47 protein-coding genes and 1 riboswitch (1 of these 48 cut by a window edge) are annotated in these 55,878 nt (G+C 61.1%); of the genes, 27 read left to right on the top strand and 20 right to left on the bottom strand.

From position 1 onward, the window contains the following. Positions 1 to 212: 212 nt before the first annotated feature. Complete coding sequence (locus ACYVGC_RS19965; protein WP_460585623.1) at positions 213 to 593, bottom strand: hypothetical protein; 381 nt, start codon at positions 591 to 593, stop codon at positions 213 to 215. A 327-nt stretch (positions 594 to 920) separates the two neighbouring features. On the opposite strand from ACYVGC_RS19965, the gene ACYVGC_RS19960 reads away from it, so the two are divergent. From ACYVGC_RS19960 to ACYVGC_RS19945, 4 genes are all read left to right on the top strand, one after another. Further along, entirely contained in the window at positions 921 to 1,736 is an 816-nt protein-coding gene (locus ACYVGC_RS19960) for an SDR family oxidoreductase (protein ID WP_460585622.1), read from the top strand. Between the two features lie 111 nt (positions 1,737 to 1,847). Further along, on the top strand, positions 1,848 to 4,469 hold the full coding sequence (locus ACYVGC_RS19955) for a glucosidase family protein (protein ID WP_460585621.1): 2,622 nt from the start codon (positions 1,848 to 1,850) through the stop codon (positions 4,467 to 4,469). A 133-nt stretch (positions 4,470 to 4,602) separates the two neighbouring features. Continuing rightward, positions 4,603 to 5,232 carry a cyclase family protein gene (locus ACYVGC_RS19950; RefSeq protein ID WP_460585620.1) on the top strand — a complete coding sequence of 210 codons (630 nt, stop codon included), beginning with the start codon at positions 4,603 to 4,605 and terminating at the stop codon, positions 5,230 to 5,232. A gap of 97 nt (positions 5,233 to 5,329) precedes the next feature. Continuing rightward, positions 5,330 to 5,833, top strand: a complete 504-nt coding sequence (locus ACYVGC_RS19945; protein ID WP_460585619.1) for a gluconokinase — start codon at positions 5,330 to 5,332, stop codon at positions 5,831 to 5,833. A gap of 20 nt (positions 5,834 to 5,853) precedes the next feature. On the opposite strand, the gene ACYVGC_RS19940 is transcribed toward ACYVGC_RS19945, so the two are convergent. The 3 genes from ACYVGC_RS19940 to ACYVGC_RS19930 all read right to left on the bottom strand — a co-directional run bounded on the left by ACYVGC_RS19940 (position 5,854) and on the right by ACYVGC_RS19930 (position 8,672). Further along, the gene (locus ACYVGC_RS19940) at positions 5,854 to 6,588 is read right to left on the bottom strand and encodes a LytR/AlgR family response regulator transcription factor (protein WP_460585618.1); all 735 of its coding nucleotides are present in this window, start codon (positions 6,586 to 6,588) and stop codon (positions 5,854 to 5,856) included. Further along, positions 6,569 to 7,669, bottom strand: coding sequence for a sensor histidine kinase (locus ACYVGC_RS19935; RefSeq protein ID WP_460585617.1), 1,101 nt, complete (start codon positions 7,667 to 7,669; stop codon positions 6,569 to 6,571). Before ACYVGC_RS19935 ends, ACYVGC_RS19940 begins: the two co-directional genes overlap by 20 nt. 76 nt (positions 7,670 to 7,745) lie before the next feature. Continuing rightward, positions 7,746 to 8,672: an alpha/beta fold hydrolase gene (locus tag ACYVGC_RS19930; RefSeq protein ID WP_460585616.1), complete on the bottom strand. Its 927-nt coding sequence runs from the start codon at positions 8,670 to 8,672 to the stop codon at positions 7,746 to 7,748. A 222-nt stretch (positions 8,673 to 8,894) separates the two neighbouring features. On the opposite strand from ACYVGC_RS19930, the gene ACYVGC_RS19925 reads away from it, so the two are divergent. Next, on the top strand, positions 8,895 to 9,620 hold the full coding sequence (locus ACYVGC_RS19925) for a beta propeller repeat protein (protein ID WP_460585615.1): 726 nt from the start codon (positions 8,895 to 8,897) through the stop codon (positions 9,618 to 9,620). A 22-nt stretch (positions 9,621 to 9,642) separates the two neighbouring features. On the opposite strand, the gene ACYVGC_RS19920 is transcribed toward ACYVGC_RS19925, so the two are convergent. Beyond that, a complete protein-coding gene (locus ACYVGC_RS19920; protein ID WP_460585614.1) occupies positions 9,643 to 10,497 on the bottom strand; it encodes a hypothetical protein in 855 nt (284 codons plus the stop codon). A 237-nt stretch (positions 10,498 to 10,734) separates the two neighbouring features. Here ACYVGC_RS19920 and ACYVGC_RS19915 point away from each other — a divergent pair, with 237 nt between their 5' ends. Further along, a complete protein-coding gene (locus ACYVGC_RS19915) occupies positions 10,735 to 12,888 on the top strand; it encodes a hypothetical protein (protein WP_460585613.1) in 2,154 nt (717 codons plus the stop codon). 216 nt (positions 12,889 to 13,104) lie between these two features. On the opposite strand, the gene ACYVGC_RS19910 is transcribed toward ACYVGC_RS19915, so the two are convergent. Next, positions 13,105 to 13,908: a hypothetical protein gene (locus ACYVGC_RS19910; RefSeq protein WP_460585612.1), complete on the bottom strand. Its 804-nt coding sequence runs from the start codon at positions 13,906 to 13,908 to the stop codon at positions 13,105 to 13,107. Positions 13,909 to 14,337: 429 nt separating this feature from the next. Here ACYVGC_RS19910 and ACYVGC_RS19905 point away from each other — a divergent pair, with 429 nt between their 5' ends. Further along, positions 14,338 to 15,105 (top strand): ATP-grasp domain-containing protein, encoded by a 768-nt coding sequence (locus ACYVGC_RS19905; protein WP_460585611.1) that lies wholly within the window; start codon positions 14,338 to 14,340, stop codon positions 15,103 to 15,105. 16 nt (positions 15,106 to 15,121) lie between these two features. Here the strand turns inward: ACYVGC_RS19905 and ACYVGC_RS19900 are convergent, their stop codons facing one another. Beyond that, positions 15,122 to 17,236 (bottom strand): TonB-dependent receptor family protein, encoded by a 2,115-nt coding sequence (locus tag ACYVGC_RS19900; protein ID WP_460585610.1) that lies wholly within the window; start codon positions 17,234 to 17,236, stop codon positions 15,122 to 15,124. A gap of 89 nt (positions 17,237 to 17,325) precedes the next feature. Beyond that, a complete protein-coding gene (locus tag ACYVGC_RS19895; RefSeq protein ID WP_460585609.1) occupies positions 17,326 to 18,033 on the bottom strand; it encodes a hypothetical protein in 708 nt (235 codons plus the stop codon). Between the two features lie 159 nt (positions 18,034 to 18,192). On the opposite strand from ACYVGC_RS19895, the gene ACYVGC_RS19890 reads away from it, so the two are divergent. Both ACYVGC_RS19890 and ACYVGC_RS19885 read left to right on the top strand, forming a co-directional pair. Beyond that, a complete protein-coding gene (locus ACYVGC_RS19890) occupies positions 18,193 to 20,667 on the top strand; it encodes a TonB-dependent receptor (protein WP_460585608.1) in 2,475 nt (824 codons plus the stop codon). Between the two features lie 276 nt (positions 20,668 to 20,943). Further along, positions 20,944 to 21,270, top strand: a complete 327-nt coding sequence (locus tag ACYVGC_RS19885; protein ID WP_460585607.1) for a hypothetical protein — start codon at positions 20,944 to 20,946, stop codon at positions 21,268 to 21,270. A 103-nt stretch (positions 21,271 to 21,373) separates the two neighbouring features. Here the strand turns inward: ACYVGC_RS19885 and ACYVGC_RS19880 are convergent, their stop codons facing one another. Together ACYVGC_RS19880 and ACYVGC_RS19875 are read right to left on the bottom strand one after the other, a co-directional pair. Continuing rightward, entirely contained in the window at positions 21,374 to 21,727 is a 354-nt protein-coding gene (locus ACYVGC_RS19880) for an ASCH domain-containing protein (RefSeq protein WP_460585606.1), read from the bottom strand. After that, a complete protein-coding gene (locus tag ACYVGC_RS19875; protein WP_460585605.1) occupies positions 21,724 to 22,848 on the bottom strand; it encodes an XdhC family protein in 1,125 nt (374 codons plus the stop codon). The genes ACYVGC_RS19880 and ACYVGC_RS19875 overlap by 4 nt, the downstream gene beginning before the upstream one ends. A 112-nt stretch (positions 22,849 to 22,960) precedes the next feature. Here ACYVGC_RS19875 and ACYVGC_RS19870 point away from each other — a divergent pair, with 112 nt between their 5' ends. The 6 genes from ACYVGC_RS19870 to ACYVGC_RS19845 all read left to right on the top strand — a co-directional run bounded on the left by ACYVGC_RS19870 (position 22,961) and on the right by ACYVGC_RS19845 (position 31,001). Next, the gene (locus tag ACYVGC_RS19870; RefSeq protein ID WP_460585604.1) at positions 22,961 to 23,833 is read left to right on the top strand and encodes an AraC family transcriptional regulator; all 873 of its coding nucleotides are present in this window, start codon (positions 22,961 to 22,963) and stop codon (positions 23,831 to 23,833) included. A 152-nt stretch (positions 23,834 to 23,985) separates the two neighbouring features. Beyond that, positions 23,986 to 24,876, top strand: coding sequence for an SDR family oxidoreductase (locus tag ACYVGC_RS19865; RefSeq protein ID WP_460585603.1), 891 nt, complete (start codon positions 23,986 to 23,988; stop codon positions 24,874 to 24,876). Positions 24,877 to 25,444: 568 nt separating this feature from the next. Continuing rightward, positions 25,445 to 27,565, top strand: coding sequence for a family 43 glycosylhydrolase (locus tag ACYVGC_RS19860; protein WP_460585602.1), 2,121 nt, complete (start codon positions 25,445 to 25,447; stop codon positions 27,563 to 27,565). A 31-nt stretch (positions 27,566 to 27,596) separates the two neighbouring features. Continuing rightward, complete coding sequence (locus ACYVGC_RS19855; protein ID WP_460585601.1) at positions 27,597 to 28,733, top strand: glycoside hydrolase family 88/105 protein; 1,137 nt, start codon at positions 27,597 to 27,599, stop codon at positions 28,731 to 28,733. Between the two features lie 275 nt (positions 28,734 to 29,008). Then, positions 29,009 to 29,626 carry a hypothetical protein gene (locus ACYVGC_RS19850; protein ID WP_460585600.1) on the top strand — a complete coding sequence of 206 codons (618 nt, stop codon included), beginning with the start codon at positions 29,009 to 29,011 and terminating at the stop codon, positions 29,624 to 29,626. 10 nt (positions 29,627 to 29,636) lie between these two features. Then, entirely contained in the window at positions 29,637 to 31,001 is a 1,365-nt protein-coding gene (locus ACYVGC_RS19845; RefSeq protein ID WP_460585599.1) for a BNR repeat-containing protein, read from the top strand. A gap of 276 nt (positions 31,002 to 31,277) precedes the next feature. On the opposite strand, the gene ACYVGC_RS19840 is transcribed toward ACYVGC_RS19845, so the two are convergent. Both ACYVGC_RS19840 and purE read right to left on the bottom strand, forming a co-directional pair. Next, entirely contained in the window at positions 31,278 to 32,501 is a 1,224-nt protein-coding gene (locus ACYVGC_RS19840; protein WP_460585598.1) for a 5-(carboxyamino)imidazole ribonucleotide synthase, read from the bottom strand. 23 nt (positions 32,502 to 32,524) lie between these two features. Continuing rightward, complete coding sequence (purE, locus tag ACYVGC_RS19835) at positions 32,525 to 33,058, bottom strand: 5-(carboxyamino)imidazole ribonucleotide mutase (protein WP_460585597.1); 534 nt, start codon at positions 33,056 to 33,058, stop codon at positions 32,525 to 32,527. Between the two features lie 388 nt (positions 33,059 to 33,446). Between purE and ACYVGC_RS19830 the strand changes: the two genes are divergently transcribed. Further along, the gene (locus tag ACYVGC_RS19830) at positions 33,447 to 36,401 is read left to right on the top strand and encodes a TrlF family AAA-like ATPase (protein ID WP_460585596.1); all 2,955 of its coding nucleotides are present in this window, start codon (positions 33,447 to 33,449) and stop codon (positions 36,399 to 36,401) included. 62 nt (positions 36,402 to 36,463) lie between these two features. Here the strand turns inward: ACYVGC_RS19830 and ACYVGC_RS19825 are convergent, their stop codons facing one another. From ACYVGC_RS19825 to ACYVGC_RS19815, 3 genes are read right to left on the bottom strand one after another with little or no spacing between them, the layout of a single operon-like run. Further along, positions 36,464 to 38,734 carry a xanthine dehydrogenase family protein molybdopterin-binding subunit gene (locus ACYVGC_RS19825; protein ID WP_460585595.1) on the bottom strand — a complete coding sequence of 757 codons (2,271 nt, stop codon included), beginning with the start codon at positions 38,732 to 38,734 and terminating at the stop codon, positions 36,464 to 36,466. Between the two features lie 6 nt (positions 38,735 to 38,740). Beyond that, positions 38,741 to 39,778: an FAD binding domain-containing protein gene (locus tag ACYVGC_RS19820; protein ID WP_460585594.1), complete on the bottom strand. Its 1,038-nt coding sequence runs from the start codon at positions 39,776 to 39,778 to the stop codon at positions 38,741 to 38,743. Positions 39,779 to 39,788: 10 nt separating this feature from the next. Further along, entirely contained in the window at positions 39,789 to 40,376 is a 588-nt protein-coding gene (locus tag ACYVGC_RS19815; RefSeq protein ID WP_460585593.1) for a (2Fe-2S)-binding protein, read from the bottom strand. A gap of 392 nt (positions 40,377 to 40,768) precedes the next feature. Beyond that, a riboswitch (SAM riboswitch) is annotated at positions 40,769 to 40,888 on the top strand. A gap of 144 nt (positions 40,889 to 41,032) precedes the next feature. Here ACYVGC_RS19815 and ACYVGC_RS19810 point away from each other — a divergent pair. Continuing rightward, complete coding sequence (locus tag ACYVGC_RS19810) at positions 41,033 to 42,250, top strand: homoserine dehydrogenase (protein ID WP_460585592.1); 1,218 nt, start codon at positions 41,033 to 41,035, stop codon at positions 42,248 to 42,250. Between the two features lie 221 nt (positions 42,251 to 42,471). Next, entirely contained in the window at positions 42,472 to 43,506 is a 1,035-nt protein-coding gene (locus ACYVGC_RS19805; RefSeq protein WP_460585591.1) for a Gfo/Idh/MocA family oxidoreductase, read from the top strand. Positions 43,507 to 43,603: 97 nt separating this feature from the next. Here ACYVGC_RS19805 and ACYVGC_RS19800 read toward each other — a convergent pair whose 3' ends face one another. Continuing rightward, positions 43,604 to 43,882 (bottom strand): GNAT family N-acetyltransferase, encoded by a 279-nt coding sequence (locus ACYVGC_RS19800; protein WP_460585590.1) that lies wholly within the window; start codon positions 43,880 to 43,882, stop codon positions 43,604 to 43,606. A gap of 175 nt (positions 43,883 to 44,057) precedes the next feature. Between ACYVGC_RS19800 and ACYVGC_RS19795 the strand changes: the two genes are divergently transcribed. From ACYVGC_RS19795 to ACYVGC_RS19780, 4 genes are all read left to right on the top strand, one after another. Continuing rightward, positions 44,058 to 44,495: a hypothetical protein gene (locus ACYVGC_RS19795; protein ID WP_460585589.1), complete on the top strand. Its 438-nt coding sequence runs from the start codon at positions 44,058 to 44,060 to the stop codon at positions 44,493 to 44,495. 6 nt (positions 44,496 to 44,501) lie between these two features. Beyond that, positions 44,502 to 44,852, top strand: a complete 351-nt coding sequence (locus ACYVGC_RS19790; protein ID WP_460585588.1) for a hypothetical protein — start codon at positions 44,502 to 44,504, stop codon at positions 44,850 to 44,852. Positions 44,853 to 45,090: 238 nt separating this feature from the next. Beyond that, positions 45,091 to 45,648 carry a hypothetical protein gene (locus tag ACYVGC_RS19785; protein WP_460585587.1) on the top strand — a complete coding sequence of 186 codons (558 nt, stop codon included), beginning with the start codon at positions 45,091 to 45,093 and terminating at the stop codon, positions 45,646 to 45,648. A gap of 143 nt (positions 45,649 to 45,791) precedes the next feature. Then, entirely contained in the window at positions 45,792 to 48,605 is a 2,814-nt protein-coding gene (locus ACYVGC_RS19780; protein ID WP_460585586.1) for a S8 family peptidase, read from the top strand. A gap of 101 nt (positions 48,606 to 48,706) precedes the next feature. Here ACYVGC_RS19780 and ACYVGC_RS19775 read toward each other — a convergent pair whose 3' ends face one another. Next, positions 48,707 to 49,690 (bottom strand): type VI secretion system baseplate subunit TssG, encoded by a 984-nt coding sequence (locus tag ACYVGC_RS19775; RefSeq protein ID WP_460585628.1) that lies wholly within the window; start codon positions 49,688 to 49,690, stop codon positions 48,707 to 48,709. Between the two features lie 286 nt (positions 49,691 to 49,976). On the opposite strand from ACYVGC_RS19775, the gene ACYVGC_RS19770 reads away from it, so the two are divergent. The 3 genes from ACYVGC_RS19770 (at position 49,977) to ACYVGC_RS19760 (ending at position 53,026) form a co-directional block, all read left to right on the top strand. Next, positions 49,977 to 50,732, top strand: coding sequence for a TssN family type VI secretion system protein (locus ACYVGC_RS19770; RefSeq protein WP_460585585.1), 756 nt, complete (start codon positions 49,977 to 49,979; stop codon positions 50,730 to 50,732). 48 nt (positions 50,733 to 50,780) lie between these two features. Next, the gene (locus ACYVGC_RS19765; protein WP_460585584.1) at positions 50,781 to 52,022 is read left to right on the top strand and encodes a hypothetical protein; all 1,242 of its coding nucleotides are present in this window, start codon (positions 50,781 to 50,783) and stop codon (positions 52,020 to 52,022) included. 134 nt (positions 52,023 to 52,156) lie between these two features. Beyond that, entirely contained in the window at positions 52,157 to 53,026 is an 870-nt protein-coding gene (locus ACYVGC_RS19760; RefSeq protein ID WP_460585583.1) for a hypothetical protein, read from the top strand. 176 nt (positions 53,027 to 53,202) lie between these two features. On the opposite strand, the gene ACYVGC_RS19755 is transcribed toward ACYVGC_RS19760, so the two are convergent. From ACYVGC_RS19755 to tssD (ACYVGC_RS19745), 3 genes are all read right to left on the bottom strand, one after another. After that, positions 53,203 to 53,493, bottom strand: coding sequence for a hypothetical protein (locus ACYVGC_RS19755; protein ID WP_460585582.1), 291 nt, complete (start codon positions 53,491 to 53,493; stop codon positions 53,203 to 53,205). A gap of 73 nt (positions 53,494 to 53,566) precedes the next feature. Beyond that, the gene (gene tssD / locus ACYVGC_RS19750) at positions 53,567 to 53,977 is read right to left on the bottom strand and encodes a type VI secretion system tube protein TssD (RefSeq protein WP_460585581.1); all 411 of its coding nucleotides are present in this window, start codon (positions 53,975 to 53,977) and stop codon (positions 53,567 to 53,569) included. Positions 53,978 to 54,033: 56 nt separating this feature from the next. Further along, positions 54,034 to 54,432 carry a type VI secretion system tube protein TssD gene (gene tssD / locus ACYVGC_RS19745; RefSeq protein WP_460585580.1) on the bottom strand — a complete coding sequence of 133 codons (399 nt, stop codon included), beginning with the start codon at positions 54,430 to 54,432 and terminating at the stop codon, positions 54,034 to 54,036. 281 nt (positions 54,433 to 54,713) lie between these two features. Between tssD (ACYVGC_RS19745) and ACYVGC_RS19740 the strand changes: the two genes are divergently transcribed. After that, positions 54,714 to 55,751, top strand: a complete 1,038-nt coding sequence (locus ACYVGC_RS19740; protein WP_460585579.1) for a hypothetical protein — start codon at positions 54,714 to 54,716, stop codon at positions 55,749 to 55,751. Positions 55,752 to 55,816: 65 nt separating this feature from the next. Continuing rightward, positions 55,817 to 55,878, top strand: the start of a protein-coding gene (locus ACYVGC_RS19735) for a hypothetical protein (RefSeq protein WP_460585578.1). It continues 292 nt past the right edge of the window; 62 of the gene's 354 nt are visible here — the first part of the coding sequence; the start codon lies at positions 55,817 to 55,819; the stop codon falls past the right edge of the window.

Genomic DNA, 55,878 nt, shown 5'->3' with positions numbered 1-55,878 from the left:
CCCATAACGTATCGGAAATGATGAACTCTTGAGTAGTAGCCATACCCCAAATTAATCCCTATTTGGATAGCCTCTTAGTAACCCCAACGGCGTGGTAGAGATGCTTCGGCAAGCTCAGCATGACGTTCTATTGGGTGGCTAAGCATTGAAAAAGCACCAGCCACTAATTGGCTGGTGCTTTTTGCTGAGCGGAAGACAGAGTAGATAAAATTCTAATTAGCAGTATTTTGACTGCCGCCGCGCTGGCCGCGCTGCGGGCGCATGGCCTGGTACTTGGTGTACTGCTCGGGCGTGAGAATGCCCTTCATTTTGGCTTCCATGTCGGCGCGGCGGGTTTGCATGGCCTGGCGCTCGGCATCGGTGGGCGGGCCGCTGGGGCGGGTGCCGCGCTGGGCCATTTCGTCCTTCATCAGGGCATCAACTTGCGTTTGCTGCTCGGCGGTGAGGTTGAGGTCTTTGAGCATAGCTGCGCCGCGGCCACCGCGGGGGGCGGTTTGGGCGGGGGCGTCCTGGCGGGGGGCAGCCTGGGCGGCCAGCGCGCCGGCGGTGAGGGTGGCGGCCAGCAAGGCCAGCCGCAGGGAGTAGGTAGTCATCTCGATTCGGGGAAGGAAGTGAAGGCTGCGCCGCGCCCAGGTAGGTAGCCCGGCCAGCAACTGATTCAAAGCTACCGGGTTGGGCTGGGGGCTGGGTAGCTTACTCGGCCCGCCGGGATAGTCTGCCGACCAACGCCGGCTTTTTATCGGCCCCCGCTTTCGGCAGCAAGCGGCGCGAGCGGGCCAATGAAGCCCGCGTGAGGTTTGCAACTCAGCCCCACTTCGGGAAAACCTGAACCGCTAAACCTGCGTCTTTACGCCTGGCAACCGCCTTAGCCCTGGCTGGGCCGGTCGCTACGCGCCTCTTTCTTCCTCCTTTTCTAGCTCATGTCTCCAACAACTTCGAATCGCCTCACGGGGCAATTTGCCCTCGTCACGGGGGCCAGTTCCGGCATTGGGGCCGCCGTGGCCGTGGCGCTGGCCGCCCACGGTGCCGCGGTGGTCGTCAACTACGGCCACGATACCGCCGGGGCCGATAAGGTCGTCAAAACCATCACCGATGCGGGCGGGCAGGCCTTTGCCGTGCAGGCCGACGTGAGCAAGGAAGACCAGGTGCTGGCCATGTTCAAGCAGGCCATCGATAAGTTTGGCACCCTGCACATTGTGGTGGCCAACGCTGGTATTCAGGTAGATGCGCCGTTGCTCGAAATGACCCTGGAGCAGTGGCAAAAGGTGATTGACGTGAACCTGACCGGCCAGTTTCTGTGCCTGCGCGAGGCGGCCCGCGAGTTTACCAAGCGCGGCCCGCAGCCCGATGTGAGCAAGGCGCTGGGCAAAATAATCTGCATGAGCAGCGTGCACGAGGTGATTCCGTGGGCTGGCCACGTCAACTACGCCACCAGTAAAGGCGGCATTATGCAGCTCATGAAAACCAGTGCCCAGGAGCTGGCCCCGCACAAAATCCGGGTCAACAGCATTGCCCCGGGGGCCATCGCCACGCCCATCAACCTCTCGGCCCGCGACACGCCCGAGGAAGAAAAAGCGCTGCTCACCCTTATTCCCTACAACCGCGTGGGCGACCCCGCCGACATTGGCAACCTGGCCGCCTGGCTGGCCTCCGACGAAGCCGACTACATCACGGGCCAAACCATTTTCATGGATGGCGGCATGACCTTGTACCCCGGCTTCGCCGATAATGGTTAGGGTAAATAATTGAGAATGAAGAATTTGGAATGAGGAATTGCTTTTGCAGTTGCTACCAAGCTTCCGCTCTCCAATTTCCCATTCCAAATTTCTCATTCTAAATTCCACCGCATGACTGCCGAACACCAGCGCCTCCACGAAGCCGATAATGAGCAGAAGCACTGGCGGCGCTACGGTCCTTATGTATCTGAGCGCCAGTGGGGTACGGTGCGAGAAGACTACTCGGCCGGCGGCGATGCCTGGAACTACACCACCCACGACCAGGCCCGCAGCCGCGCCTACCGCTGGGGCGAGGAGGGCCTGGCCGGCTTTTGCGACAGCAAGCAGCAGCTGTGCTTGAGCCTGGCCCTCTGGAACGGGCAGGATGCCCTGCTCAAGGACCAGCTTTTTGGCTTGAGCGGGCCGCAGGGCAACCACGGCGAGGACGTGAAGGAGCTGTATTATTTCCTGGACAACACGCCCACGCACTCCTACCAAAAAGCCCTTTACAAGTATCCACAGTGGGCTTTTCCCTACGAGCAGCTGGTGCAGGAAAACGCGCAGCGCACCCGCAAGCAGCCTGAGTTTGAGCTGCTCGACACGGGTGTTTTCGACGAGTACCGCTACTTCGACGTGTTCATTGAGTACGCCAAGGCCGACGCCGACGACCTGCTGCTGCAATACACCATTGTGAACCATGGCCCCGAGGAGGCCACGCTGCACGTGCTGCCCCAACTGTGGTTTCACAACACCTGGGCCTGGGGCTACGACGAGTACCGCCCCAGCCTCACCGCCACCGCCGCCAACCAGGTGACCATGCAGCACCGTGACCTGGGCGAGCTGGTCTGTTACACTGAGGGCGGCCCCGAACTGCTGTTTTGCGACAACAACACCAACACGCAGCGGCTGTACGGGACTGCTTCCCCGGAGCAGTTTTTTAAAGACGGGATTAATAACTATCTGGTTGAAAAAGACTTAGACGCCATAAACCCGGCCCGCACGGGTACCAAAGCGGCTGCGCACTACGTGCTCACGCTGGCGGCCGGGGCCACGCAGCAGGTGCGCCTGCGGCTGGGGCCGGCCGGGCAGGCCCAGCCCTTCGCCGATTTTGAGGTGTTGCTCGGCCAGCGCCAGGCCGAGGCCGATGCGTTTTACGCGGTTATTCAGCACGATATAACGGATGCTGATGCTCGGCTGGTGCAGCGCCAGGCCTTCGCGGGCATGCTGTGGGGCAAGCAGTACTACAACTATAACGTGCCCCGCTGGCTGGCCGGCGACCCCGCCCAGCCGGCCCCGCCGCCCGAGCGCCTTACCGGCCGCAACGCCGAGTGGAAAAGCCTGGATAACAACGACATCATTTCGATGCCCGACATCTGGGAGTATCCCTGGTACGCCGCCTGGGACCTGGCTTTTCACTGCATTCCGCTGGCCCAGATTGACCCCGAATTTGCCAAAAACCAGCTGCGGCTGCTGTGCCACGACTGGTACATGCACCCCAACGGCCAGCTGCCGGCCTACGAGTGGCGCCTCGGCGATGTGAACCCGCCGGTGCACGCCTGGGCCGTGTTCCGGGTGTTTAAGATGGAGCAAAAGCGGCGCGGCGACGCCGGCGACCATGAGTTTTTGCAAACCATGTTTCACCGGCTGCTGCTCAACTTCACGTGGTGGGTGAACCGCAAGGACCGCGACGGGCGCAACATTTTCGAGGGCGGCTTCCTGGGGCTCGATAACATTGGGGTGTTTGACCGCTCGGCCACGCTGCCCGACGGCGCGTACCTGGAGCAGGCCGACGGCACGGCCTGGGTGGCCATGTTTGCGCTCAACATGATGCGTATCGCGCTGGAGTTGAGCCAGTCCAACCCCGTGTATCAGGACTTGGCGGGCAAATTCTTTGAGCATTTCCTCTACATTGCCGAGGCCATGACCAACGTCGGCAATACCGAGCTGGACTTGTGGGACGCGGAAGACGAATTCTACTATGACGCCCTCAAAACCGAGGATGGCGGCCACGAGCTGCTGCGCGTGCGCACCATGGTGGGCCTCATCCCGATGTTCGCGGTGGAAGTGCTCGACGAAAACGTGCTGGCCGGTGCGCCCGAGTTTGTGGCCCGTATGAACTGGCTGCTCGCCAACCGCCCGCAACTCGCCGCCCTGGTATCGCACTGGCAGGAGCCCGGCAAAAGTGCCACCCGGCTGCTAAGCCTGCTGCGCGGCCACCGGCTCAAGCGCTTGTTGTTCAGAATGTTGGACAGCGACGAGTTTTTGTCTGACTACGGCGTGCGCAGCCTCTCGCGGGTGTACCTGGAAAAGCCCTACGTGTTCCGCGACACCGACATCACGGTGAATTACCAGCCGGCCGAGTCCGAAACCAGCGTGTTTGGCGGCAACTCCAACTGGCGCGGGCCCGTCTGGATGCCGGTCAACTTCATGATAATTGAGGCGTTACAGCGGTTTCACCACTACTTCGGCGACGATTTTAAGGTGGAGTATCCCACGCACTCGGGCCAATACGTGACGCTGCTCGACGTGGCCGATGCGCTGGCTAAGCGCCTCACACACTTGTTTTTGCGCGACCCGGCCACCGGGCAGCGCGCTTGCTTCGGCAACCGCCCGCTCTTGCAGCAAAACCCTCATTTTAAGGACTACCTCTTGTTTAATGAGTACTTCAACGGCGATACCGGCGCGGGCCTCGGTGCTAGCCATCAGACTGGCTGGACGGGCTTGATTACCAAATTGTTGCAGCCGCGTGGGTAAGTGCGGTAAGCTTTAGCTTGCCGTTGGTACTAACAGCTGCTTAGCAATAAAACCCTATTAGCGGCAAGCTAAAGCTTACCCTACATTAACCTCATAACGGCAAGCTAAAGCTTACCGCACAGTTACTTATCCTATGCCTATTCCCGCTCCCTGGCTCGATGCCACCACCGCCATGCGCGACCAAATGGTGCATTGGCCCGACAACCTTGGCGTGACCGTGACCCGCACCCTCAGCCAGGACCGCGGCGATGCCGCCAACGTGACCGAGCTGCACTTGAGCGCCCACACCGGCACCCACGTCGATGCGCCGCTGCACTTTACCAGCGGGGCCGGCGATACCACCACCCTCGACCTGGGGCAACTCATGGGCCCCGCCACGGTAGTGGCCATCAAAGACCCCAAAAGTATCAGCCTGGCCGAAGTGCAAGTACTTGACATAAAGCCCGGTGCGCGGCTGCTGTTTAAAACGCGCATTTCGGACAGCGAGTGGAGCACCGAGCCTTTCAAGTCCGATTTCGTGGCCCTGGACGGCGATGCGGCGCGCCATCTGCGCGAGGCGGGCGTGGTGTGCGTGGGTGTCGATTACCTGTCCGTGGGCAAGGCCGATGCCCACCACGCACTGCTTGACGCGGGCATCTGCGTAATTGAGGGCCTGGCTTTGCAGCACATCGAGCCGGGCGAGTACGAGCTGCTGTGCCTGCCCCTCAAAATTGTGGGCAGCGATGGCGCGCCGGCGCGGGTGCTGCTGCGGCCGCTTTTTTAAGCTGTTAGCTATCAGCTGCTAGCTGTTAGCTTTTCGCTGATTATGAGTAGATAAATAAGAGCTAACAGCTAGCAGCTGATAGCCAACAGCTTAAAAAATGGACCAACCAATCATCATCGTCATGGGCGTGTCGGGCTGCGGCAAGACGACCGTGGGCGAGCTACTAGCCAAGCAGTTGAGCCGGCCGTTTTACGACGGCGACGACTTTCACCCGGCCGCCAACGTGGCCAAGATGGCCGCCGGCCATCCCCTCACCGACGCCGACCGCGCCGGCTGGCTCGCCACCCTGGCCGCCAAAATCGGTGAGTGGGAGCAGGCCGACGGGGCCGTGCTGGCCTGCTCGGCCCTCAAGGAAGCCTACCGCCAAACCCTGCAAGCCGGGGCCCACGCGCCCCTGCACTGGGTGTTTCTGGATGGCGACCCCGCCGTATTGTATGCTCGCCTCGAAGGCCGCCACGACCACTACATGAAGGCTGGTATGCTTGATTCGCAGTTGGCCACGCTCGAAAAACCCACCTACGGCCTGCGCATCGACATCGACAACACGCCCGAAAACCAGGTGGCCGAGATTGTCGAAAAGCTACCATTGGCGAAGCCCTGACCTGGCGCTTTCCTGATTGCTCACAAGCTCATCAGCTCCCGAAACAGGCCCGACTGGCTGCGCGATACCTCCACGTCGGGGCCGTTGCGCAGGCTGATTTTCAGCGTGTTGCTGAACCACGGCTCAATACCCGCAATCCAGTGTAAGTTGATGATTTGCTGGCGATTAGCGCGGAAGAATACTTTGGAGTCGAGCCGCGCCTCCAGCTGCTGCAAGCTGCGCGGAATGAGGGGCTGGTGCTGCTCGAAATACACGCGGGTAGCCCCGCCGCTGATTTCAAACAGCCGGATATCGGCCAGCCGCACAAACCAGCACCGCTCGCCGTCTTTCACAAACACCTGGTCCTGAGCGGTGAGCGGTGGCAGGGCGGGTTCCGGCGCGGGGGGCGCGGGGGCCGGGATTGAGGCTAATGACCGGATTTTGGTTAGGGCGGCGGCCAGCCGGGGCTCGCTCACGGGCTTTAGCAGGTAGTCGAGGGCGTTGACTTCGAAGGCTTTAAGCGCGTACTGGTCGTAGGCGGTGGTGAAGATGACGTGCGGCGCGGGCCCGTCCAGCGAGGCCAGCAGCTCGAAGCCCGATTGGCCGGGCATGTGAATATCGAGAAACAGCACGTCGGGCCGGAGGTCGGCCAGCTGCTGGCGGGCCTCGTCGGCGTGACGGGCTTCGCCCACCACGGTCACGTCGGGGAAGGCGCGCAGCAGGTGGCGCAGCTCGGTGCGCGCCAGGCGCGAGTCGTCAATGAGGAGCGCGTTCATGGGGCAGATTCAGGTTTCGGATGGGTAAGTGCAGCTCGGCCAGCACGGTATCGGGCAGGAGTGGGTCGGGGCCGATGGCGAAGTGCGCGGCCGGCCCAAAAAGCAGGCCCAGGCGCTCCCGCACGTTGCGCAGGCCCAGGCCCGGGTGGCCCGGCTGCGGCCGGAACGTGCCGGTATTGCGCACGGCCACGCACAGCTTGGTGCCCGCCGCGTCGAGCTGCGTGCTCAGGCTGAGGTGGCCACCGGCCGGGCGCGGGGCCAGCCCGTGCTTGATGGCATTTTCGACCAGCAATTGCAGGGTCATGGGGGGCAGCAGTACCGGCCGCGCCGCGGGGGCCACGGTCACGGTATAGTGCAGGCGCTCTTCGAGTTGCATGGCTTCGAGCTGGAGGTAGTTGTCCACTATTTCGAGCTCGGTGGAGAGTGGCACCTGCTCGGCCCCGTTGCGCTGCATGGAGTAGCGCAGCAGCTCGGCCAGGTGCGTCATCATGGTGCGGGCGCGGGCGGGGTCTTCCATCACCAGGGCCCGAATGTTGTTGAGGCCGTTGAAGAGAAAGTGCGGGTTGAGCTGGGCTTGCAGGGTGCGCAGCTCGGCCTCGCGGGCGGCGGCGGCCAGCTTCCATTTATCGACCTCGGCAGTGCGGTAGTTATCGAAATAATGCACGCCGAAGTACACCGCCGACCAGCCCCAGAACACAAAAAAGATGTTGAGCGTGTAGCCGACGTATTGCACCCACGGAAAGCCTTTGCCAGTGGATTGCTGGCCAATGACCACGAACAGCAGCACCGTAAGCGCCGCAATAACCACGATGCTCGTGACCGCCACCACCATATGCGCGAGCAGCAGCCGGGGCAGCAAAACGCCCAGCGGCCAGCGCACCCAGCCGTGGCGACGGATATAAAGCCGAAATAAGTGGCTGAACAGCAGTAAGGTGCCCGCCACAATCAGCTCGACGCCCACCAGGCTAAAGGAAAACTTACTGAAAAGCCCCGCCACCACCCCACCAAAGACCCCATAGAGCAGCCAGCCAGCTACCTGTAGCTTCCAGTAGAGGCGGGGGCGGGCAGTGAGCGGCAGCATACGCAATGGGTAAAGGAGGGGTGCAAAACAAAGGACGGCCAGCCAAACGCGACACGGCCCGCTGGCCGGCCAGCAGCTATTTTTTGGCTAGCGCCGGCTGCTTCAGAAAACCGTCGGTCTGGCCGAAAAACCAGGCGGTATCGTCGTACATCACAAAGTGGCGGCCGGCCTCCGACAGCTCGATGCGGGCCTGCGGCAGCTGCGCGTATTGCTGCGTGAAAGTGGCGCGCACGCTTTCCTGGGTAGCCCCGTACTGCTTGTAGCCGGCCCAGGTGCCCAGCACCAGCACCGGCTGCTCGATGCGCGCCACGTCGGCGCGCAGGTCGGTGGTGTACATATCGTACATGGCCTGGGCCACGGTGGCCGCATCGGAGGCCGCGCCCCAGCGGGCCACCTGCGTAATGCGGGCGGTGTCGGTGACCATGCCGGCGGCCATTTGGCGGGCCATTGCCCCCGACGCGCGGCCTTTGCTCATTTGCTGGCGTCGCTGCTCGGCCGGGGGGCGGGTAGTTTCGGCGGTAGCGGTGGGGTCGGTAGCGGCCGGCAGGAAGGGCAGCGAGTCCACGATTTCGAGCGGGCCGAGGGCGGCGGGGGCGGTGGCGGCCATCCACAGCGCCAGGAAGCCGCCCAGGCTGTGCCCGATTACGACGGGCCGGTTGAGCTTCTGCGCCTTGATATAGGCCAGCAGCTGGTCGCGGGTGTCTTGCAGCAGGTGGGCGGGCACGGGCTGCTGCGCCGGCACCCCGCCAAAGCCCGCCAGCGACACCACGTGGCACTGGTACTGGCCTTGGTAGCGGGCCACCGTTTCGTCCCACACCGCGCCGGGGCAGGTGAGGCCGGGAATGAGGATAATGGGCCGGCCCTTGCCCACCACCTTCACCACGAAGGCGGGGTGCGCGGCCGGGCTGCCGGTGGTGGTTTGGGCCGTGGCGGGTAGCGTAGCAGCGGCGGCTAGTAGCAGCGCAGCAGCCAGGGTGCAGCGGGAAAGCAAGGCGGTAAGCATGAGTAAAAAGGTTGGTGGTGAGAGGATGGCCCAAACGTACCAGCCCCGTTTCAGCCCCTTAACCCCGGCCCCCGCGAACGGGCGTAGCCCCTGGCGAACGGTAAAAAACCGGGGCTGAGGCCGCCGGGCCAAAACCCGTGTGCGGTATAAGTAGCTACTGTATATTGCGGCCTCGCAGCATAGTAGGCTACGCTAGGCCACCTCCTCTATCCGTTTCCACGCATGAAAAATCTGTTCTTACTCAGCGCATTAACTTTATTGGCTGGGGCCTGCCAAAAAAAAGACGCCGCCCCCGCCGAAGACCCCACCTGGCTGAAGCTGGAAATACCGACCACCTGGACAGCGGGCGACCAAGCCTTTTCCATTGCCGGCGATATCGACCACACGCTTCTGGTTTCGACCACCGAGAAGCTATACCTGACCAGCGACCACGGCAAAACCTGGCAGGAGTCACAACACAACTTTCACGGGGCGGTGTGGGGTCTGCTACCGCGCCACGACACCATTTTTGCCCTCACCAACTACTTCACTAACAGCAAGGGTGAGCGGCTGAATGCCACGGAGGCGGATATGTATTCGGTTGATTTTGGTAAAACGTGGGCCTACACGCTGTTTCCCTACAAAAAATCGCACGCCCTGACGCAACCCATCGGCCAGGTGGGCGCGGCGGGTATTGCCTACCGCGTTCAGCCCAATACCCAGCCCATTCCGGGGTCCAGCGCGCAGTTGGTGATAGCTTCCGATTTGTTGCGAACCGATGCCGCCGGCCGCCAGCAGGCCCTGCGCTTGCCGGCGCGGCACTACCTCAACAACCTGCACCTTGATGCGCAAAACCGCCTGTACGTAGCCGCCTCGGGCCTCAGCTTCGACGAAACTACGGGCCAGGCGCTGGAAGCCACGCAACAACGCACGGCGCTGGTGTACATCTCTCGCCAGCCGCTGCCTTAACCAAGCACCTCCCCACTGACCGCTACCAAAACGTGCGGCTCACGCCCAGCGTGAAGTAAAAAAACGACGCATCGTAGCCGCCCGCCGGCACGTGCAGCGGCACCAGATAGCTGGGCGTAGCCGCCACGCTAAATCGCCCCGCCGCCAGCGTAACGGGCAGCGACAGCGTGTAGCCCAGCGTGCTGAATGCCGGCGTGTCCGGCTCCTTGAGCACGGTGGTGGTGCCGCCGCGCTTCTTCACTTTTACCTGCGAGGTAGTGGCCAGCGAGGCGGCGTAGAAGTGCTGGCTGCCGGCCCCCAGCTCCACGGTGGGCTCAATCGAGAGCGTGTCGTGGCCCAGCACGGGCAGCTGAAAGCGGTGGCTCAGGTCGACGGTCAGGATGAAATCGTGGGTGCTGCCCACGAAGGCGTCGGCGCTGAGGCTGGCCGTGACAAAACCGAAAAACTGCGTGACGCTGGCGCTGAAATCATTGCGCAACGAGTTCTGCACCAGCGCACTCTCGCCGTACACAAACAGCCGGGTGTACTGCACTGTCCAGTAGGTGTCGGAGTTGCCCACGGCCTGCCAGCCCACCATAGCCTCGCCATAATTGATAAACGGCTCACCTAGTGTTTTATATACATAAGAATGGTTGAGGTAGAGCGAACCGATAAAGCCTGCCGGGGCCTGGTAGGTGAGGGTGGTGCCCAGGTAGCCCTTGTCGTTGGTGCGCTCGGGCACGCGCTGCAAATACGTGGTGCGGCTGGCCGAGGCAAAGCCCACCGTGAGGCGGGGTGGGGCCGGGGCAAGCGAGTCAGGCGGCAGGGTAGGCGTGGCGCAGGCAAGGTGAGCCGCCAGCAAGGCCAGCGGCAGGCAGTAACTAAATGCGCGGGGCATAGGGCAGAAAGCGGGAGAGTAGGAAGGGGCGAAAGGTTTGGCCAGCACCCGTGTACATTGCGTGAACGCCTGGCTACCGGCGAAATAGGTAGCCGGGAGTAGCTCGGCTGAGATGCCCCGCGCGGCCCCTGGTTTAATGGTTCAGCTAATAATACCGGGTTGTTGGTCAAAAAAAACGCTGCCAGGTTGGCCTATGGCCCCTAGCGCGGACCTTTGCAGCGATAACTCGTGCTCGCTATGCTAAAAAAACACTGGCTCATCTTGCTCACGCTGTTGCTGGCGGCCAGCGGCGCCCGCGCCCAGGGGTCGGCCCCCACCACGCCGCTGCTGCGCAGCTTGTCGCTCACCTTCGATACCGTGCGCTATAGCCTGGGCGAGCAGATGCTGACTGTGGCCGGCGAGCCGCGCCTCTACTTTTACTACCACAACGACGACCAGGTGGCCGAGCTGCGCCTGGTGCCGCTGCGGCCCGGCCGCCGGCCCCCGCGCCTGCTTACCTCCCCCGACTTTGTGCTGCAAGACTCGCTCATTGCCGGGCCGGGCGGCGAGTACCGGGGCATGCTGCACTTCCGCAACCTCACGGGCGCGCCGTTTGTACGGCTGGCCTTTGCGCCGGCCGCCGACTCGGCCGGGCAGCCGGCGCGGGCCCAGCAAATTGTGAGTTTGCTGCCCCTCACCCGCACCACCCTCGACCTGCGGCTGACCAGCCCCGAGCTGTTTATTGGTGAAGAGAAAGTGCTGGAAATCAGCACGAACAACCTGGCTAACGTGCGCGTGACCAATGAGTGGACCAAAAACCAGGACATCGACTACAAGCTGACGCGCGAAAAAAACGGCCTCTTTCTGCACCTCGTGCCCAACACGCTGGGGGCCCACACTGTGGTGGTGCGCGCCCAAAGTGAGCGCCCCCACCTCGACGGGGCGGGCCGCCTCACCTACCAGCTGCCGCCGCTCAGCCTGGCCTTCAACGTGCGGGCCAGCCGCCTGCGCTTCCTTACCGCCGAGCGCAAAGACGTGACTTACGACGAGGCCGGCCGCAGCCAGGGCACCGAGTTTGTGCTCGACGATGGCCACAACTTCGACCTGCGCCACACCTACCGCATCGAGGCCCAGCAGGAGCCCGGCGGCGCGCTCATCGCCGAGCTCTACACCCGCAGCTATTTGTCTAACGACCGGGTGCTGTGCCAGTTGCGCGTGTACAACACCCACCGCCAGGCCGATGGCTACCTCTACATCAAGGACGGCGACGTGGCCAAGTACATCACCAATTTCGACATCACGCCCCGGCCGCGCATTGCCACGCTCAGCGTGCTGCACCGGGGCGGCGACTGGGGCGGCAATAACACCATCAACCCCGGCGAAACCGTGGATGTGCGCCTCGAAGGCGAGTCGCTGCTGAAGGGCCGCTACCACTTCGACGGGGCCAATATCATCCCCTCCGACTCGTCTACGCGCTCCGAAAAAGTGGTTATTTTCCGCGTGCAGGTGCCGCTGAGCAGCGTGCGCAAGCGCATTGTGGTGTTTGATGCCAGCACGCCCACCGAGTTTGGCCTCACCGTGAAGGAGGCCCAGCGGCCCCACCCGCTCAACTTTGTGCAGGTGAACTACGGCGACGGCCCGCACCCCGTCAACCAGCTCAACGGCCCCGTACTCTACGACAAAACGATTGCCGACGTGGTGTTCAGCTTCAACGCCAACGCCATCGACGAAAGCGGCAACCTCTACGGCCGCCAGTACCTGATGATGGACGTGCGCACCGTGGACGAGAAAGGCAACCTCATCGACCAACGCACAGTGGACCAGCTGGTTGTGTGCCCCGGCGAGTCGTCGCCGCGCTACGCCTACTACCAGGGCAACGACTGCCAGGTGGGCAATTTCAGCCTCAACAGCATTCTGGGCCGCAAAACCTACGACCTCGACGCCTGGTACCGCATCATCATCACCGTGCGCGACGATGCCCGGCAATACGGCGGCACCAAGGGCTACTCGCAGCAGATAGAGCTGGTGCTGCGCCGCCACGTCAACTTCGATATCAGCGTGAGCTTTCCAGCCGGCCTGCTCACCAAGTACGCTGGCCAACCTAGTTATAGTAGCTTCGGTGGTATCAGTTTGGCCACGCTGGCGCAGCTCAGCTTCTACGCCCCTGACCGCATCAATAAGCTGCGGCCCTATCGCATCGGGGCGGGCTTCGTGGCCCTCAATGCGTTCAACCTCTCCAATAGCAATGAAGTAGAGCGCGCCTTGGGTATTGTAATACTTGGCTCGGTGGTGCCGGTGCGCACGGGGGCACGGCTCACGTTTCCGCTCTATCTAGGCGGCGGCTACTTACTTACAGACGGTAAAGCATTGCCATTTCTGCTCTTTGGGCCGGGTATTGGGGTTACGCTGTAAGTAGCTTTCGGCTATGTTTTCTACTAGCTCCGAGGTAGGAAAATCTGCCTCGAAGTTAAAAGGTTATTTTTGAGAGTAGTAAAGCCAAGCGCTTGACTCACTGGTTTTGCATCTGTCATCGACTTGATGTCGAGATAAGAGCAACAAAAAAGCCTACCGTTGCGGGTAGGACTTTTAGTAGATTTATTGATTAGTATTTGCAATAAAATTAAATCCTTACTTATATTTATAACATAAATATACAACATCGCAGTCGCCCCCTACATACATATTAAAATCAAAAGGCACTTTAGTCCATCCTGTAGGCGGATTGATACCAGCATCTTGGTTATAAAGCACGCCTATCTCAATTGGCCTGCCTCCTTGCTGGTGGTCGGCCAAGACATTTAGATTACCTGTTGCAAATATTCCCCCATTCATATTAGCCGAATCCCAGCCTAGTTGGTAGTAGCAACAGCTACGTGATGGCCACTGAGCTATATGTTCTGTCGAGATAGCTTTATCAGGAGCTTGGTAGCCAACTACGCGCGCACCACGAATACCAGTAATGGCAGAAATGCTGTTTTGGTAAGTAGCCACCTTGCTTGGATTGCGTGTAAAGCACATGTAGATTACATCTCCTCCAGCACGAGAATTAAAATTTACCGGAACAACAGTATAACCATCAGGAGCAGTAGCACGAGAATCAAAGCCATTTGCTTCGTGAGTAAAAACTATGTCCAAAATGGCACCACTTGGATTGTCTGGTCCATTATAAGCGCCGTTGCCATTAGTTGTATCGTAGCTATTACCTACGGTACCCTCTGTACTATAAAAAACAGGAAGAGGAGTTGGGTATTGGGGTGGGCAGTTGCCAGTTGAACAGTCGACCGGCGGGTCTACCGGGTCAGCAAGTCGATTCTGACTTGCACTTGTTGCAGGCTTAGGTCCGACATCATGTGAGCTTTCTTTTTGGCAGCCCAATAAAAGTAAGAGATTAGTAGCAATTAGTGCCCCTGATAAGCGCGAAAAATTCCCCATAAATTGTGGTAAAAAGATTGAATGTTAGTACTTCTCTCAAGTATTTCAGATTCAAAGTGATGAAGTAAAAACTGATTTTACAAATTATTTTATTTGCAAAGGATGATTTCCAATATTATTAGTTTATGCACGCTGGATTAGATTAACCTCATTATCGGTAAGCAAGGGGCGCGGGCCGAAGCCGATAACCTGAACTTCCCGGCCAAAAACACCGCCGCCGAAAATGCGGCGCTCCTGCCGTTTCTGGAGCAGGTTACCGGTCCCGCCTGGGCGGCGTTCGACCTGCGCCCCGCGCGCCGGGCCCTCACCACCGGCAAGCTGCAAGTAACGGAAAAGTTGTGCCGCATTATCGGGGGGTATGACTACCTGTTGATTATTCCCGAAACAACTGCTAACCAACTTATTAACTAACCAAACAGTGCCTGTGCAATGCTCAACATCCTCTTGCCCAGCCTACCCTATAGCCGGGCCATCGACCCCATGTGGGCCGACGAGGCGGCCGAAGCCCGCCGCCTGGGCTACCAGGTATGCCTGTATGATGCGGAGCAGCCGCGCCTCTACCAGCCGCCCGCCGTGGCCTGGCCTACCCTGTACCGGGGCTGGATGCTGAGCCCCGCAGGCTACCAGCAGCTGGCCGAGCTCGCGCCGCTGTTGGTAGCCCCGGCGCAGTACCTGGCCTCGCACTATGCCACCGGCTGGTACGCAGCGGTGGCGCCGCTCACGCCGCGCAGTGTGTTTGCGCCGGCCAGCCAGGCCGCGCCCGCAGTCGCCGACTTCCTCCGGGCCAATGGCCGTTGCTTCGTCAAAAGCCTGGCTAAGTCGTTTGGGGTCGACTCGGTAGTGGCCTCCCTGGCCGACTTGGCGGCATTGCTGCGCCAGTACGAGGTGGCTCCCGATGAGCAGCTATTTATCCGCGAGTTTACGGAGCTGGCCGACCAACCCGAGGAACGGTTTTTTGCTGTGCGCGGCGTGGCTTTTGGGGCCAGTGGCCAGCCGTTGCCCGCGCGCTTGCAACCCGCGCTGGCAGCGCTGCAAAGTCGCTGGCTCTACACTATCGACGTGGCCTATACTACCGCCGGGGAAGCCATTATTATCGAAATCGGCGATGGCCAAGTGTCCGATACCAAGGAGTGGCAACTAGCTGACTTATACAAGATTGTGTTTAAAGAGTTGGCTAAGCAAACTGCTCTTTCCTAAGTACTGCCCGGCTCTGCTACCAGCGCCAGCCCACCAGCGCGCCACCGTAGTAGTTGCGCGCCGCGGCGGGCTGAAAGTAGCGCCCGCCAAAGGCGTTGAGGTCGTTGCCCAGGCTGTAGCGGCGGTCGGTAGCATTATCGACACCCGCGTACAAATCGAGCTGCAAGCGGCCCAGCACCGTGCGCCGCCAGCCGGCGCGGCTGCCAAAAACCCAGTAGCCGGCCGCGTAGTCGGTGTTGGCATCGTTGAGCGGCAGCACGGCCTGGTGGCTCACCGTGGGGCTGAGGTAGAAGCCCAGCGCCTGCGTAAAGTCGAGGCCTGCGCTCAGCGTATGGGGGGCGGTGCCGGTGAGTTGGTTGCCGCCGTACTGCTGGCCGGTGGCCGACTCGTAGCTGCCAAAGCGGAAGCGGTTGTAGGCGTAGCTCGCCCAGGCGCGCAGCCCCGCCGCCGGGCTGGCGGCCGCAGCCGGGGCGGTGGGCTGCCACAGGTAGCCGCTGGCGGCCACCTCGGCCCCGCGCTGGTGGGTGGTGCCCGCGTTGGCAAACAGCTGGATGCCCTGCGCATCGGAGCGCGACACGATGGTGTTGCGCAACTCCAAATCGAACAGCGCCACGTCGAACAGCAGCCGGCCGCCCAGCAGCGTGCCCCGGCTGCCCACCTCGTAGCTGGTGCCGCGCTCGGCCTGCAAGTCGCGGCTGATGGTGCCATCTGAGGGGCGCAGCTCGGCCTCGGTGGGCGGCGAGTAGCCGCCACTCACGCTGGCGTAGGCCGAAATTTGGCTGGTAATTTCCTTGAGCAGCGCCACGCGGGGCAGTATCTGGGGCCGGAAATCCTGGGTAACCACGTAGCCGCCGGGGTTGGTGGCGGCCGATGATACGCGGGCAATCTGGTAGCGCAGGCGGTTGTAGCTGGCCCCGGCCGTGAGCAGCAGGCCGGCCGGCAGCTCATAGTCGGCCTGCGCAAAGGCGAAGCCCGTGCGGGTCGTTATCTCGTCGTCGTAGCGCAGCGTAGTGGGCGCGCCGCCCACGTTCAGGTAGCTGCGCGAATCGACAAACGCCGCCTGAAACTCGCCGCCGCCCTGCACCCGCAGGGTGCGGCCGGCCAGCCGGCCGCGGTAGTTAAGGGCCACGCGCCCGCCGCCTTCCAGCCGCGCCTCGCGCGTCCAATCCACCAGGTAGGGCGTCTGAATGCTGCTGGTACGGCCGTAGATAGTGCTCACAGTCTGCCACTTATCCGAAAAGCTGTACGTGTGCGTGGCCCCCAGGAGGCCGGTTTGCGAAGCGTAGAACGTCTTCTGGGCTACGGTGCCGGGGGCGGCGGCTGTGCCCGGCCGCGCCTGGCGTGGGTCGGCCTCCACCTGCGCCCGCGTGAGGCCGCCCGGCAGCTGGTAGTTGATATCGGTATAGAGGGCGTGCAGCGCCAGCGTCTGCTTGGTGGAGGGCGAGAGCTGGCCATCGAGCGCAAACACCTCGCGGCGTAGCGCGCTCTGCTGGCGGTAGCCGCCCAGCTGCTGGTGCGCGTACTGGGCGCGCCAGTAGTCGCCGTTTTGCCCATTGCCCTCGGCCGTGGCCGTGAAGCGCCGCAGCCCAAAGGAGCCCGCCGCGTAGCCTACCTGCGCCCGTCCTTGGCCGGCCGCGCCGGTGGGGCGGCGGTTTTCGAGGCGTATCACGCCGCCCGTGCCGGCCCCGTACACGCTGCCCGCCGGCCCCTTCAGCACCTCAATGCGCCCGATTTGGGCGGGGTCGAGCAGGTTGAGCGGCGAGGTGCCGTTGGCCTCCGTGAAGGGGATGTCGAAGTAATACATTTTCACGTTGCGCACCCCAAACGGCGAGCGCAACGTGCTGCCCCGCACGCTGATGCGGTAGCTGGCGGTGGCGCGCTCCTCCAGCCGCACGCCGGGCAGCGTGTTCACCGCCGAAGCCAGCGAGTTTTCGTTAAAGTGTTGAATGATAGTCTGGTCTACCACGCCTACGCCGGCGGCCGTGCGGCGCAGCGGCAGCCGCTGGCCGTAGCCCACCACGGTGGCGGCGGGCAGGGCGCGGGCATTGAGGGTGTCGGTAGGGGTTTGCTGGGCTGCCAGGGGCAGGGCCAGTGAAGTGAGGAGGGTGGCTAGCGAGTAGCGAAGTAGCATAGTGGCGTAACAAGGTTGCTACGCCAAACGGCTAGGGTAGGCTCGGGGTTTGTGGACAACACCAGCTTTTACCGCTGCAGCCGGGCCCGCTAGTCCTCCCACTCACTCCTATCGGGGTACATCCGCTCGAGTTTCAACTCAGCGAAGGAGTTGAAGAAAACTACTTTAGGAGACGACTGGCTTTGCTCCTGGGTGCCCGACCAGGTGAGACGCACAAGCGCAAAATGACCACTAAACCCAGGCCCGCCCCGAATAGAAAATAAAATGTTACTTGGTGCGCCCATTGCACCCAATTTGCAAAGCGCTGAAAACCTGGGCTCAGCCACCGCCGGGCTGTTGGCAGCAGCCTTGGCTAGCCTCCCTGAATCGTTGCCTAGTTCGCGGCTAAGCTCGGTTTCCAGCGCCAGCTTCTGCTGAATGGTTAATTCTTCCCAGGGCTCTACCACAAATGTGCGCGGCGGGTCAGTTGTGAGGAAGTCTTGCAGGATTTCAGCGGCTATTCCGGCGAGGTAAATTCGCTTTGGCTCATCTGGTAATTCGGCGGCGTCATCAATGGTATAACCACCCATTGGAAAAAGAAAATACCCGTTTTCCAGCTGTGCATTGAGTGCCAACGCGTGCCACTTGGCGTAATCGGGCGAAGGGCTGGCATTGAATTCCCAAACTGTTTGCTGCACCTCATTATAGTACTTCGTAGTTGGGGCAAACTCGCCATAAACACCGCCCATAGCCTCATCGCCGGGCTGCAAGTCGGCGAAGCCTATCAAATGCTGATTGGAGTAGATGGCCGCTCTCATAGCTGCAACGCAAAAGCACCGGGAAATGGTAGCCGCATTATTGCGTAGTAGCTGCTGGTGCCAGGTAAAAGTAGTCGTCCGTTATCAGAAGTATTGGAGGCGCTGCCCGCAGAATTACCCCAGAATCCACTGGTAATTTTGGGCTCTGCTTATGCTGCTATGCTGTCTTTTACCGAAAAACTAACTGGGTTGCTGGTCGTTACGGCCCTGGCCGCCACCCCGCGGCTGACCCACGCCCAAACCGGTGCCGTGCGCGGTACCCTGCTCGATGCTGCTACCGGCCAGCCGCTGCCTTTTGCCGCCGTGGTGCTGCTGCGCCTGCCCGATTCCACGGCCGTGGCCGATGCGCAAACGGCTGATAATGGCGCATTTGCCCTCGAAAAGTTGAAGCTCGGCACCTACGTGCTGCGCGCCAACGTGCTGGGCTACCGCACCGGCCGGCGCGCGCTCAGCCTCACCGGGGCCGCGCCGGTGGCGCAGGTAGGCACGCTGCGCCTGCGCCCGGCCGCCACCCAGCTCACCGAAGTGGTGGTACAGGGCGAGCGCCCGCCCGTGACGGCCGACCTCGACAAGCGAGTGGTGAACGTGGCCAAGGACCTCACCGCCGTGGGCGGCACCGCCACCGACGTGCTCCAGAACGTGCCCTCGGTGAGCGTGGACCAGACCGGCGCCGTGAGCCTGCGCGGCAACCCCGGCGTTACCATTTTTATCGATGGCAAGCCCAGCGGCGCGGCGGGCGGCGGCAACGGCACCAGCCTCGACCAGATTCCGGCCAGCAGCATCGACCGCATTGAGGTGATTACCAACCCCTCGGCGCGCTACGACGCGGCCGGCTCGGGTGGCATCATCAACATCATTCTCAAGAAAAACCAGCGCGACGGCCTCAATGGTACGGTGGCGGCCGGTGCGGGCACCCGCAATAAGTACAACACCTCGCTCACCCTCAACTACCGCCGCGGCAAGCTGAACGCGTTTGGCTCGTACGATTTTCGGCACGACCAGCGCTTCACCCTCGGCAGCCTCGACCAAACCACCACCGCGCCGGTGCTCGACCCCGCCACCGGCCTGCCTACCACGCTGGCGCACAGCCTCTACCTGCGGCAGGACCGCAGCGGACTAGCCTACCAAACTACCCACGCCGTGCGCCTGGGCCTGGAGTACACCCTGCCCGCCAACCAGACGCTGAGCCTGGCCGTACAGCCCCGCTTCAACCAAAGCACCGCCGATGAGGCGCTGCGCTCGCGCCAGCAAGACCTCACCCTGGGCCAGCCCGTGTACGTGGGCAGCACCGACCGCCAGAACGCCACCGCCGGCCGCAGCCACTCGGCCGATTTCACACTCGACTACCGCCGCGTGTGGCCCGCCCGGCCCGGCCGCGAGCTCACGGCCGGGGCCGTGTACACGCCCTTGCGCAGCGACAATGCCATTACGTCGAATCTGGTGTATGTGGGTGATAATGTGCGCGCTGTGCAGCAGCAGGCTTTTCACAACCGCCTCGACCAGGGCGCGGCGCAGGTCGATTTTGTGCAGCCAATGGGCGAGAAGGGCCGCCTCGAAGCTGGGGCTAAGAGCACCTGGCGGCGCTACAACAACCAGTACGATTTCGGCAGTACCCGGCCGGTTTTATACCAGCAGTCTGTTTTTATGTACCAAGAGTACATTCAGGCGGCCTATGCTAGCCTGGGCGGGGAGCGCGGCAAGTGGCAGTACCAGGGCGGGTTACGTCTGGAGCAGACCAATACGCACGGGCTGCAAGTTATCACCGGCGAGGAGTTCGCCCGCAGCTACCTGAATTTATTTCCCAGCGCCACGCTGGCCCGCGAGTTGCCCCACGACCAGCGCGCCCAGCTCGGCTACTCGCGCCGGGTGCAGCGCCCCGACCAGGGTGAGCTCAACCCCTTCGCCGACCGCTCCGACCCGCTCAACCTCAACACCGGCAACCCCAGCCTGCTGCCCGAGTACATCGACCTCGTGGAGCTGGGCCACCAAAAGTCGTTTGAGAATAAGGCTACGCTGGCCACCACGGCGTTTTACAGCGTGGAGAGCCAGACTATCAAGTCGTTCCGGCAGGTGATTACCGACCCGCTGACCGGCAATCAGGTTACGAGCACGAGCCGCATCAACCTGGGCGACGAAATCAACTACGGCCTCGAAGTGGTGGGCAGCCTGCCGCTGGCCGCGTTCTGGAAGGTGAGCGGCTCGGCCTCGGCCTTCCGGCGCATCATCCAGGGCAGCGTGGCCAATACCGATATCACCAACAGCAGCTTCGTGTACACGAGCCGCCTCAACACGACGATTACACCCGTGAAAAAGCTCGACGTGCAGGTATCGCTCAACTACCGCTCGCCGGTGGTGACGGCGCAGGGCCGCCGCCAAACGGCGTTCAACGTGGATGCCGCCGCCAAGTACACCTTCCTGCCCCAGGACCGCGGCACGCTCACGCTGCGCGTGTCCGACGTGTTCAACACGCTGCGCTACAACTTCAACGCCTACGGCCCCGGCCTCGATGCGGTGAGCTACAACAAGCGCGAGTCGCGGGTAGGCTTCCTCAATTTCAGCTACCGTTTTGGGCGCGATGGGGAGGCCACCAAGCCCCGCAAGGAGGAAAAGGACCCGAGTGGCGGGTTTGAGTAGGGGGCGAAGGGGTATTTTCTTTATTTGGATAAATTCTAAATAAAGCTTGGCTACTAATGGGCTGGCTGCTACATTTGCTGTTGTTTAGAAAGTGTCTAAATATAAAAAGCAACTGCTTCCGCCCGCCCGGCAACGAACTTGGGTAGCGGGAGTGCTCTAAAGCCCGGCTTGGGTACCCCGACCATTGAATTGGCACTATTGGCTCTTGGTGAGGCCATTGCGAGCGGGGTGCCCGGGCCGGCACTAGGTATTAGCCCCCTTTACCACCGCTGCCTTATGTCGCGCTGCCTCCATCATAACACGCTGGGCTGCATTGCCCAATGCCCCGGCCGGTGCTGCCTGCACCTCTACTTCGGCAACGTGGGCCTGCGCCTGCTGCCCCACGAGCTGCGCCAGTGGCGCGGCACTGTGGCCGAGCGCTGCGGCCACCACGCCCTGGCCACCCTCGACGCCACCGAGCGCTGCATCAGCCTGCCCGGCCCCGTGGCCAGCCAGGTATTCCTGTTTTCGCTCGAAGAATTATTCCTGCTCCACGACCTGCTGGTGAGCGCCGCGCTGCTGCTGGAAGTCGATACCATTCTGGAGCGCGCCGTGAACCCGTAGGCGGGTATTACCGCAACTTTGCTAGGACCGCCTGTCATTGCCGCGCTCCGCTGCATTGCGCTCGCAAGGACAGGCGTTTTGCGTCGGTCCTAAGTATACACTTTTAGTACCAGCAGTTGGTCCAGTGCAGCAACTGGCCTTGAAAGGGTAGGGGCTTATCGGCAAAAAAGGCAAATAGCTCCTCAATAGTTGGAAAGCCATCGGCCTGGGCCAGGGCCAGTAGCTCGGCCGGGGGTAGCAACCGGCCGTCTACTTGCAAGGTGTTGCTAGTCAATTCAATAACTTGTATGGCTATTATCGGCCGCGGCTCCCAGAACTCGCGCTGGTCGGGCTGATGGGCGCGCACGCAAAACTGCGCTACCTCGCCCACGCGCCACCGCTGCCCCGCGCGGATGGTGTGGATTTTGGTGCCCGCCACGATGGCCGCCACAAAAGCCTCGTGGAAACCCAGTATCATACGCTGGCCGGAATGTGCACCGTGCCCGCCCGCTCGCGCAGCGGCCGCCCCTGCCGCCCGCTGTGCTGCGCCTGAATCTCGGCCACGATGGCCAGCGCAATTTCCTCGGGCGTCTCGCTGCCCAGGTCGAGGCCAATGGGGCTGTGCAGGCGCGCGCGCAGCTGCGCTACCAGGGCCACGGGCGCGGTATCCAGCTCGTCGAGCAGGCGCTGGGCTTTGAGGCGCGGGCCCAGCAACCCGATGTAGGGCGCGGGCGAATCGAGCAGCGTTTGCAGCGCGGCCAGGTCGTAGGCATAGTTGTGGCTGAGCAGCACGTGGTAGGCCAGCGGGTCGGGCAGGGCCGTTTCCAGCTCGGCCACGGGCACGATGCGCACCGTGGCTGCTTCGGGAAAGCGGGCGGCGGTGGCCAGGTTGGGCCGGCCATCCACCACCGTGATGTGCCAACCCAGCGAGCCGGCCAGGTGCACCAGCGGCTGGGCATCGTTGCCGGCGCCGTACACCACCAGGCGCAGCGGCGGCAGCAGCAGTTCGAGTGACGCCCGCACCGGGCCGGCATCCGTTTCGATGGTCAAAATCCGGGGCTGGCGCTGCGCCAGCGTGGCGCGGGCGGCCTCGGCCAGCGGGGCGGCCAGCAGCGGCGTGCCACGCACCACGCCGGTTTCGGATAGCAGCACGCGCTGGCCCACCGCGGCTTTCAGGCCGCTGGCATCGGTTTCAAACACGGTGGCCAGCACGGCGGGTGCGGGGTGCTGCGCAAAGCCGCGCAGCAGCTCCAGCGGGTTGTCAGGGTTGGCAAAGTCGAGGGGTTCCAGCAAGATGCGCACCACGCCCTGGCAGCCGGGGCCGAGGCCGTGGCGCGGGTCGTCCTCGTCGCGGGTGTCGTAGGTAACCAGGGCCGGCTCGCCCCGAAAAATGGCCCGCCGGGCCCGCTGCCGCGCATCGCCTTCGAGGCAGCCCCCGCTGATGGCACCGGTCAGCTCGCCGTCTCCGGTTACGAGCATGCGGGCGCCGGGGCGGCGATAGGCCGAGCCCAGCACCTCGACCACCGTGGCCAGCGCGCAGGGGCGCTGGGCGGTGCGGTGCTGGTCGTAGGCGCTAAATAGTCGTTGTAATTCAGTCATTATCGGAAAAGGATGCGCGGGGGCAGTACGCCCGGCGGCGGCGCGGAGTTGTGAGAACCGCCCGCCGCAAGGCATGGTTCTCGCTATTCCCGCGGCGCGTACTTTGCCGGCTATGAGCGCTGCTATCCCCGTTTATCAACTCAACACCTTGACCGTGCCCGCTGGCCCGCCGGCCGCCTTCTTCTTTCTGGGGCCCAATTCGGCGCATACGCAGCTGCCCATCGATCTGCCGTATCGCAGCGATTACTACAAAATCGGCATCTGCCTGCACGGCAGCGCCCGCCTGAAAGTCAACCTCGAAACCTACGACATCGGCCCTCGGTCGCTGATGCTGCTCTCGCCCTACGTCATCAAACAGTGGCCCTTCATGTCGGCCGATATGGAGGCGCTGAGTGTTTTTTTTACCAAGGAGTTTGTGGCGGCCAGCGGCAGCCTGAACCTCAATGCGTTTGCGTTTTTTGAGCGCGATGCCCGGCACGTGGTGGAGCTGCCCCCCGCGCCGGCCGCCGCCATTGCCGACCTGCTGCGGGCCATTGAGCAGAAATACGACGCGCCCCACGCGTACCGGGCGGAGATTTTGCGCAGCCTCATCCACATTTTGCTGCACGAAATCGCGCCTGTTTACAGCGCGCAGCACGGCTTGCCAACCACCATCCAAACGCGCAGCCAGCAGTTGGCCACCGAGTTTAAGAAGCTGGTCAACAGCCACTACGCCACCGAGCGCAGCCTGGCCTTCTACGCCGATAAGCTCTGTATCACGCCGAAGCACCTCGCCGAAACCGTGCGCGAAGCCACCGGCAAGCGCGCCGTAGCGTGGCTGGCCGAGGCCGTGCTGCTGGAAGCCAGCGTGCTGCTCCAAAACCCGGCCCTCCCCATCGCCCAAATCGCGGATACCCTCCACTTTGCCGACCAATCTACCTTCGGCCGGTTTTTCCGGAAAAGTACCGGGGTTGCGCCGGCGGCTTACCGGCAGCGCTGGGCGTAGCGCCCGTAGCGTGGGCTCTGTGAGTCCGCGAGTTGAACGGCCTACTCACGCGCGGACTCGCAGAGTCCACGCTACACCACTCCCGCACTTTGGCCCAATCTTCCCGCCGTTTAGCCCTTTCGGCCCGCCCCGGCCGGCCGGAGCTTTGCAGCATGAAAATTATTCTCACAGGTTCCCTCGGGAATATTGGCCAGCCCCTGGCCACGGCGCTGGTGCAGCAAGGCCACGCCGTCACGGTCATCAGCAGTAAGCCGGACAAGCAAGGTGCCATTGAGGCGCTGGGGGCCACCGCCGCCATTGGCTCGGTAGAAAACGCGGAGTTCCTGGCCGCTACTTTAGCCGGGGCCGAGGCAGTTTACCTCATGGTGCCGCCCAATTTTGCCGTGGCCGATTCGCGTGCCTACCACCGCGCCATTGGCCGCAGCTACGCCGACGCCTTGCGGCAGGCGGGTGTGCGGCGGGTGGTGCAGCTCAGCAGCTGGGGTGCGCACCGGGCGGCGGGCACGGGCGGTATTCTCGGCTCGCACGATGTCGAAGGCATCTTGGCAGAAGTGCCGGGCCTCGCGCTCACTTACCTGCGTCCTACTTCCTTCTACACCAACATGTTCAGCTTTATCGGCCTTATAAAAGCGCGGGGCGTGATAGGCGTTAATTACCCCGGCAGCACCCGCGTGGCCTTTGTGCACCCGCTCGACATTGCCGCCGCCGCGGCTGATGAGCTGACCACGCCCGCCGCCCCCGGCCGCCACGTGCGCTACGTAGCCAGCGACGAGCGCACCGCCGACGAAGTGGCCCAGGTGCTCGGCACCGCCATCGGCCAGCCCAACCTGCCCTGGCTGGCCCTCACCGATGCCCAGATGCAGCACAACCTGGTCGGCCACGGCCTGCCCGCCCACCGTGCCGCCGAAATTGTGGATATCTACGCCAGCATCAGCAATGGCACCCTCGGCGAGGACTACGAGCAGCATAAACCTACTTTGGGTAAGGTGAAGCTGGAAGACTTTGCCAGGGAATTTGCGGCTGCTTTTGCAGCGGCGGGCTAGCCTAGCAGAAACAAGCTTAGCGCAGTTTCCAAGTCGGCGTACAGGGCGGGCAGCTGGCGAAAAGCCGGCAGCCCGTACCAGCCAATCTGCACACGAACTTGCAAACCGCGCCAGGACTTACGCAAACGGCCCTTTCTTCAGCCCCAGCGGGGCGATATGTTGCTAGTAACTACCTGTGCAAGCGCAACAAAGCTTCGTAGGGGCGGCACTGCGCCTGTGCAATAGCCAGGTATCATTCCTACGGGTTTCGGTTCTGATTTTCAGCGCTTTCCTAGTGGCATAGTGCCCCGCTGGGGCTGAAGAAAGGGCCGCTTGCGTAAGTCCTGGCTAAATTGATGCTGACCAGTCCCACCCCACTCAACCCCTTACTTCCACGTCATGGCCCGCGCCGGGTGGGGAGGTTTGGGGAGTAAACGACGCTGTTCAGGCTAGTTTTACACAAACGATTGTGCAGCGCAAACCCAGGGGCTGGCCCCCAGCAAGTAGAAAACAGCCACCATTTAAGCATATTGCCTTGATTAAAAGCATTTTGACTGTTCACCGGGGTTTCTTTTCATTGCTTGGGGCCGTGCTGCTGTGCTGGCTGGCCGCCCCGGCGGCTCTGGCCCAAACGCCCCAAAAGGCGCAACCCACGGCCTACCTCTTCGCCTACTTCACCGGCAACGACAAAAAGGATGAAGCCATTCGCTTTGCGCTCAGCCCCGACGGCTACCACTACACGGCCCTGAACGGCAACCGGCCCATCGTCAACTCGGCCGCCATCAGCGAAACCAGGGGCGTGCGCGACCCGCACATTTTGCGCGGGGCCGATGGCAAAACTTTCTATATGGTGGCCACCGATATGGTGTCGGCCAAGGGCTGGAGCTCCAATCGGGGCATGGTGCTGCTCAAGTCCACCAACTTGGTTAATTGGACCCACCGCGTCCTCAATTTTCAGAAGCGCTACGCCAGGCAGGACGACCTGAAGCGCGTGTGGGCCCCGCAAACCATCTACGATGCCAAGGCGGGTAAATACCTGGTATACTTCTCGTTGCAGTACGGCACGGAGCCCGATAAAATATACTACGCCTACGCCAACAAGGATTTCACGGACCTGGAAGGCGAGCCGAAGCAGCTGTTTTTTTCGCCCACCAACGGCTCGTGCATCGATGGCGACATTGTGGCCAAGGACGGCAAGTTTTACTTGTTTTTCAAGACCGAAGGCCAGGGCAACGGCATCAAAATCGCCGTGTCGGATAACCTGACCAGCGGCTACGTGCTGCGCGACCAGTACGTGCAGCAAACCACCAGCCCGGTGGAGGGCGCGGGCACCTTCAAGCTCAATAATTCCGACGACTACATCCTGATGTACGACATGTACACCAGCGGCAAATACCAGTTCACCCGCACCCGCGACTTACAAAATTTCGCGGTGGTGGACCACGACATCAGCATGAATTTTCACCCGCGGCACGGCACGGTAATGCCCATTACGGCTGCCGAAGCCAGCCGCCTGGCCCAGCGCTGGCTGGCCCCCGCCGACGTGCTGCTGACGGCCCAAAACCCCGCTATCCGCCAGCTCAATACCGTAGTGGACAGTGCCGCCGGCAAGGTCGCCTTTCTGGCAATGCCGGGCACTAGCCTGAAAGCGTTTGACCTTCAACTCAGCAACCCCGCGCTGCCCGTGACGCCGAGCGGGCCGCAGAATTTTGCCAAGGGGCCCGTGCCTTACACGGTAGGGCAGGGCGCAGCCAAGCGCACCTACCAGGTGAGCGTGACCGAAACCCACAACCCGGCGCTGCCCGGCTACTTCGCCGACCCGGATATCCTGTATTCGCAGAAAACCGGCAAGTTCTATCTCTATCCCACCAGCGACGGCTTCACCAGCTGGTCGGGCACGTATTTCAAAGCGTTTTCGTCGCTCGATTTGGTGAATTGGCAGGACGAGGGCGTGATTCTGGACTTGCCCCGCGACGTAAGTTGGGCCAAGAAAAGCGCCTGGGCCCCCACTATCATTGAGCAGAAAACAGCCACTGGCTACCGTTACGCCTACTATTTCTGCGCGGGCGCGAAGATTGGCGTGGCTTTGTCGGACAGTCCCACCGGCCCGTTTAAAGACAGCGGCCAGCCCTTGCTCGATAAGCTGCCCGAGGGCGTGAAAGGCGGCCAGCAGATTGACCCGGCCGCCTTCCGCGACCCCAAAACCGGTAAGCTCTACCTGTACTGGGGCAACGGCTACCTGGCCGGCGCCGAGCTGAATGACGACCTGACGAGCCTGAAACCCGGCACCACGCGGGTAATGACGCCCGACGCCACCTTCCGCGAGGGCGCCTACGCCTTTTTCCGCAACGGCAAGTACTACTTCATGTGGAGCGAGGACGACACGCGCAGCCCCAACTACCAGGTGCGCTACGGCACGGCCGAGGCGCCGCTGAGCAAGATTACGGTGCCGGCCAACAACCTGGTAGTCAGCAAGAACCCGGCGGCCGGCATTTACGGCACCGGCCACAACTCGGTTATCCAGGTGCCGGGGCGCGACGAGTGGTACCTGGTGTACCACCGCTTCACTTACCCGCAGGGCCTCAAAATGGGCGACGAGGCGGGCTTCCACCGCGAAGTGTGCCTCGACAAGCTGGAGTTTAACCCCGACGGCAGCCTCAAGCCGGTGGTGCCGACGCACGCGGGCATTCAGCCGGTGAAAATCAACTAAAGCAACTTCTGTGCAAAATCTTAACTGCCTGATGAGGAAGTATTTGTTGCTGGCTGCCAGCCTGCTGGGCACTGGCTGCGTCGCGTCTCATTCGGCAGGCTCCGCCACTAGCCGGCCCGCTGAGGTGCTGGCCCTCCTCACCAAGGTAAACGACCACTGGCAGGCCGGGCACCCGGCCCAGGTGCGGGCATTTTGGGACCACGCGGCCTACCAGACCGGCAACATGGCCGCCTACGCCGCCACCAAAAACGACAAGTACCGACAGTATGCCGAGGACTGGGCCGTGTTCAACAACTGGCAGGGCGCTTCTTCGACCGACCGGGCCAGCTGGCAGTACAAGTACGGCGAAACCCCTGACCACGTGCTGTTTGGTGATTGGCAGATTTGCTTCCAGACCTACGTGGACCTCTACAAAATCAAGCCCGAGCCGATTCGCATTGCCCGCGCCCGCGAGGTGATGGAATATGAGATGAGCACCGCCCAAAACGACTACTGGTGGTGGGCCGACGGCCTCTACATGGTGATGCCCGTGATGACCAGGCTATACGGTGTAACTCAGAACCCGCAGTACCTGAGCAAGTTGCACGAGTACTTCGGCTACGCCAACAGCATCATGTACGATGCCGAAACCGGCCTCTACTACCGCGATGCCAAGTACGTGTACCCGCAGCACAAGTCGGCCAACGGCGGCAAGGACTTCTGGGCGCGGGGCGACGGCTGGGTGTTTGCCGGCCTGGCCCGGGTGCTGCAAGACTTGCCCGCCACCGACCCGCACCGCGCCGAGTACCTGGCCAAGTACCGCGGCCTGGCCGCCGCCCTCCAAAAAGCCCAGCAGCCCGACGGCTACTGGACGCGCAGCCTCCTCGACCCGGCCCACGCCCCCGGCCCCGAAACCAGCGGCACCGCCTTCAACACCTACGCCTACCTGTGGGGCATCAACCACGGCGTGCTCGACAAAAAGGCGTATCTGCCCACTGCCCTGCGGGGCTGGCAGTACCTCACCACCATGGCCGTGCAGCCCGACGGGGCCATCGGCTACGTGCAGCCCATCGGCGAAAAGGCCATTCCAGGCCAGGTGGTGGATAAAAACTCGACGGCCAACTTTGGGGTAGGGGCCTTTTTGCTGGCTGCCAGCGAGATGTATAAGTACCTGGGTGGCAAGGAGTAGTGCTTAATTAACTAATTGTAAATCAATTAGTTAAAATAAAATCCCTTTGTTGATTAGAAGCTACGCAAAACATCTGTCATTGCGAGCGCAGCGCGACAATCACACCTGCCCGATACCCGCCCGACAACGTGCTGGTGCGATTGCTTCGCGCTGCTCGCAATAACAGATGTTTTTGCGTAAGTCCTAAGTTAAGTAATTATTTATCAAGAAGTTGCCTACGTTTCTGAAAATGCCCCTGTTGCCGACTGGGGCTGTTTCGCTAATCCGTACCCGCCATGTCCTGTCGCAAGCTGCTGCTCCTGCTCGCTGTCCTCGGTAGCGCCGGCCTCGCGCTGGCCCAGCGCCCCGCTGTTGCGCCGCTGGCTCCGGTAGCCTCCCGGGTAGCCGCGCCGCCGCCGGCCGTTAACGTTGTCCGGCAGCCCCGAGCCCGGCCGGCGGCCCCAGTCCCGGACCAGCCACCCCGGACTATGCGGCCGCAGCCGGTATTCCTGGTTGATGCGCGTATTATTATCGGCAACAGCCTGAGTCAGCTAAATCCGCAGGATATTGCTGATGTACAAGTGTATAAAGACCGTAATGCCCCCGCCAAGTGGCGTAGCCTGACCACGAATGGCCTAATCGCCATCACGCTCAAGCCCCGTGCAAAGCCTAAGCTCAAAACCGAATCGCTGGCCGCTATCGGGCGGAAGCTGAAGCTGCGCGGGCCCGTCAGCTACCAGCTCGAAGGCTTGCCGCTCGACGACCTTGCCCTGCGCGTAGTAACCGCCGATATCGCCGGGCTCGACACGCAGCCGGGCACCAGCGGCACCCTAGTAAACATCCACCTCGTAGTGCCCCCGCCCGCCGTGCATCCGCCCGGCACCATTATGCTTCGGGGCGCATCGGGCCTATAACGCTGATTGAATGCGACTTAACCCTTTTGCCCGCTGCCTGCTGCTGGTGCTGTGCCTCGTGGGCAGCGCCCGCGCCACCCGCGCCCAAACGGCCACCGTGGTGGGCCTTGGCTGGGCCAAAAACAACGTCAACGGGGCGGTTTTTCGCAAAAACTCCGTCGTGACCCAGGGCCACCACCAGTACGTGGCCTACTACGACTCGGCGGGCTACGTAACGCTGGCCAAGCGCCGCCTGCCCGGCGGGCCCTGGCAGGTGCAACGCACGCAGTACCAAGGCAATGTGCAGGATGCCCACAACGTCATCAGCCTCATGGCCGACGGCGCGGGCTACCTGCACCTGTCGTTCGACCACCACAACAACCCGCTGCGCTACTGCCGCAGCACGGCCCCCGGCTCGCTGGTAATGAGCGCGTTGCAGCCCATGCTCGGCAACCGTGAGGAAAAGGTGACCTACCCCGAGTTTCACCGCTTCCCCAACGGCGACCTGCTGTTTTTGTACCGCGACGGGGGCTCGGGCAACGGCAACCTGGTGCTGAACCGCTACGCGGTGAAAACCCAAAAGTGGACGCGCCTGCACGACGTGCTCATCGACGGCGAAGGCCAGCGCAACGCCTACTGGCAGGCCTGCCTCGACGCCCGGGGCACCATCCACCTCTCGTGGGTGTGGCGCGAAAGCCCCAACGTGGCCTCCAACCACGACCTGGCCTACGCCCGCTCGGCCGATGGCGGCCGCACCTGGCAGCGCAGCATCGGCGCCGCCTACCAGCTGCCCATCACCGCCGCCACCGCCGAGTACGCCGCCCGCATTCCGCAAAACAGCGAGCTGATAAACCAGACCGCCATGGCCACCGATGCGGCGGGCACGCCCTACATTGCCACCTACTGGCGGCCGGCTGGCACGCAAGTGCCCCAGTATCAATTAGTTTATCTGGTTGGAAGAACCTGGCAAACGGTGCAAGTCAGCCAGCGCACCACGCCGTTTAGCCTGAGCGGGGTGGGCACAAAGAAAATCCCGATTTCGCGCCCGCAGCTGCTGGTGGCCACCCAGCACGGCCGCACGGCGGCCTACCTGCTCTACCGCGATGCCGAGCGGCACGACCGCGCCTCGGTGCTGCAATGCCCCGACCTCCGCCAAAACCAGTGGACGCCCGCCGACCTCACCGCCACCACCGTCGGCAACTGGGAGCCCAGCTACGACACCGAGCGCTGGCAGCGGGCGGGCGTGCTCAACCTCTTCGTGCAGCGCACCGGCCAGGGCGACGGCGAAACCCTCGAAAACCTGCCCGCCCAGCCCGTCTTCATCCTCGAGTGGCAGCCCGGCCCGCTGGTGCGCCCCGTTGGTATCGGGGGCAGCGTGGGCAGCGCCCCCAACTAGAAGGTGGCATGGGCCAAGGAGTTCAACCAGCCTGGTTCAGTCAGCCTCCCAAGCTGGCAGTTAAGTGCCTGGGCATAAGCAAGCGTACTGTTCTGATGTAGCGCCTCACGAGACCCCTCTGGGGCCGGCCCCCTCTCCGAAAAGGAGAGGGGGAGCCTGACGACTTTTCAACGTTCGCTCACGTCTGTAATCGGTCGGCTCCCCCTCTCCTTTTCGGAGAGGGGGCCGGGGGGTGAGGCACCACGCTTGAACGGCTATTTCTGGCCGACCAACTGCCTACATGTCATCCAGCCCCGGCAAGCCGAGCAGCCCTGCGGCGCGGCGTGCCACGGCTTTGACACTGGCGACATCCGGGCCGGTAATGGTCAGGTGGCCCATCTTGCGGCCTGGGCGCGCGTCCAGCTTACCGTACAGGTGCAGGTGGGTGCCGGGCAGGCTCAGCACGGCGTACCAGTCCGGCTCCTGCAGCTGGCCGTCGGCGTCCAGCCACACGTCGCCCAGCAAGTTGAGCATGATAGCCGGCGAATGCTGGCGCGGCTGCGGCAAGGGCAGGCCCGCCATGGCATGCACCTGGAGGTCAAACTGCGAGGCGTCGCAGGCGTCGATGGTATAGTGGCCGCTGTTGTGCGGGCGCGGAGCCATCTCGTTGACTACCAAGCCCCCGTGCTCGCTGCCGTCGTCCACCACAAAAAACTCGACGCACAGCACCCCGACGTACTCCAGGTGCTGCGCGATGGAAATAGCCGCGGCGCGCGCCCGGTCGGCCAGGGCCAGGGGCATATTGCCTGCGTAGGCGTAGGTCACGGCCAGAATGCCCTCCACGTGCACGTTGCGCTGCGGGGCGAAGCTCACGACTTGCCCGTTCCAGCCGCGCGCCACCAGCACCGAGCACTCGGCGGTGAGCGGCAGCATCTTTTCCAGCACGCAGGCCACGCCGCCCAGCTCGGCCCAGGCGGCGGCTAGCTCGGCAGCGGTTTTCACGCGGACCTGGCCCTTGCCGTCGTAGCCCATGCGCGCGGTTTTCAGGATGCCGGGCAGCAAATCGGCCCGCTCGTCCAGCACGGCTTGCAGCTGGGCCGGCGTTTTGAGCACCGCGTAGGGCGCGCAGGTCACCCCCGACACCTCGGCGCAGGCCGCAAAGTGGGCTTTTTCCTCGATGCGGTCTTGGGCAATGCCCACCACGGCCGCGCCCGGGGCCACGGGCCGGGTCAGCGCCAGCGTTTGCAGGGCCTGGGCCGGCACGTTTTCAAACTCGGTGGTGATGGCCTGGCACAGCTGGGCCAGCTGCGCCAGCCCGGCCGGGTCGTCGTAGCCGGTCCGGATATGGTGGTGGCTCACCTGCCCGGCGGGGCTGTGCGCGTCGGGCTCCAGCACGGCGGTGAAGTACCCCAGGCGCTGGGCCGCGTGCACAAACATCCGGCCCAGCTGGCCGCCGCCCACTACGCCGAGGGTAGCCCGCTGGCCGGCAGCGTCTACACTGCCCGGAAAAATGGGGGTCATGGCTGCCACGTGACTAGCGGCGCTCATACGGGTAGGGTCATGTTGCGGGCGGCTTCAGTTTGGGCGGCGCGGAAGGCCAGCAGCTTGGTCGCCAGGTTCGGGTCGTGCAGGGCCAGCAGGCTGATGGCGAACAGCGCGGCATTGGCCGCCCCGGCGGTGCCAATCGCAAACGTGGCCACCGGTATCCCCTTGGGCATCTGCACGATGCTGTGCAGCGAGTCTACCCCCTGCAAATGGCGGCTGGCCACCGGCACCCCCAGCACGGGCACGGTGGTTTTGGCGGCCAGCATCCCCGGCAGGTGGGCAGCCCCCCCCGCGCCGGCAATAATGGCCTGCAAGCCGCGCGGGCCAGCCTGCTCAGCGTAGGCAAACAAGTCGTCGGGCATGCGGTGGGCCGACACCACGCGCGCCTCGTGGGCCACACCAAAGTCCGTGAGAATCTGCACGGCGTGCTGCATGGTGTCCCAGTCGCTGCTGGAGCCCATGACCACGCCAATCACTGGCTTGCCTGGGGTAGCGCTGGGGCTAGGGGAATCGGAGGTAGCAAGGGTACTCATACGTGAGCCTTATCGTAAGGGGCGGGGCCGCCCTGGGTGGTCGAAAAAACGGGATTTTGGGCGTAAGCGCGGGCCAGCCCCCGCATCCGGACAGCCGGCCACTGGGCTGCGTGTTATCCCGCCCGTGCAACGGACCTTCGCTTAGAAGCCCGTTGCCACGGCCACAAAATTACGGTGGCAGCCTAAGCGGCCGCCTATATTTCGGGGCGAATGCTGAAAAACACCTTGCTAGCAAAAAGCGAAACGCCCCAGAACTCCGTAGTTTCGGGGCGTTTTTGTGCCTGCATGGTCAGTATACAGCGTAACTGTGGTTTGTATGCTGTGTTTCTTCTTACAGTGGTAAATATATTGCGCCATTTTTTTCCTAATCTAACTACGCAAAATTGACATGAAAGCAGGCTCACAGTGGAGAAAGTGGAATTTCCATGTTCATACAAAAGGGACAAACAAAAATGACCAATTCTTATCCTCCTCTATGGATGAGTTTTTTTTATGTTTTTTCAAAAAGGCTGTTGCTAAAAAGATAAGTGCAATAGGTATCACTGATTATTTTTCTATTGAAAGGTATCTGGATGCTATTGATTATCAAAAAAATATTGCAAATAAAATAAATAATAATGGTGATAAATTATTCGAGCAATGGGAGGTTGATTTTGTAGAAGAAATTTTTCTTTTTCCAAACGTTGAGCTTAGAATGCTGCCTGCTACGGATAGCGCTAAATTAATTAATATTCATTGTCTATTTAATCCTGATTATGTGCAATCATTAGACCATGATTTCTTTTCTAATATCAAAAATCAGGAAGGTTATCAGATGAATAGGCAAGGTATTATGATGTATGGCAAGGAACTAACTAAATCTGTTGGTGATGAAAATGCTTTTTATAAAAAAGGTATTGATAATTACCTGATAAGTATAGAGCCTTTGAAGCAGTTGCTAAATAATAAAAGGTTCGCGGATAATACTCTGTTAGTGGTTAGTAACTCTAATAAAGACGGTGCTTCTGGATTTCAGAAGCATTACGATTTATTTGAAAATGAAGGAGGAAGCTTAGATGGTATTCGCCAGTCTATATATTATATATCTGACGCAGTATTTTCTGCCACCCCGAAAGATGTAAAATATTTTCTTGGTAGAAAATCAGAAGGTGCAAATGGGTATAATGAATCGGTGTATAAGCGGGAAGTAGAGCTGTTAATTAAAGAACGGGGCTCGCTGAAAGCTTGTTTGGTGGGTTGCGATGCACACAAGGAAGAGGAGTTGTTCGAAAAATTCACTTGGGTAAAAGCAGACCTAACTTTTGAGGGATTGCGGCAAATTTGCTTTGAGCCAGAAAGCCGTGTGAAATGCCAGAAGGATAAGCCTGATTTTAAAGAAGAAAAGCTTATAATTGAAAAGGTAAGATTCATTTCACCTAGCAACGTATTTTCTACTCAACCTATTTTTCTTAGCCCTAATCTTAACGTTATTATTGGTGGAAAATCATCAGGAAAGTCAATTTTATTGTATGCAATTGCAAAAGCGTTGTCTGCTGATTTATCTGTTCTGAAAAATGATGATGAATCTTATAAATATGATTTTGATAAGCTTGAAAAGAATGTAGATTTTGAAGTGACAACTGAAGGAGGATTTACACAGCTTCTAAGCCGTGGCGAGAAGGTTAATTCCATTCTTCCTGAAATGAAGTATATTCCTCAAAATTATTTGGTAAGGCTTGCGGAGCCTGAGCTGAATAAAAAGGGTAAACCGCTTAACAAACTTGTTCGAGATTTAATAACTGAGGATAGTTCTTCTAGAGAATCGTATCAGGGGTTCATTAATAATGTCATTCAAAATGATAAATTGCGAAACGCGCAAATTGACTTGTTTTTTGATACAAAAAAAGATATCGAAGACCTAGAAAATGAATTTAAAGTTAAGTCAAACAAAGCTGTTTTAGAGAAAAACATCGACTCTAATACAAAAAAAGTTGAAGAACTGAACGCAGGTTCAGGCCTTACACCAGCGCAAGTAGCCGAATACAAATTGCTTCAGGATAAAATAGAGCTAAATTCCGTAAATGCTCAAAATCTTAAGCAAGATTTAACTAATATTAAGTCTTTTACTTCTGAGTTACTTTCGGCTTCCACAGTATTAAAACAGAAAAAAGACTTACTGCTAGGTGCTATATGCTCTGATGATATTAAGAGTTACTACCAGCAGCAATATTCTTTGCTGGATGCGCTGTTTCAGCTATCAAACGAATTGTCCTTATCTTTGGAAATGGATACCAACGAAGATGGTAAGCGTTCTTTCAAGGAAGGTAGTATACTTAATGAGGTAGCTGTTAAGATTAGCGATGAGAAAGTTAAATTAGATTCTCTCATTCAGCCCTACTTGCAAGATGAATTAATTAAGAAAGCTATTGATGAACTTAACGAATCAATAGCTAACGATAAAAAGGCATTGCTTGATATTGATAATCTAGGCAAGAGAATAGAGCATAAAAAGAAAGTGCTCGAAGATGCTAAAGCCGAAATGTTTCGCATCTATGAAGTTAATCATAAAGAGTACACCGAAATTGTAGACGACCTTAAAGGTAGGACAGTCGAGTTGGAAAAGGATGGTCTCAAAATAGAGGGAAAATCTCGGTTCAATTTTGCAAAGTTACGTAGAGAAATAATTAATGTAAGTGATGGCAGAAGTGCATCATACAATGAGTATAAAATTCTGTCAGATACGAATAAGGTGACAGACGAGGTTGACTTCGATTTTATAATGCGAGAAGTTAGAGGTTTATTTGAAGCTATTGTAGCTAAAAGCTATAAGCTTACTAATAAAACAAATATGTCTAATGCAGTGAAAACTGTTCTAGATGATTACTTTTTTGATTATTGGAAAATTAATTATAAAAACGACCAGCTAGGAGAGATGTCTACTGGAAAAGCTAGCTTTGTAATTCTAATGCTTATAATAGGCTTGAGTAAGTCTAAGGCTCCCATTTTGATAGACCAGCCAGAAGATAACCTAGATAATAGGTCTATAACAACAGATTTGGTAAATTATTTACGCAATAAAAAGCTTGATAGGCAAATAATTATTGTAACACACAACGCGAATATCGTTGTGAATGCGGATGCCGAAAACGTAATTGTCGCGAACCAAAAGGGGCAAAACGAAGATGATTCGACTAGTATATTTAAGTTTGATTATGTAAACGGTGCTATCGAAAACTCATTCGAAAAACTGCCTTCTCAAACAGACGTCTTAAAATCTATGGGTATCCGACAGCACATCGCAGATATTGTAGAAGGTGGTAAAGAAGCTTTTATTATGAGAGAGAAAAAATATAGGTTTCACTAAATCAAAAAGCGCCCCGCAGCCAATCGGCTACGGGGCGCTTTTGCATTCAATCTAACCGAAACTTACAGCAGCTTATCAATCGTCAGCGGTAATTCGCGGACGCGTTTGCCGGTGGCGTGGTACACGGCGTTGGTGATGGCAGCGGCAACGCCGAGCATCCCGATTTCACCGACGCCTTTGACGCCGATGGGGCTGGCGATGTCGTCTTCTTCCTCCACAAAAATCACGTCGATTTTGTGGATGTCGGAGTTTACCGGGATATGGTACTCGGCGTAGTTGTGGTTGATGTAGCGGCCCAGGTCATTGTTGAGGTAGGCCTCCTCCATGAGGGCCATGCTGATGCCCCACACTACGCCGCCCAGCACTTGGCTACGGGCCGTTTTGGGGTTCATGATGCGGCCGGCGGCCACGGCATCCACCACGCGCGTGACGTGCACGGTACCCAGGTCCTCGTCCACCTTCACCTCCACGAACACCGCGTTGTGCGAGTGCATCGAGTACTTGAGCATGTTGGCGGGGTTGGGGCCGGCCTTGCCCATCGCCTCTACTTTGGCCTCGCCGCTCGCCGCCAAGATGTCGGCAATGGCCACGGTGCGGGTGATGTCCTCGTTGGCGCGAATGTGGCCGTCGGCAAACTGCGCGTCCTCGAAGTCCACGCCCTTGAGGGGCGAGTCGGCCATTTTCTGGGCTAGCTTGAGTAGCTTTTTGCCCACTTCCTGGCAGGCATTCTGCACGGCCGCGCCTACCGAGTTGGCGGTCCAGGAGCCGCCCTGAAGGGGGGCCACGGGCATTTCGGTGTCGCCGAGCTCGAAGGTGACCTGCGCCATCGGCAGCCCGAGGGTTTGGGCGGCCATCTGGGTCATTATCACGTAGGTACCCGCGCCCTGGTCGTTGGTGGCGCTGCTCACGGTGAGGTGGCCGTTGGCCAGGAGTACGGCTTTGGCCTCCGCTTTCTGCATCGACGCATCCCAGCAGCCGGCAGCCACGCCCCAACCTACCAGCAGGTTGCCGTCGCGCATCGAGCGGGGCTCGGGGTTGCGCTGGTCCCAGCCGAAGCGGGCGGCCCCTTCGTGGTAGCAATCGTCGAGGCGCTTGCTGCTGAAGGGCTTTTTCTCGGTAGGGTCGCTGTACGTATAGTTGAGCAGGCGGAAATCGAGCGGGTCAACCCCAGCTTCGTACGACAGCTCATCAATGGCGCTCTCGATGGCAAAGCTGCCGGTAGCGGCGCCAGGGGCGCGCATGTCGGCTGGCGTGTTTACGTCGATGCGGGCCAGCTGGTAGTCGAACTTGGTGTTAGGCGCATCATACAGAATGCCCGACCAGTTGACTACCGTTTCTGTGGCGTCCTCAAACTGCGAGGTTTCGGCCAGCGCGGTGTGCTCCATCGCTTGTAGCTGGCCCTTGTCGTCGGCCGCCAGGCGAACGTTCTGGATGGTGTGCGCCCGGTGGCCCATGCTGAACATCTGCGAGCGGTTCATCACCACCCGGATGGAATGCTTGAGCTCCAGCGCCGCCAGCACGGCCAGAAATACCTGGTACTGCGGCCGCAGGCCCGCGCCGAAGCCGCCGCCGGTGAATTTTGAGATAATCCGCGCTTCTTCCTTGCTCAGCCCAAAAATCTTAGTGATGTACTGCTGCACGTTGGGCGCGCCCTGCGTCTTATCGTAGATTTTCATCTTCTTGCCATCACCCAGCCACTCGATGGTGGTCCCGAACATTTCCATCGGGTTGTGGTGCTGGGCCTCGTGCGTGTACTCGGCCGCAATCTTGTGCGGGGCGTCGGCGTAGGCTTTCTCCATGTCGCCCTTGGGCTTGGGGGGAGGCAAAAAGCCCGTTTTGCCCTTCGGCGCGTCAAACGACTTGGGGGCCGCGACCGTCAAGTCGGTGTTGAACTCCTCCACATCGTACTCGATGCGCAGCACCGAAGCGGCGTAGCGGGCCAGCTCAAACGTGTCGGCCACTACCAGCGCCACCGGCTGCTGGCTGAACATGATTTCGGGCTCGTGCAGCGGGCGGAAGGGCGAGCCGCCGGGGGCCACGTCGTCCTTGTAGCTGCGGTCAAACCAGGCCAGTGAGGGCACGTTTTCGTGCGAAAAAACCCGCTGCACGCCCGGCAAAGCCAGCACCTCGTCGGCGTGGATTTTGGTGATTTTGCCCTTGGTAATGGGGCTGCTCACCACGTAGCCGTACCACAGCGGGCCGTTTACGTCGTACTCGGCGGCGTACTTAGCCGCGCCGCTCACCTTGGCCGGCCCGTCGGGGCGGCTGATGGGCCGGCCCACTACGTCGCTGTCCAAGCGCACGGTGGGTGGGGTTGCGATAGTCTGACTCATAATAACTTACGGATTAGAATTCAAAAAAGCGTTGGCACTCACCTCGTACTGCATCTCGGTAGCTTGCTTGAGCGCCCGCACGATGGCGCGCTTGCCCAACTCAATTTTAAACGAGTTGTGCAGCGAGCCCTCGCCGTAGCCTTTGGCCTCGGCAAACACCTTGGCGGCCACCTGGCGGAACAAATCGGGCGAGGCCGTTTGGCCTTCCAACATCTGCTCGGCAGCCTGGTCGCGCCAGGGTTTGTGGGCCACGCCGCCTAGGGCGAAGCGGGCCTTCTCGATGGTGTTGCCGTTCATCTTCAAGCCCACCGCCACGCTCACCAGCGCAAAGGCGTAGCTGCTGCGGTCGCGTAGCTTGAGGTAGGTGAAGTGGTCGGCGTAGCCCTCCTCGGGCAGGTCGATGGACACTACCAACTCGCCCGGTTTCAGCGTGTTGTCCTTCTCGGGTTGGTCGCCCGGCAGGCGGTGGTAATCGTCAAACTTGATGGTGCGCTCGCCATCGGGCCCCTGCACGCGCACGGTGGCTTCGAGGGCGGCCAGGGCCACGCACATATCCGAAGGCTGGGTGGCAATGCAGCTGTCGCTGGTGCCCAGCACGCCGCACACGCGGTTGGGGCCGGTGAGGGCTGAGCAGCCAGTGCCAGGCTCCCGCTTGTTGCAAGACGCGGCCAAGTCGTAGAAGTAGTAGCAGCGGGTGCGCTGGTTGAGGTTGCCGCCGTTGGTGGCCACGTTGCGCAACTGCGGCGTGGCCCCGGCTAGTATGGTCTGGCTCAGCAGCGGGTAGCGCTTCTCCACCTCGGGGTGCCAGGCGGTGTCGGCATTGGTGGCCAGTGCGCCCAGGCGCAGGCCGCCGTCGGGCAGGCTGGTGATGTCAGTTAGCGGCAGCAGACCCAGGCTGGTGAGGTGGCTGGGGCGCTCCAGGTTGTACTTCATCAGGTCCACAAGGTTGGTGCCGCCGCCTAGGTAGGCCGCGCCGTCGTGGCTGGTGAGGTCGCGCACGGCCTCGTCGGCGGCCGTGGCTTGAGTGAGGGTGAAACTGTTCATAGCGAATAATTTAGCTAACGGAGCTGGATTTAGTGGGCTGCATCGGGATGGTCACCAGCGTGCCGTTGTCTACCACTACTTGGCCATCGTGCAGCACTTCCATCACGGCCGACAGAATGTTGGTGTAGGCGCCGCAACGGCAGAGGTTGCCGCTCATGTGCTCGCGCACCTCGGCTTCGGTCTTGGCGCGGCCCTCGTTGATGAGACCCTGCGCCGAGCAAATCTGGCCCGGCGTGCAGTAGCCGCACTGGAAGGCGTCGTGGTCCACAAATGCCTGTTGCAGCGGCGATAGGTTATCCTCCGAACCCAGGCCTTCGATGGTCTGGATTTTCTTGCCCTGGTACACCGTAGCGAGGGCCAGGCACGAGTTAATGCGCTTGCCATCAACGAGGATGGTGCAGGCGCCGCACTGGCCGTGGTCGCAGCCTTTCTTGGTGCCGGTGAGGTCCATGTACTCGCGCAGGGCATCGAGCAGGCTGGTCCAAGGGGCAATCTGGATGGTGCGGTCCTCGCCGTTAACGTTTAGCGTCACGGCCTGCGTAGGCACCACGGCGGGGGCCGTTTTTTCGAGCGGCTCCTGGATGAAGTGTAAACTCATGGGTCGATAAAGTAGGAGGAAAAGGAAATCGTGAGCGCGGGCCACGGCCCACGTTTCAGACGTCTCAAATCCTACGCGTCGAAAGGAGTTTTTGATGTTTTTATTATTTCTAAATAAGCTTCTTAGCCCGGCGGTGGCGGTGGTAGACGCCTGACTGCTAAGCACTGTTTTTGCTTATCGCTGCGAATCACTTGCTTGTAAAGTTTCCGGAAATAAGGGAATGGCGCAGTGCCAGCAACTCGTTATATGCTAGTGAATACAACGCAAAGTTTCGCCTTTCACAAGGGTAAAATCCGCGTTAAATGAGCGGCTGATTTCGGGCGCTGGTTTCGCGCCAATGGTGCGGGCGCGGGGTGCGCGCTCTACCTTTGCGGCACGCTCCGTCACCGGGGCCCTTATCAAGAAAGGCGGAGGGACAGGCCCTGTGATGCCTTAGCAACCAGCAGCAGTGCGAAGGTGCTAATTCCTGTTTCGAAACGCGGCTTTGGCCAACTTTCGAAAGCAGATAAGTTATGAGTAGCCAGCGCCGCCCCAGCGGCCGCGTAGCTCTTCTGACTGGTCGGAAGGGCTTTTTTTAGGCCTTTGCGGCGAGAATTTTTTTGAGAGAGGGCAGGGGAGGCGGCGCGCGTTTCAGCGTTTATCCCAATTCCTTTTTCATGACTCGTACCGACCTCAACATTGGTCTTTTTGGCTTTGGCGTGGTGGGCCAGGGCCTGCACGCCGTGCTGGAGCGCACGCCCGGCCTGCGTGCCCGCATTGGCCGCATCGCCGTGAAAAACCGCGACAAAGCCCGCTCGCTGCCCGCCGAGTTGTTCACGTTCGACAAAAACGACCTGCTCGACGACCCCAGCCTCACCGTGATTGTGGAGCTGATTGACGACGCCGACGAGGCGTATCTCATTGTGAAAGAGGCCCTGCTGCGCGGCAAAGCCGTGGTAACGGCCAACAAAAAGATGCTGGCCGAGCATTTGCCCGAACTTATTGAAATTCAGCGCACTACGGGTACACCGTTGCTCTACGAGTCGGCGGCCTGCGCCAGCCTGCCCGTTATCCGCAACCTGGAAGAATACTACGACACCGACCTGCTGGAATCGGTGGAGGGCATCGTGAATGGCTCGACCAACTACATTCTCACGGCCATGCACCGCGACGGCCAGCCCTACGCCGCCGCCCTGGCCAAGGCCCAGGAACTGGGCTTTGCCGAAAGCAACCCGGCCCTCGACGTGGAGGGCCTCGACGCCCGCAACAAGCTGGTGCTGCTGCTGGCCCACGCCTTTGGCCTGGTGGTGGCCCCCACCGAATTGCTGACGGTGGGCATCACCGGCATCAGTGCGCTGGCCACGGCCTACGCCCGCGAGCAAGGCCTGGTGCTCAAGCTGGTAGCCGAGGCGCGGCGGCTGCCGGGCGGCGGGCTGGCGGCAGCGGTGCTGCCCACGCTGGTGCGCCCCGGCCACGAGCTGGCGCAGGTGCACGACGAGTTTAACGGCATCATCACCCAAAGCGGTTTTGCCGACCGGCAGTTCTTTTTGGGGCGCGGCGCGGGGGCGTTCCCCACGGCCTCGGCCGTGCTCAGCGACCTCTCGGCGCTCACCTACGGCTACCGCTACGGCTACAAGAAAATTCAGCAGAATGCCCACCTCGCCCTCACCCCCGACGCGGCCGAGGTGGACGTGCTCGTGACGTTTGAGGAAGAAAACGGCGCGCCCGACGTGAGCGATTTCACGGCCGTGCACGAGGAGTTTCGGTCCGGCACGCGGGGCAACTACCTCACCGGCAGCATTGGGCTGGGCCAGCTGGCGCGCTCGGCGTGGCTGCACGCGCCCGGCGTGTGCGTGGTGCGGCTGGCCGCGCCGCTGCGGGCTGCGGCGCGGTAGCATCGCCCTCCGCGGGGCACCCCACCCCTAGCCCACGCTGCTTGATGCGCGGAATCCTCCGGGAGAGGGGAACTAGTTTTAGAGATAAGTATCTGTAAGATAGAATTTTATAATTAGAGCTAGTTCCCCCTCTCCCGGAGGATTCCGCGCATCAAGCGGCGTGGGGTTAGGGGGTGGGGTAACCGAGGAGGGCGATGCTAACCCGCCGGCTATATTTGGGCATGACCCCTTCTCCCTCCGATGCACCCATTGCCACTGGCCTGCTGGCCTATGGCATGTCGGGCAAGCTTTTCCACGCGCCGTTTCTGGCCCAGCACCCCGGCTTCGAGCTGCGCTCGGTGGTGGAGCGCCACCAGCAGCGCATGGCCGCCGACTACCCGCACATCAGCAGCCAGTCCAGCATCGAGGCCCTGCTCGCCGACCCCACCCTGGAGCTGGTGGTGGTGAATACCCCCAACGACACCCACTACGACCTCACCCGCCAGGCTTTGCTGGCCGGCAAGCACGTGCTGGTGGAAAAGCCCGTGGCTACCTCCGTGGCCCAGTGGCACGAGCTCACGGCCCTGGCCCGCCAGCAAGGCCGCCACCTGCTGGCCTACCAAAACCGCCGCTGGGACACCGACTTTGCGGCCGTGCGCCGGGTGATAGAAAGCGGACAGCTGGGCCGCCTCATCGAGGTGCACTTTCGGTTCGACCGCTTCCGGCCCATCCTGCATACCAAGATTTTCAAAGAAGATGGCCGCCCCGGCTCGGGGCTGCTCTACGACTTGGGGCCGCACCTGCTCGACCAGGCTATCAGCTTGTTTGGCAAGCCGTTGTCGTTTGAGAAAACCACCGGCAGCTTCCGCCAAGGCTCGCAGGTAACCGACTGCTTCACGCTACAGCTGCGCTATCCGCAGGGCCTCAACGTGTGGCTGAGCGGCAGCCTGCTCGTGGCCGACCCTGGCCCCGCCTTTGTGCTACACGGCACCCATGGCAGCTACCAAAAGGGCCGCACCGACCCCCAGGAAGCCCAGCTGCTGGCCGGCATGAAGCCAGACGACCCCGCCTACGGCCGCGAGCGCCCCGACGAGGCTGGCCGCCTCGTGCTGGCCGACCCGACCGGCCACAACCACGTGTTGCCCCCCGTGGCCGACGTAGCCGCGCCCGCCACGTTTATGGACTTGTTTGAGGCTGTTTATCAGACCATTCGCTACGGAAATCCATATCCCATCAAGGACGAAGAATTGGAGTGGCAACTGGAGGTACTGGCGTAGGAGGTAGCGTGGACTCTGCGAGTCCGCGCGTGGGAACGTTGAACGATTGTTGAACAACGTTCCCACGCGCGGACCCGCAGAGTCCACGCTACCTGAACTACTTATCCAACAAGTCTTTGTACTGCTCGTGGTGGCGCTGCACGTAGCCGGCCATAAACTCGCAGCTGGTGCGCACGCGCAAGTGGTGCTGGCGAGCGTAGGCCAGGGCGGTTTCGGCCAGCTCCTCGGCAATGCCCTGGCCGCGCTGGGCCTCGGGCACGAAGGTGTGCACGAAATCGATGACGCCCGCCGCGGGTAAGGAGTAAGCCAGCTCGGCCTGGTTATCAACCGGACCGCTGGTAAAGAATTGATTGCTAGTACTATGTTGAACAGGCATGGAAAATTGAAGCAAGAAGGCTAAAAAAAGTGTGCCCTCTTATACGGAGCCGCGCCGAAAAATGCGGGCCAACGCGCCGCCAACAGCAACGCGAAACCGGAAACTAGAGTAAACACCTGCGTAGCCGGCCGGGCTCGCCCGCTGGCACGCTGCGAACTCCTTTCCCTTCCTCCCCATGAATCCGATTGCCGCTTTCAACTCCGACGACGACGACCAGCTACCCCCCGGCCAGCAAGCCCGCGCCGAAGAGGCTCGCCTGAACCCCAACGACCCTGCTCGCCAAGCCGAGGCTGGTACGCCCGCCTACGGTGAGTTTGGCAAGCCCGAAAACGTGGACGCTGCTCAGAAGCCCGGCCGCGACGGCTCCAACGATAACCCCGATGAGTTCAGCGAGTTGCGCAAGCCCGAGGACGCCCAGCAGGCTCCGGCTGACCCCAAAGACCAGCGCGGCCACGTAGAGCAAAACCAGGATCCCGCCGGAGTGCGTGCCACTCAGGGCGACGAGACCGACAAGCAGCGTGCCGCCTGGTCCGACGACGACCCCCGCTACGCTGGTGGCCACGACAAGGCTACCTGGCAAGAAAACAATGACAAGGAACACTCTAACAACTAGCTCATTATGGCTTCTATTCCGCAAGTAGCACCCGGCAACGACCTCAATGGTAAGAACGCCGCACAGCCCAAAAACGAAGACACGAAAGACGCCCGCACCGCCACCGAAAAGGAGTCGGACAGCTTCCTGAACCGCGAAACCGCCGGCCAGGTATTCGACGAAAACACCGGCCAGCAAATGGCCGATATGATGGACGACTCGATGCGCTCGGACATGCAAGCCCCCATGGGCTCCTCGCCCGCCTCTTCCGACAACGTGCCCGACCAGCTCTCCAACCCCAGTGAAGCCAGCTTCACCCTCCCCGAGATGCAGCACCAGGGCAAAACCTTGACTGCGGAAGAGGACGAAGCCAAGTAGTTAACTGGCAATAAATTAAAAAGCCCGCAACCGAAAGGCTGCGGGCTTTTTTGTGCTTCGTTCTATGCTGCCCAAATGGGACTTGCATAGCAGGCATTTGTCATTGCGAGCAGCGCGAAGCAATCGCACCAGAACGGAATCGTTCGGATATCGTTTGGGGCGGTTGCTTCGCGTTGCTCGTAATGACAAACGCCTGTTTCGCATCAGTTGGCTTCGTTCTTATATACCATCGCTTCTTATGCCCCCTTTGCCGCCCGCCCTGCGCCGCGCCCTGCTCGACCTCCCACAACGGGAAAAAGACCAGCTACTCACCCGCCTCGTAGCCCAGGACGCGGTGCTGACTGAGCAACTCACCTATCGCCTGCTCGAAGGCCCCGATGCCCTCGAAACGCGTCGCGCCGCCCTGCGCCAACAGGTAGACGACCCCGTGCGCGGCTACCACCAAACGCCTAACGACCTGCTCGTTATCCTGCGGCAGCTGCAAGCGCGGCTCACCTACCACGCCCGCATTACGGGCGATGCCTTTGGCGAAGTGGAGCTGAGTTTGCGGCTGCTGGCCAACGTGTTTCGGTGCCAGCCGGCGCTGGTGGCGCGGCTGCACGGCCCCACCCAGCCGCTGCTGCAACACCTGGTGCGTCGCGCCCAGGAAGCGCTGAAGCAAGCCGAAAAGCTGCACCCCGACTACCACCTGGAGCTAGCCGACGCCGCCAATGCGGTGCTCGCGGGCCTGTTTGCCTCGGGGGCGGCCCCGCTAGCGCGCGAGGCGGGCCTGCCAGCCCGCGTGGCGTGGGGGTGAGGCTGGTTTTACGCGGCAACAGGCAGGCTTTAAATTATCCATAAAAAAATGGCGAGCTGGGGATAAGGCACATCGTTTTTTCGTAGGTGGGGGCGGGGCACCTCTTACCTTTACTTAAAGGCTATTATTTTTCTTGTTGAATTATGAAAATATTGCGTACGCTATTGTGGGCTAGCTGTTTGCTCATGGCGCTGCCGGTGCTGGCCGCGCCGCCCACCCGGCCGGGTAAGCTGGTGCTGAAGCTGCGCCCCAGCGCTAATTTGCTGGCCGCCGACCTCGGTACCTTGTTGCCCACGCTGGCCGCGTTGCAGGCCACCGACCTGGCCCCGAAGTTTCCGCACAGCGCCCCGCCCAGCTCTGAGCGCCCGGGCAGCGTAGACCTGCGCCGCGTGTACGAGCTAACGGTGCCCACCAGCCTGACGCTAAATAAAGCCCGTACTATGCTGTTAGCCACGGGAGTAGTGGAATATGTGGAGCCACTTTACATTCGCCTGCCCCAATACCAGCCCAACGACCCGCGGGCCGACTCGCTGGCCGGTGGTGAGTATCACCTGCGCTTAACTCACGCCTACCGGGCCTGGGACTTCACGAAGGGCGACACCAGCGTGGTGATTGGCGTGACCGACACGGGCATTCGCTACAGCCACGAGGACTTGGTGCGGCAGGTGAAATACAACTACGCCGACCCCATCAACGGAGTAGATGACGACGGCGACGGGTATATTGACAATTTCCGCGGATGGGATTTTTCCAATAATAACAATGACCCTTTTTATAACGAGGTTGTCAGTCACGGCTCACAGGTGTCGGGCATTGTGGCGGCCGCTACCGACAATGGCAAGGGCGTAGCGGGCGTCGGGTTTAAGTGCAAGTTTCTGCCCCTGCAAATATTTCCGGGCACTACCACGGGTTCGTTTGCGGGCTACGAGGCAGTGGTGTACGCCGCCGACCACGGCTGCCGGGTCATTAATATGTCGTGGGGCGGGGCGGGCGGCTACTCGCACTTTGAGCAGGATGTGTGCACCTACGCCGCCGTGAACCACGATGTGGTGCTGGTGGCGGCGGCCGGCAACACGCCCGCCGACTTGCAATTTTACCCCGCTTCCTACGACCACGTGCTCTCGGTAGCCGCCAGCAATGAGGCTGATGCCAAAGCCGATTTCTCGACCTACAGCCGCCGCGTAGATATATCGGCCCCGGGGGCCAATATTATCATCGTCAATGGCCGGGCCACTAGCTCGTACGCCGGCCCGCCCGATGCCGACTACTGGGTGGGCTCGGGCACGTCGTTTGCCTCGCCACAGGTGGCGGGTGCGGCGGCCCTGGTGCGTAGCCGGTTTCCGCAACTAACTGCGGAGCAAGTGATTGCGCAGCTGCGTCAGGCGGCCGACACCAGCTTCTACGAGCTGCCGGCCAACCAGAACTACCGGGGCTACCTGGGTACCGGCCGCCTCAACATTGCGCGGGCGGTGGCCGCCCTCAACCAACGTGAGGCGCGGGTGGTGAGCAGCGCATTTGCCCCGGCCAAGCCCTTTGGTTACGCCCCCGGCGACACCGTGCGACTGGCCGCCACCGTGCGCAATTTGCTGCTGCCGGTGGCCGGGCTCACCGTCACGCTCACCTCGCTGTCGCCCTACCTCACGGTGCGGCAGGGCAGCTTTGCGGTGGGCAGCCTCGCCACGCTGGCCGAAGCCAGCAACGGGGCCGCGCCGTTTCGGCTGGCGGTGGCTGCCAGCGTGCCGCCTAGCACCAAAGCCACGCTGCGCTACCATTTTGCAGGGGCAAATAACTATCAGTCAGACCAATACGTAGAAGTGCTGCTCAATCCTGATTTCGTGCAGCTCGACGCCGGCGACCTCAGCGTGAGCGTGAGCAGCCGGGGCAACCTGGCTTATGATGATGTGACCGGGGCCGTGGGCCGCGGCTTTAGCTACCGGGGCAGCACGCCGCTGCTCAGCGAGGGCGGCCTGCTGCTGGCTACCTCGCCCACCCGCGTGGCTGACCACCTGCGCAGCAGCCCCGGCGCGGTGCGGCAGTCGTTTTTTGCCCTGGCCCAAATTCAAAAGCTGACCCCCGGCCCCCGCGCCGACCAGGAAGCCCGCGGCACCTTCCGCGACTCCTTGCCCGACCCGCAAAAGCCCCGCTCGGTGGGCGTGCGCGTGCGCCAGCATGGCCAAAGCTGGGCGGCCCCGGCGGCCCGCCGCAATTTTATTCTGCTCGATTACTCACTGCGCAATCTCACCGCCGACACGCTCAAGCCCCTCTACGCCGGTGTATTTGCCGACTGGGACCTGCCCGGCGATGCCACTCGCAACGTGGCCCGCTGGGACTCGGTGAACCGCGTGGCCTATTGCTACGACCCCCTCACGCCGCAGGTGTACGCAGGCGTGCAGGTGCTGGGGCCGCGCCCGGCTGGGGTGTATTCCATTGATAATGGGGCACCAACGGGTACGCCCATTTACTTAGGCGACGGCTTCGGCCCCGCCGAAAAATACCTGGCTCTGAGTGGCGGCTTTGGCCGGGCGCACCGCAGCGTGGGCACCGATACCCAGGGCACCGATGCCTCGCAGGTGGCGAGCACCCTGGTGCCGCGCCTGGCCCCTGGCGACTCGGTTACCGTGGCCTTTGCGGTGCTGGCCGCCCCCACGCTGGCCCAGCTGCAAGCCGCCGCCCAGGCCGCCACGGCTGCCTACCAGCAGGTGCTGGCTGCGGCCCCGGTGGCCGCCGGCACTACCTGGCAGCTGTATCCTAATCCGACTAATGGCTTAGTAAACATCGTGTTACCTGTTAAGCTGGGCGCGGCCACGGCGCAGGTGCTCGATGCGCTGGGCCGCCCCGTAGCTACGGCCGTGCTGCCCAGCGGCGGCGGCGCGCTTAGTCTGCAAGCCCTGGCCCCTGGCCTGTACGTGGTACGGATACTCGGCACAAGCCTGGTGCAGCGCGTGGTGCGCGAGTAGCCTCGGCGTAGTGGCATTCAAAAGCGGCTGACTTCATCCAATCCATTGCCAGACAAGCAATAGAGTAGGTGAGGCCAGCCGCTTTTAGTGCCGGCCATTTGCTAAATGCCCGCCGTGGTGAAGCCCAGTACGGGAGTTTCTTCGCCGGTACCCAGCCGGAAGGACGGTTCGGCGGCGGCCATTTCGTAGCGCAGCACAATGTCCGTTTCGAAGGCCACGAAGTACTCGCAGAGCATGGCCAGCGCTTTGGCGGGCCACTCGCCGGCCAGGTAGGCCTCCAGGGCGGGCACCGACAAACCCAACAGGCTGATTTCGAGGGCCGGCAGAGTTTCCTGGTAGGCCCCGCCCAGCACCAGGTCGTGGCCCAGCGCCACGTGGCCCAGCGTGCCCGCCGCCGCGCCACCGGTGGGGGTGGGGGCGGGGGGTAGCGCGTGGCGCTGCGGGGCCACCGTGCGCAGCGCCACGGGCTGGCCCAGCACGCTCTCGAAGCAGCGCTGGGTGCGGGCGAGGTCACCCACCATGCTTTGGGCTAAAGGTAACAGGTACAGCAAGTTGGTGAGTGGGCCGGCGGGCAGGCCGCAGTCGGCAATGCCCCAGAGGTGGGCCAGCACCTCGTTGTACCAGGTGGGAGAGAGGCTGGTGAAGTAGCGCCGCTCTTCTTGCTCAATGCGCACCCGGCACCGAAAAAACTCCTGCTCGAAGGGCAGGAAAAACTGGCGGGTGGCCTTCTCCTTGCGACGCTGCGCCCGGCTGTCCTCCACCATGGCGCGCACGCCGGGCGGCGCATCGGGCGTGTCGCTGCCCGGCTGGTGAAATACCTGCTGCGGCAGGGCGTCGTAGAGGCCCTCGCGGTGCAGGTCGAGCACGGTGCGCACCACGGGCCGGCCGCTGCGCACAAAGTCTTCGTCGTGCACGGCCCCCAGGTCGCGGCGGTAGCGGCGGGCAAACAGCCCCACGGGCCGCACCAGAAAATCGTCGAATGCGTACCCGTAGCTCAGCAGCTCGGCCAGAATTACTTCGAGGCGCAGGTCGAGCGGGCGGCGGCTGAGGGTGGCCAGCAGCTGGCGGGAGGAGGTGGGTGGCACGGGCAAAAGCGAGGGCAAGTGAGGCAGCGGGCCCGCCCCAAGCGTACGGGGGCGGCGGCCCCAAGTTAGGCGGCCCAATTCAATAACTGCCCGCGCGCACCCCTAGGCCAGAATATTCCGTACCTTGGGCAGCCGGTTGCTGCTGGGTATCCTAGCCGCCCGCTGTCATTCGCTAGCCGCTCTCTGAATGCTTCCAAATCCTACTTCCCAAGCCCGTTCGGTCGTTTCCAGCGCGTTATCCAACTCAACTTCTAGAATTCAGCATAGCAAGCCTTTTATTAGCGCAGTGCTCTATATTTTAGGCACCGTGCTGGCGTTTGGGCTGCTGGGGCTGGCGGCCGTGCGCAGCCCGTGGTCGTTTCCGCTCACGTTTGGGCTGTTGCAGCTGGCCGTGGTGCTGCTGGGGTGGCTCTACGCCGCCCAGTTGCCCAACTGGCTGAGCTGGCACAACCCCCAGCGCCGGGTCCAGGGGGCGCTGATATTGCTGGGCACGGCCCTCATTGGGGCGGCCGCCATTTTTGCGCTGCGCTGGGTGCCGTGGGCCAAAAGCCAGTTGCCCCCCACCAGCTTTATGATGGCCGTGGTGCCGTTCTTACTGCCCTTCTTTTTTTGGGAATCGTACCGGGCGTGGCTGGCCATTCCGTACCGGCAGTACAAGCTGTGGCACTATAACCCCCTGGCTGCCAGCCCCGACCTGTCGCGCATGGACCTCAGCCACTTCATGGTGATTCACTTCTGGATGACGCGCCGCGAGGGCGAAGCCCTCTACCACGACTTCTCTTCCAAAGCCCCTTACCAGATGCGGGTGGGCGACCTGTTCGCCATTTTTCTCACCGACTACAACGCCCTCAAGCCCGACCAGGCCCTGCAATACGTGGACGGCCAGGGCCAGCCTTTTGGGTGGCTGTTTTATGCCAAGCGCTCGTGGTGGCGCCGCCGGCACTACTACAACCCCGACTTCACTTTTCAGGATAATTTCCTGCGGCAGGGCAGCATCTTGGTGGCCCAGCGCGTGCCGGTGCGCCCGGCCGACCAGGCTTAGCGTGCGCCGCCGGATGCGCGCGTTACTTTCGCTTCTACATTTGCGTCTATGATTCCTGAAATTAAGTATTATCCGGTGAATTGGGTGGATGGGATGAAAATTTCCCGCCTCCACTTTGCGGAGACTGAGCGTTTCACCACCGACCACCTGCGCGATGCCATTGCCCAGCACCTGCGCCCCGACTACTACGGCCTGCTACCCGCCACCAACGAGCTGGGCAGCCCCGATTCTTTTGAGCTGCTGCTGGGCGTCGATGCCCAGGGCGGCGTGCAGGCCCGCCTCACGCAGTGCCGGGCCATCACGGCCGGCGGGGCCCGCATCGAAATCACCCCCAGCGCGCAGCCCCTCACGGCGGCCAGCAGCCTGCCCCAGCTGCTAGCGGCGTTTGGCCTCACGGCCACCGAGGGCCTGCGCTTTAGCGTGGTGCTCACTGTCAATCCCTTCGAGCGGGTGCCCACCGGCGCGCCCGCCCCCGAGGAGGTGCCCCCCCGCCACCCCTACTCGCGCCCCGCCTACGAGCTGGGGTTTGTGCCCGCCCAGCAGCTGAGCGGCGCGGCCAGCGCGGCCTTTACGCTAGTGGTAGGCGAACTGCTGTACACGGAGGGCGAGCTGCGGCCCGTCACGCAGTTTATTCCGCCCAGCACGGCCCTGGCCAGCCATCCGGCGCTGCTGCAAGCGCTGCATCAGCTTGACTTTCAGCTGACTGAGCTGGAAACCGATGCCTTCAAGATTATTCACAAAGTGAAGCTGCGCACCGACAAGCGCGGCCCGCTGGCCGACCTTGTGCGCGACCTGGCCGAGCGCACCGTGTTTGCCCTGGCCCAGCAGCTTACCACGTTGCGGCTGCTGGCCGCCGCCCAGCCCCCCAGCTACTTGCTCGATGCCCTGCTGCGCGTGGCCAAGCAAGTGAAAACCATGCTAGACAGCCTCACCGAAGCTGAGCGCGAGGAGCTGCTCAAGTACTGCGAGCAGTGGTCCGAAACGCCGCCCGCCGTGCTGCTGGGGGCGTTGCAAGCCACCGTTGCGCTCACCTACAATCACCACTTGGTGCACGAGCACCTGCGGCAGCAGCAGCAACTGTGGCAGCTGCTGGGTTTGGTGTTTCGGCAGCTCAGCCAGCTGGAGTATATCGGTAAAAACCGCGAAGGCTGGCAGACGTTCATCAACGAAAACCCCATTGCCCGGTCGCCCACCGTGGGCTACGTGCCCACCCAGCCGCAGCTCCAAACGCTGCCTGAGCCCGACCCTAATGCTGCCCCCGCGCGCACCACGCGCTGGAACCCTTTTTAGGCAATTGGTCAAAAATAACCTGGTATTATTTGTCCGCAACCCGCTATTTATCAACGCAAAAGCTTCGGGCCGCTAGCTAACTGCTCTTCACGTAAGCGCCCGGTGCGCCGGCCCGTCGTTCTTTCCTTGCCTGCATGAATCCCCTCAACCAACCCGAGCGCCGTACCCGCCTCTGGCAGTTTAGCCTGCTGTACCTGTTAGCCCTGCTCATTCCGCTGGGCGCTTCCTACTACCTGTTTTCCAACAAAAGCATTGTGGAAGAAAACGCGCGGCTCACCAGCGAGCTGGACGTGACCCACAAGGAGCAGGCCCGCCTGGTGATGCAGTTTGACACGCTCACGCACCGCCTGCAAAATATCGACCAGCTCGACCAGCGCATTCTGGGTGAAACCAACCAGCAGGTGAAGAGTAGCCTCGCCCTGCGCAATGAAGAAAACGTAAATGCTATTGGACTTGGGCTGAGTGAGTTAAGGCGGGATTCGGCCCAAATGAAGGTGCCGGCGCACCGGATGCTGGCCCGCAACATCCTGCGCGATTTTGACCTGTTGCGCTCCACCCGCAAAACGGTGGACGTGCTCAACCAAAACGTGACCCGCGGCGGCGATGCCGAGCGAAACAACGCTACGCTGCTCGACCAGCTCAACCAAACCCGCCAGCAAGTGATTATGCTGCAAGCGGCCTTGGCCAGCCGCCCCGCCCCGGTAGCGCCGAGCGGCGGCGGCGGGCCGGCCCCCGTGGCCACGCCCAGCACGTCGGCCAAGCTTCAGATAGAGCTGCTAAACGATAAGGTAGATTTCGCCGAGGCCGACTGCCTGCGCCAGCGCGCCCTCGATAAAAAGCCCCATAGCAAGGACCGCACGCGGCTGTTGGAGGAGTCGCGCACGGCGTTTATCCAAATTTTGCAAAACCCCGCTACCGAAGACATGAAGCAGAGTATCGAGAAAACGCTCGAAACCATCAACCCCGAGTTGGGTAAGCCCGCCCGCTTCTTTTTGTTTAAGTAGCTTACCGGGGACAAAATCGCTGGTTTCAGGACCCGCGCAAAATGCCCTTTTCTGGCCCCGGCGGGGCAACCCGCGGTTGCAGTGGGTTGCCCGCCGGGGCTTTTTGCTCTCTAATTAAGTAGTTGCTGCTACGCTGCCCCACTGGGTAAAACAGGATTTCCGCAAAAATGCTGACTTCAGCAAGTAGCTACTGCTAATACGGTATGTAGCCAGAGGCGCTCTTCGGGCGTCAGGCCCGGGCGGATAGTATGGCGCGGCCGGGTCGCTACCGCAGCGGCATAGCGCTGCTGGGCCTCAAACTGCTGGATATTCTGCTGGCCGAAGTGGGGGGTGTCCGGCCAGGTTTCACGGGTGAGGTAGCTCAGTTGAGCCTTGCGGCTGGCCGCGTCCTTTACGCGCAATGCATCCAAATAGCGCTCCCCGGCCGCGATAGAATGCACCAACGCCCCGGTTTGCAGCGCTTGCAACGATGGAAAGGTCGGTGCGGGCTTTTTAACTCAGGTGGTATATTGGAGAAGTGGCCCTGGCAAATAAGGCGGCCTACTGCGTGGCCTCGGCCCACTGGTTGACGTAGGCCACGCCCTGCTTGATGAAGCGGCGGGCCACTATGCTTACCACGTAGTAGTGCGCGGCCTGCCCCAGGCCATTGGACTCAAAATGCTCTTCGTAGCCCACGCAGTAGGCTTCTTCGAGCACCAGGGTGAGGGGCAGCGATACGCCATCGAGGGCCGCAAACACCACCCGCGCCGGTAGGGTGAGGTGCGGGGTATAGGCCCAGGTGGGCAGCAGTACGTCGTGGGGTCGGTTTTCGAGTACCATGCGCAGCTCGCCGCCGGTGGGCTGCGCATTGACGGTGCCCCGGTCGGTGGTTTCCTGGTGCATGTGCTGGGTGAGGCTGCGCACGGTGTAGTCGGTGTCCTGCACCCAAAAAGTAGCGGCGGCGGAATTCATAAACAAAAATGGCGAAGAGGAGAAATGGGTAGTGGCAGCCTACGCAAGCCGGAGGTTTAAACCGGCCAATGGTTGTCGAGGGTCAACCCATCTTCAATATGTAATTGCCTGGCAGTAAGCACGATAGTCATGGCACCTGCAAATGTCCCGGTGCCCCCGGCCGTAAATTGGAGTTCTTGGCTCACGCACAGCGCATCCACAAACCGCAGGCTGCGGGCCGTGCCCATGCCGTCGGGCGAGTCGGCCACCACCAGCCCGCTGAGCTGCTTGCGGGCATCGGCCATCCAGGCATCCAGCAGCGGGTGTTGCAGCTTGTCGATAACCACGCTGATTTTGCCGGCCAGCACGCTGTTTTGGGGTCGGCTCTGGGCATCGATGAGCTGCACAATGGCCCAGTGAAACTCCTGGACTATCAGTACTTCGCCTTCCAGGTACAGCTTGGCCGAATGTGCCATGGTAAAATTTTTAGGTGGGGTGAGTCAGGATAAAAGTAGGGCTGTTGTGGCGGTTGCTAGGCCCATTGGGACAGGAGTAGCCTGCGCATTTGCATAGGGCTATCACAATAAACCAGATGGTAATCATCTAGGCGGCTTATTGGCAACCATAGCCGTAGATACTTACGTAACGTACTAAGAATTGACGGGGTTATCTGGCGAAAGTACTAGCTTGCGTCAGACCAACCCTAGGCCGGTAGTTGCCAGGTAAGCCGATATGTACTCAACTCAGTAGCTACGCGATGATTCCACCATTTTTAGCGCGCCGCCTACCGGCGGCACCGCCCACCCCAGCACCGCCCGCCACCGGCTGGGAGCAAGTGCGCCAGGGCCTGGAAACTGCCCGCCTCTACCGGGACCTCGACCTACGGGCCTCTGTGCAGGCTTGGGAACAAACGCGCGCTGCTACTAAGCCACTTACGCCCGGACAAGCCGCCCGGCGCGACGGCCACCTGGCCTATGTGCGGCGGCAGCACTACGAAATGGCGCTGCACAGCGCCCACGCTGCCCGGCTAACCGCGCAGGCCCAGGTGCAGGCCCGCGTTACGCACGTTAGGCCCGGCCCTACGCCCATAGAGCGCGCCATGCGCGAGGCCGCCGTGCGTGACCCTTTCGCCGCTGCTTGGGGGGCCGACCCACTTAACCGGCAAATAGCCATGTCGGTGCTTGGCGCTGGGATGGGCCGGCTGCTGGCGCCAACTGCGGCGAGCGTTGCGCGGAGCGCGGGCCAGCTTACATACGCTAGTGCTTATCGGGCAGGACGTGAGTTCATAGACCGTGCTGTTATTGATGGGGTAATTCAGTTTGTTGGTGGCCTGATGGCACATGATGGAAACTTGAAAGAAGCAGTAGGTGAGGTTAATATCACCTCGATGGGAATGGCCGGTCTACCTGGCGATGGGTTGAGTCATTCTATTCGCAATAATTTGGTTAGTAACTCACTGGAATGGAAGATTGACACTAAAGAGGTTACTAAATTTGCTCCCATGACTTTCGACGAGCCGGGTTTGCTGAACTTCGGGCAGAAGGTAGCTATCGGTGTGGGGGTAGACTATGCTACTGGCCGCCTTAATGCCATGGTGCAGCCTGCCCGGGGGGCGTCGGCCTCGGCCATTAAGCGTTCCATTGACCCTAATACCATCTGGCTGCATCGGCAGCGTCTGCGGTACCTTAATGCTTTTGTGAGAGGTACCGATGGATTTAAGGCGTCAGGCGAAGCAGATAGTAATTTGCTCGAAGACCAGATAAAGGCCACTTACGAAGCCAGCCAGCAGCCATGAGCGGCCCATTAGTTGCCTTGCGGGAAGTGTGGTCCGAAGCACCAATTAAAAATACTTTTAATCTCTTGGTCCTAAGCGCGTTCATCGGCTACGGCTTCTATAATTATTACGTGCGTGGCGGCAAGCT

The organism is Hymenobacter arcticus (genome assembly GCF_054779975.1).
The sequence above is the reverse complement of the archived record's forward strand: the minus strand, read 5'-3'. Positions and strand labels throughout refer to the sequence as shown.

Bases quoted from the DNA above. Each gene is read 5' to 3' on its own strand.
- ACYVGC_RS19905 (WP_460585611.1), top strand. From the start codon at position 14,338: ATGCTCAACATCCTCTTGCCCAGCCTACCCTATAGCCGGGCCATCGAC.
- ACYVGC_RS19785 (WP_460585587.1), top strand. From the start codon at position 45,091: ATGCCCCCTTTGCCGCCCGCCCTGCGCCGCGCCCTGCTCGACCTCCCA.
- ACYVGC_RS19865 (WP_460585603.1), top strand. From the start codon at position 23,986: ATGAAAATTATTCTCACAGGTTCCCTCGGGAATATTGGCCAGCCCCTG.
- ACYVGC_RS19895 (WP_460585609.1), bottom strand. From the start codon at position 18,033: ATGAGAGCGGCCATCTACTCCAATCAGCATTTGATAGGCTTCGCCGAC.
- ACYVGC_RS19875 (WP_460585605.1), bottom strand. From the start codon at position 22,848: ATGACTGAATTACAACGACTATTTAGCGCCTACGACCAGCACCGCACC.
- purE (WP_460585597.1), bottom strand. From the start codon at position 33,058: ATGAGTACCCTTGCTACCTCCGATTCCCCTAGCCCCAGCGCTACCCCA.
- tssD (WP_460585580.1), bottom strand. From the start codon at position 54,432: ATGGCACATTCGGCCAAGCTGTACCTGGAAGGCGAAGTACTGATAGTC.
- ACYVGC_RS19795 (WP_460585589.1), top strand. From the start codon at position 44,058: ATGAATCCGATTGCCGCTTTCAACTCCGACGACGACGACCAGCTACCC.
- ACYVGC_RS19900 (WP_460585610.1), bottom strand. From the start codon at position 17,236: ATGCTACTTCGCTACTCGCTAGCCACCCTCCTCACTTCACTGGCCCTG.
- ACYVGC_RS19960 (WP_460585622.1), top strand. From the start codon at position 921: ATGTCTCCAACAACTTCGAATCGCCTCACGGGGCAATTTGCCCTCGTC.
- ACYVGC_RS19950 (WP_460585620.1), top strand. From the start codon at position 4,603: ATGCCTATTCCCGCTCCCTGGCTCGATGCCACCACCGCCATGCGCGAC.
- ACYVGC_RS19800 (WP_460585590.1), bottom strand. From the start codon at position 43,882: ATGCCTGTTCAACATAGTACTAGCAATCAATTCTTTACCAGCGGTCCG.
- ACYVGC_RS19780 (WP_460585586.1), top strand. From the start codon at position 45,792: ATGAAAATATTGCGTACGCTATTGTGGGCTAGCTGTTTGCTCATGGCG.
- ACYVGC_RS19925 (WP_460585615.1), top strand. From the start codon at position 8,895: ATGAAAAATCTGTTCTTACTCAGCGCATTAACTTTATTGGCTGGGGCC.
- ACYVGC_RS19840 (WP_460585598.1), bottom strand. From the start codon at position 32,501: ATGACCCCCATTTTTCCGGGCAGTGTAGACGCTGCCGGCCAGCGGGCT.
- ACYVGC_RS19910 (WP_460585612.1), bottom strand. From the start codon at position 13,908: ATGGGGAATTTTTCGCGCTTATCAGGGGCACTAATTGCTACTAATCTC.
- tssD (WP_460585581.1), bottom strand. From the start codon at position 53,977: ATGAATTCCGCCGCCGCTACTTTTTGGGTGCAGGACACCGACTACACC.
- ACYVGC_RS19885 (WP_460585607.1), top strand. From the start codon at position 20,944: ATGTCGCGCTGCCTCCATCATAACACGCTGGGCTGCATTGCCCAATGC.
- ACYVGC_RS19930 (WP_460585616.1), bottom strand. From the start codon at position 8,672: ATGCTTACCGCCTTGCTTTCCCGCTGCACCCTGGCTGCTGCGCTGCTA.
- ACYVGC_RS19965 (WP_460585623.1), bottom strand. From the start codon at position 593: ATGACTACCTACTCCCTGCGGCTGGCCTTGCTGGCCGCCACCCTCACC.
- ACYVGC_RS19890 (WP_460585608.1), top strand. From the start codon at position 18,193: ATGCTGTCTTTTACCGAAAAACTAACTGGGTTGCTGGTCGTTACGGCC.
- ACYVGC_RS19920 (WP_460585614.1), bottom strand. From the start codon at position 10,497: ATGCCCCGCGCATTTAGTTACTGCCTGCCGCTGGCCTTGCTGGCGGCT.
- ACYVGC_RS19935 (WP_460585617.1), bottom strand. From the start codon at position 7,669: ATGCTGCCGCTCACTGCCCGCCCCCGCCTCTACTGGAAGCTACAGGTA.
- ACYVGC_RS19740 (WP_460585579.1), top strand. From the start codon at position 54,714: ATGATTCCACCATTTTTAGCGCGCCGCCTACCGGCGGCACCGCCCACC.
- ACYVGC_RS19790 (WP_460585588.1), top strand. From the start codon at position 44,502: ATGGCTTCTATTCCGCAAGTAGCACCCGGCAACGACCTCAATGGTAAG.
- ACYVGC_RS19810 (WP_460585592.1), top strand. From the start codon at position 41,033: ATGACTCGTACCGACCTCAACATTGGTCTTTTTGGCTTTGGCGTGGTG.
- ACYVGC_RS19830 (WP_460585596.1), top strand. From the start codon at position 33,447: ATGAAAGCAGGCTCACAGTGGAGAAAGTGGAATTTCCATGTTCATACA.
- ACYVGC_RS19825 (WP_460585595.1), bottom strand. From the start codon at position 38,734: ATGAGTCAGACTATCGCAACCCCACCCACCGTGCGCTTGGACAGCGAC.
- ACYVGC_RS19940 (WP_460585618.1), bottom strand. From the start codon at position 6,588: ATGAACGCGCTCCTCATTGACGACTCGCGCCTGGCGCGCACCGAGCTG.
- ACYVGC_RS19945 (WP_460585619.1), top strand. From the start codon at position 5,330: ATGGACCAACCAATCATCATCGTCATGGGCGTGTCGGGCTGCGGCAAG.
- ACYVGC_RS19805 (WP_460585591.1), top strand. From the start codon at position 42,472: ATGACCCCTTCTCCCTCCGATGCACCCATTGCCACTGGCCTGCTGGCC.
- ACYVGC_RS19845 (WP_460585599.1), top strand. From the start codon at position 29,637: ATGCGACTTAACCCTTTTGCCCGCTGCCTGCTGCTGGTGCTGTGCCTC.
- ACYVGC_RS19765 (WP_460585584.1), top strand. From the start codon at position 50,781: ATGATTCCTGAAATTAAGTATTATCCGGTGAATTGGGTGGATGGGATG.
- ACYVGC_RS19915 (WP_460585613.1), top strand. From the start codon at position 10,735: ATGCTAAAAAAACACTGGCTCATCTTGCTCACGCTGTTGCTGGCGGCC.
- ACYVGC_RS19880 (WP_460585606.1), bottom strand. From the start codon at position 21,727: ATGATACTGGGTTTCCACGAGGCTTTTGTGGCGGCCATCGTGGCGGGC.
- ACYVGC_RS19815 (WP_460585593.1), bottom strand. From the start codon at position 40,376: ATGAGTTTACACTTCATCCAGGAGCCGCTCGAAAAAACGGCCCCCGCC.
- ACYVGC_RS19955 (WP_460585621.1), top strand. From the start codon at position 1,848: ATGACTGCCGAACACCAGCGCCTCCACGAAGCCGATAATGAGCAGAAG.
- ACYVGC_RS19820 (WP_460585594.1), bottom strand. From the start codon at position 39,778: ATGAACAGTTTCACCCTCACTCAAGCCACGGCCGCCGACGAGGCCGTG.
- ACYVGC_RS19850 (WP_460585600.1), top strand. From the start codon at position 29,009: ATGTCCTGTCGCAAGCTGCTGCTCCTGCTCGCTGTCCTCGGTAGCGCC.
- ACYVGC_RS19855 (WP_460585601.1), top strand. From the start codon at position 27,597: ATGAGGAAGTATTTGTTGCTGGCTGCCAGCCTGCTGGGCACTGGCTGC.
- ACYVGC_RS19760 (WP_460585583.1), top strand. From the start codon at position 52,157: ATGAATCCCCTCAACCAACCCGAGCGCCGTACCCGCCTCTGGCAGTTT.
- ACYVGC_RS19870 (WP_460585604.1), top strand. From the start codon at position 22,961: ATGAGCGCTGCTATCCCCGTTTATCAACTCAACACCTTGACCGTGCCC.